Here is a 57,671-nt window from a genome sequence, read left to right as displayed (position 1 = left end):
TATATGATTGGTTTTATGCTATTTAAATTTGGCTAGAACGCCAGTGTTTGAGTGTTTAATGGAGTGTTTAATGATATTGGCTTAGCTTAACGGTCTTGTTAGACTGTAGCCAACCGATAGTTGCCATGCCCTATTTTGTGATCAGGCCTTACCGATATTATGCTAAATGAAACCTTTACCGCATGGTTTAATGCGTTAGTTACTGATGCTACCTTGAAAAGAGAGCGCCGTCTTGTGGTGTTATCAGGGGATGAGCTTTGGGCTAAATCATTACTGGATAACCTACCTTTTTTTCAGCGACCTCTTTCTTTGCAAAAATCTTGTTTAATTTATGGCGATAGCACAATTTTTAAGGCGAATGTTCAGGCCAAACGTTATCAAGCTAAACTTGGTAGTGAGAGTGAGCTTATTATTTTTGCGGATAGTCACTTTACCATTGACGCGTTAGCGGCATTATCAGGCACTTTAAAAGCAGGTGGTGTTTTATTTATTATTACACCAATGCTACAAGAGCAGCTTAAATTAAGCCATTTTTTGCAGCGTTTTTTCTCTTTGGTTAATAACAGTCATTTTATTATTAGTCAGGATGATGTTCGTTTTCAGGATATATTAACTATGCCAGCTACAGCGAATGACTATCGAAAAGAAGAAACTCAATCTCTAAATGATATGAGCTCCCCCTATGCGACTGCTGAGCAAAAGCTAGCGGTTATCGCCATTAAAAAAGTGCTTACGGGACACCGAAAACGTCCGCTAGTGTTAACCGCAGATCGCGGCCGTGGTAAATCATCCGCCTTGGCTATCGCTTGTGCAGAACTGTTGCTGAATAATAACGTAGCGAATAATAAAGCTCAGCCACTAAGTATTATTATTAGTGCGCCAAGTTTAGCATCGGTTTCAGTATTTTTTGAGCAACTAAATAAAAGCTTGCCCAATGCAAAAGCCTTTAAACAAAAAATAATACATGAACAGGGAAGCATTGAGTTTATCGCGATAGATCAATTACTCGCAAAACAGCCCACCGCAAGTTTAGTGTTAGTTGATGAAGCCGCAGCATTTCCAGTGTACTTACTGGAGCAACTAGTTAGGCGTTATCACCGTATGGTTTTTGCTAGTACCGTTCATGGTTATGAAGGTGCGGGGCGAGGTTTTACCTTAAAGTTTCAAAAAATTCTTACGGAGCTTTGTCCTAATTGGCGTACATTGCATATTAACGAACCCATTCGCTGGCAGCAAAACGACCCATTAGAGCAGCTTATTTTTAACGGCTGTTTACTCAATAGTGAATTACCGCTGCTTGATAATACTAAGTCTACTATTTTAAAAGCATCGTTAATGGTAGAGAGGGTGAGTGTTGCCGAGCTATTAGCGAATGAGCGGCTATTAGCCGATGCTTTTTCAATATTAGTGACTGCTCATTATCAAACTAAACCCAGTGATCTTAAGTTATTACTGGATAATAAAAATGTGCAACTACAGTGCTTATTTAGAAAAGGCAATCAAGAAAAGCAATTGCTGGGCGTCGCTTTGTTAATACAAGAAGGCTGGTGGGATAGTGCAGAGGATATTAATGCTGCAGATATTTCTGCTGTTGCAGCGTCACAAAAGCGCTTAAGTAATCACTTTATCCCGCAGTCGTTATTTGTACATTGCGGTATTGAAAATGCTTTTAGTTATCGATATTTACGAATTATGCGTATTGCAATACACCCAAGTATGCAACAACAAGGGCTAGGCTCTTTTTTTATTGAACAAATTAATCATCATGCTAGCTTACAATCGGTTGATTTTACGGGCGCTAGTTTTGGCTCTAATGTTGAGTTACTTTCTTATTGGTTTAAAGCAGGTTTTTCTACCGCGCGTTTAGGCTTTACGCAAGATAAAGCAAGCGGTGAGCATTCAGCATTACTACTAAAAGGTATATCACCCAAAGCGATTGCTCAACTAACGGCACTTAGTAATAGTTTTTATCGTAGTTTTGACTATTTACTATTAGATGAATATAAAGGTTTGCCAACTGCACTGGTAGCGCAATTACTATCACAACAAACGCTTGCTCAATTAGCTCCTCTTGAGAAAAGTGATTTAAATAATGTTAACGCTTTTGCCACAGGGCAGCGTGTTTATAGTAGTTGTGTATTTAGCTTATACCTTTGGTTTAAACATGAATTAATTAATCAGCGTGAATTATTAACTCATGTTGCCAATCAAAAGATGTTATTGGTTTTAACGAGTCGTTTAATACAAAAGCATAGTGAAGCTGATGTGTGCCTGTACTATGATTTTACAGGTAAAAAAATGCTTAATAATACAATTAAAACCTATGTTACTCAGCTACTTTCTGCCACTAAAGGTTGATAGCTAAAGCGTTAAATTGAACGTATTGAGCGTTACGTTTGTTTTATAAACTCAACCCTGGCGATTTTCTTATGGCATACCAACGCCAATAGCGCTGCATAGCGAGGTAATCACAGCGTTTATCTCCACAAAAACAAATATCATCGTGATTAAGTAGTGTACTTAAATAAAAGCTAATGGTTTGTGCTAAACCATTACTTGGGTGGCTTTTGTAAGTGGCAATCAGTACAGTTAACCAAGTTTCTATGCGTAAAAACTCTTTCGATGGCGTTGTTTTCATGTGTATTTCCTTGTGAAGTTTATCTGTTATTACCTACTAACTACTTTTTAGTCATGGTTTGTTGTTACAGATTCAAGTAATGCATGCCACAGTACTGCTTTTGCACTAGAGTTTAACGACTTACAGTCACCACAATGCAGTAAGCCTGAATTAAGTAAATTAGCCAAAACACTGCTTGAAAGCTCTACTTGAGATTTGCCCTTATTGTCGGCATTGACTACTGGTTCAAATCGCGTTGTCATCATAATTATCACCTCTGCTATTCGTTTGCATCGTGCACTCAACGTTAATGAAGCCCGTTAATGCAAATAAAATATAATCTAATAAATTATATGTTGCAAATGATAATTATTATCATTTAATTGTTTTTAGCAAAGACACTGAAAATACAGTATATTTAGTTTTCTTAAATTTTTTGTTTGAGTATTACTTTTGATAATTTGGTAAATACTCACAATGATCATTGATACAAATAGGTAATTAAATGAGCGCAGCCATTAGTGTGCAATCGCTAACTAAGCAATATAAAGCCGTATGTGCAGTTAATAATGTGAGCTTTGAGGTAACTCAAGGACATTGTTTTGGATTGCTTGGGCCGAATGGTGCAGGAAAAACCACGACTATTGAAATTATGGAAGGCATTATTGCAGCTACTTCTGGGCAAGTACTTTATCAAGGTGAGGTTGTTGATCAGCATACCGCCCAAAAAATTGGCATTCAATTTCAAAATACTGCACTACAGGACTTTCTTACGGTAAAAGAAACCTTAAATTTATTTGCCTCTTTTTACGAACATACTATCGCGCAGCCTATATTGATTGAACTGTGTGACTTGGCTGACTTTTTAGATAGAGACAATCGTTTATTATCTGGCGGGCAACGGCAACGCTTGTTGCTTGCTTTAGCATTAATTAACGATCCGCAAATTATTTTTCTAGATGAGCCTACTACAGGGTTAGACCCTCATGCACGGCGAAAATTTTGGCAACTCATTAAAAATATCAAATCACAGAATAAAACAATTGTACTAACCACACATTACATGGATGAAGCAGAGCAACTTTGTGACGATATTGTCATTATGAATCAAGGTGAAATTATTGAATCGGGTACACCTCATCAATTATTAACTAAGCACTTTCATGAAGTGTTTATTTATTTGCCTAAAGCACAAGTTAGCGATGAGTTATTGCAAAAATATCAGTGGCGTGTGGTATCTGAACGAGTTGAAATAACCACTGATAATGTTGAAAAAACATTAACGTTGCTAATGGCTGAAAGTGTTTCACTTGAAGGGTTACATGTAAAGTCAGCCAATTTAGATGATTTGTTTTTAAAGCTAACAGGTCATTCTCTGCAAGCTTAATATGTTAAGGAATATTATGAATTTTAAGCGTTTTATGGCAGTGTTTAAGGCACGAAATATTGAGTTTTTTCGTGATAAATCGTCATTAGGGTGGAACCTGTTTTTTCCGGTGTTATTACTGGTCGGCTTTTCGTTTATTTTTTCAGGTGATGGTCGCCCAGCCTATAAAGTTGGGGTATTAGTAGCCGCACCAGATACCTCATTAAGCCATGCCCAAAAGCAAGAGTCAGTAGCAAAGCTAGAGCATTCATTTATAAATACGCGCTTTATTGACTTCATTCAGTACGACGACCAAGCACAAGCAACTGCAAAATTGAGTCGTCATAATATTGATCTTTTAGTCGATTTCGCAAAGCAGCGTTATTGGGTTAATGATGAGTCATCGAATAGCTATTTAGTTGAACAAATATTTTTAGGTCATCAACAAGGTTTTACTCGTTTGCAAAGCACCGGAAAAAGTATCCGTTATGTCGATTGGGTATTACCAGGTATCTTGGGGATGAATATGATGTTTAGCTGTTTGTTTGGTGTTGGCTATGTCATTGTTCGATATAGAAAAAATTCTGTATTGAAGCGTCTTAAAGCAACGCCACTTTCGGCGCTTGAATTTGTTAGTGCTCAGCTATTGTCACGCTTATTTATTGTGATGTTTATGTCGAGCGTTGTTTATGCGGGTTGCAATGTGTTTTTTGACTTTTTTATGTTGGGCAGTTATTTCGATTTAATTATTATTGGGGCATTAGGGGCTTTTTGTTTAATTAGTTTAGGGCTACTAGTCGCAAGTCGCAGTAAAAGTGAAGAGCTCATTGGTGGCTTGTTGAATTTAACCTCATGGCCGATGATGATGTTATCTGGGGTGTGGTTCAGCTTAGAAGGAGCGCCAGAAGGGTTAAAAACCTTAGCCGATTTTTTACCGTTGACCCACTTAGTTGCTGGCGCAAGAGCTATTATTACAGAAGGTGCGTCACTTGCTGATATTAGTTACCATGTAAATATATTAGTAATAATGAGTGTAACCTTTTTATTATTAGGTGCTTATCTTTTTAGTTGGAATACTGAACGTTAATTTTTTATAGTTATTAGTTCACGTTTAGCTGAGCTAATAAACGAAATAATCAATTAAACAAAATAACAAACAGCCAAAAGGAGAATGAGTGATGACACAAGCGAACTTATGGCAAACGCAAATAGACTCATCTTCTTTTGCTGAGTTATGCGCTGCCTTGTATCAACGAGAGATTAATGTATTGGCGCAAGGGGATTTTCCCCATTGTCAGGCATTGCAAGCTCGTCTAAAAAGCCTACCTCATTATGTTTCACGTACTGCTCATGCCATGGTGCAAGTTAACAACCAGCAACATTCTCCCTTGCTACTCGATGTTCAAAACGCAAATTGGTCTGCTAAGCAAAACAGCACCTTACCCTTGTCGGGACAAGCGATTGACGATGTTAATCGCTGGTATTTAACCAGTAATATTCGTGTTGGCTTGGTTGTCCCGATAATAAATCGAACAAGCAAGCAAGCAACTATTGTGCTTGATTGCGTTGACCGTATTGATTTAGCTAAAGGGCGAGTTCGTACTAATGTCGCTGGCTGGTTTGAATTAACTCATTCAACCTTAGAAGATGAAACTTCAAAGAAGCTAAAAAGTTTCAGTAACGACCAGCAATTACTGAAACCAAATAAAAAAGTGATGATGGCAGCTTGTGCTGGTCACACATGGCAAGGAAGTCATAAATCAGCACCTTTACTACCAAGTTTACGTGAGCTGTTGTTGTCTTGTAATATTAATTGGAAAAACTTTAAAAAGACGGCTGTTGTCACAAACGGGCTAACTATTTGATTCTTTATCTATCGCGCTAGTTAGGTATAATAACCGCTTGTTTTATCGTGTTACCTCTTTATTTTCTTGTTAGGCTTTTATGCGCATTTTTACAGTAGTGTTACTGATATTATTTATTTTACTGCAACATCGACTTTGGTTCGGTAAAAATAGTGTGCCTGATTATCTTGCTTTACAAGAAAGTGTTGCCAGTCAAAAAGTCCTAAATGAGCAACTACGCCAGCGCAATAAGGTGCTTTATGCAGACACCGATGACTTAAAGTTAGGACTTGAAGCCATAGAAGAACGTGCTCGCAACGAGTTAGGTATGATTAAAGAGCAAGAAACATTTTTCCGTATAATTCCTAATAAACCCTCATCGCGCACAACTAATCAGCATAAACGTAAAACCACCCAGGATACGCCGTAATGAGTGATGCGTTCATAAATAGTACGATGAAATTTATCGCCATTGTTCCCGCTGCTGGCGTTGGTAAACGTATGCAGGCTGATTGCCCTAAACAATACTTATCTATTGCGAATAAAACTATTTTAGAACACACAGTCAATAAGCTGTTAAGTCACCCCAAAATAGAGCAAGTTATTTTGTCTCTTGATAAAAATGATCAGTATTTTAATCGCAGCCCGTTAGTTAACCACCCAAAGGTTATCCGCGTAAATGGCGGTAAAGAGCGTGTCGACTCGGTGCTTAATGGCTTACGTAGTGTTGATAACAAAACTTATCCATGGGTGTTAGTGCATGACGCAGCTCGTCCTTGTGTTAGCCATCAAGATATTGACCAGCTAATAACGCAGTGTCTTGCCAACGATACCGGAGGCATATTAGCAAGCCCGGTGAGAGATACGATGAAAAGAGGCTGTGTAAACTCAGCTAATCAGCAACTTATAATTAATACGGTTGAGCGTGAACAATTATGGCATGCGCTTACACCTCAGTTATATAAAACTCAACAACTAATGAGCGCTATCGAACAAGGTTTAGCCAATGGCTGGAGTATTACTGATGAATCGTCAGCGATTGAGCAGGCCAATCTTGACAGTTTATTGGTTGCTGGTAGTAGTGAAAATATAAAAATAACTCACCCCGATGATTTGCTTTTAGCGGAGTTTTACCTTGCTAAGCAATCAGGCACTTTGTTAAATAAGGAGCAACAATGCGAATAGGTCATGGTTTTGACGTTCATAAGTTTGGCGGTGAAGGCCCTCTCACATTAGGCGGCGTAAAAATTCCATTTGAGCAGGGGTTTATTGCTCATTCTGATGGCGATGTAGCAATACATGCATTGTGTGACGCAATATTAGGCGCGCTATGTTTAGCTGATATAGGTAATCACTTTCCTGATACCGATGGGCAATATGAAAATATCTCTAGCCGTATTTTGCTATGTCATGTGGTAGAGCTGATGACAGAAAAAGGTTACCAGTTAGGTAATGCTGATATCACTATTGTGGCACAAGCACCAAAAATAGCGCCGCACTTACTTAATATGCGAACCTGTTTAAGTGAAGACTTAAACTGCTCTATTGAGCAAGTAAATGTTAAAGCAACTACCACTGAAAAGCTTGGCTACGCTGGTCGAAAAGAAGGTATAGCGGTTCATTGCGTTGTATTATTAACCGTTGCTGAGCATGAGATTAAACCAATAGATGAAGTACAGCACATTTAAATTACGTGTTAATTCGCCCGTTATTTTCCACATTACTTTGTAATGTCTAATTATTAAAAAATGGAATAAAGAATGTTACCAGAACATGCCTATTTGCATGGAAAGCCTAAATCGAGTGGTTTGCTACGCAGTGAAATGAGTGATTTTAAAGTGTTTGAAAAACTCCCTTTTGCACCCATCGGCGAAGGAGAGCACTTATTCATTAAAATACGAAAAACAGGTGCAAATACCGTTTTTGTTGCGCGTGAGCTTGCTAAATACTTTGCCGTTAAAGAAGGGCTTGTTTCTTATGCAGGCTTAAAAGATCGTTTTGCTATAACAGAGCAATGGTTTGGTGTGCATGTTCCTGGTAAACAACTATATGATTTATCCGATTTAGCAATTGAAGGTGTCGAAGTACTTGAGTACCAACGCCATAATAAAAAATTACGTACGGGCGCACTTACCGGTAATAACTTTGAATTACTATTAAGAAACGTTACGAATGTTGATGCACTAGTTGATCGTTGGCAAAGTATTATCAGCCAAGGTGTACCTAATTATTTTGGTGAGCAGCGCTTTGGTATTGATGGCGGAAATATTGCCCGTGCTTTATCGCTTTTTTCGGGCAGCAAAGTTAAAGACAAGAAAAAGCGTGGTATGTATTTATCAGCCGCTCGCTCTTATATTTTTAATAGCATGATTAATAAACGTATTGAACAGTCGCTTTTTAATGAAATAGTCACTGGCGATGTGTTAATGCTTGCCGGCACACAATCGGTATTTCATGTCGATACCGTTGATGAAGCTGTTAAGCAGCGTTTACAAGATAAAGATGTTGATATAACCGCGCCTATGTGGGGAGCTGGTGAGTTAATGACAACCAACGAAGCATTAGCGTTAGAGCAAAGTGTTGCTGAGCAGCATATTGAATTTGCACAAGGCTTACCGCGTTTTGGTTTAAAGCAAGAACGTCGACGTATTCGTTTAACCATTAGTGATACCGACATTTCAGTACTATCAACACCAGATAACCAAACTCATGTAAAAGTGAGTTTCTTTTTACCCGCAGGCTGTTATGCCACTACGGTATTAAGAGAGTTACTGGTTTATCAAGATATGACTACGCGCATTGATACACGCCAAACAAGCACCGAAAGTTAGTAGGACTATTGATGAAAATATTACTCAGTAATGACGATGGTGTTCATGCTTTAGGGATTAAAGTGCTATTTGAGGTGCTAAGTGAACGCTTTAGTGTTGATGTGGTTGCACCTGATAGAAACTGTAGTGGTGCGAGCAACTCGTTAACACTATTAAATCCTTTACGCGCTGAAAAGCTTGATAATGGCTTTGTGTCAGTTAATGGTACGCCTACAGATGCCGTGCACCTTGGTGCGAGCCAATTTTTTAGTCATGCGGATTTAGTGGTTGCAGGTATTAATAAAGGCGCTAATTTAGGCGATGATACCTTGTACTCAGGTACTGTTGCTGCGGCAACCGAAGGGCGTCATATGGGTATGCCTGCTTTAGCCATTTCACTGGTTGGTAAGGATGAAAACCATTATAAAACTGCCGCCGTGGTTGCCGTTAAAATTATTGAACGTTTAAAAAGTCACCCGCTACCAGCAGATCAAATTTTAAATATTAACGTACCTGATGTGCCCCTGAATGAACTTAAAGGAATCAAAGTAACTCGGTTGGGGAATAGGCATAAAGCGGAGTGCATGCAAAAAATGCAAGACCCTTGGCAGCGTGATATTTATTGGTATGGTTTACTCGGTGAAGAGTTAGATGGTGGCGAAGGTACTGATTTTCATGCGATAGCACAGGGTTACGCCTCGGTTACACCATTAACTGTAGATATGACGGCCCATCAAAGTATTAAAACAATAAAAGACTGGCTCAGCGAGCTAAGTTTATCAGATTAACAATGAGATCTAATCATATGATGTCTAGCAGGGTAGGCGGAAAATCAAAGCGTAGCGGTGAATTATTAGCGCAAAAACTACATGCAGAAGGTATTCAAAACGTCGAGGTTTTACAAGCCATAGCTAATACTCCTCGACATATTTTTGTACCTGAAATACTCGCCCATAAAGCTTATGACAATACGGCTTTACCGATAGGGCAAGGGCAAACTATTTCACAGCCTTATATTGTCGCAAAAATGTCAGAGTTGCTACTAGCTAATGGTCGACCTGCAAACATTTTGGAAATAGGCACCGGCTCTGGTTATCAAACCTCTATTTTATCGCAGCTAACCGATAAAGTATTTTCGGTTGAACGGATTCAAGCATTGCAATGGCAAGCTAAGCGTTGCTTACGAGCGATGGACTTACATAATGTTTCAATGAAGCATGGTGATGGTTGGCAGGGCTGGGCAAGTAAAGGGCCTTTCGCTGCCATTATTGTAACCGCAGCACCTAATGCAGTACCTCAAGCTTTGTTAGATCAACTTGAAGACGGTGGCCGGTTAGTTATTCCTGTGGGAGAACAAAACCAAGTATTGAAAATTATTACCCGTGATGGTGATGAGTTTATCGAAGAAAAAATAGAAGCAGTACGCTTTGTACCTTTAGTTCCTGGAGAGTTGTTGTAGTGAAAGTGTTTTCGAATTTGTACCAATGGACATTGCGTTGGGCTGAGCATAAATTTGCACCGCGTATTTTAGCTTTTATTACTTTTATAGAGTCTATTTTCTTCCCTATACCACCTGATGTTTTGCTTGCCCCTATGGTATTAGCTAAGCCTCATAATGCATGGCGTTTAGCGACAATAACCACTATTGCTTCTATTTTAGGTGGCTCGGTTGGTTATTTGCTAGGTTACTTAATGTTTGAACCTTGGATACAACCATTAATAACCGAATTTGGTTACCAAGCACGTTTTGATACGGCCATTAGTTGGTTTATGCAGTGGGGTGTTTGGGTCGTGTTTATTGCAGGCTTTTCACCTATTCCGTATAAACTTTTTACTGTGTCAGCAGGCTTTTTACATATGGCATTCTTGCCTTTTCTTATGGCATCGGCAATCGGTAGAGGATTACGGTTTTTCTTGGTTGCTGGTTTAATTAAATGGGGGGGCAGCGCCATGGAGCAAAAAATTCGTCAATGGGTTGATGTCTTAGGCTGGGGTGTCGTTATCGCCATTATTATTGCATATTTTGCTTTAAGGTAGTCGCTCGAGAACTTATGGAGTAAATAATCATGATGATAAGTGAGCTTTATGTAAAGCAATTTACGACGGTAGGTGTTTTATAATGCCAAGGTTTTCGCTCACCTTTCACTATCGTTATGTTGTTACTATTGTGCTTTGTAGTGTACTTTTATCAGCTTGCTCTACTCGAAATGATCCTGCACCCGTTATTGGTATGTATGGTGGTGTTCCTCTTAAAGAACGCGTTAAAAACAGTATAACAACAAGTGAATATATTGTTAAAAAAGGTGAGACTTTATATTCCATTGCATGGCGCGCCAACTCTGACGTACGACAAATCGCTCAACTTAATAAAATCTCGTCACCCTATAGAATTTTTCCAGGACAAAAATTATTTTTGACCGAAAAAACGTTTAAAAAAGCAACAGAAGATAGTAAAAACAAGCCCTCCACGAAAAAGTCGAGTAAGGGCTCTAGTACTGCAAATAAAAAAAGTAATAAAAAGGTGCTTGCAACAACTAAAAAGCAGGCGTATGGTAAAAATGTAACTGATGGAAAAGTATACCAAAAGAGCATTCCTGAGAAGACAGAATTTTCACAAAAAATTCATCGATGGCAATGGCCTGTAAAGGGTAAAATTATTGATTACTTTTCCAATCAAGCACAAGGTAATAAAGGGATAGACATTGCTGGTCGTCGTGGTACAAATATCAAAGCGGCAGCTGATGGAAAGGTTGTTTATGCTGGTGATGCGTTAAGAGGGTATGGCAAACTTATTATTATTAAACATAATGATGATTACTTAAGTGCCTATGCTCATAATGACAAGTTACTTGTAAAAGAACAGCAAGTGGTTAAAGGCGGTAAAGTTATAGCGAAAATGGGCGATACAGACTCTGTTAAAGTTATGCTTCATTTTGAAATACGCTTTCGTGGCAAGTCGATAAACCCCTTAAAGTACTTACCAAAAAAGTAATAATAAAAATAACAACATAATAATAACGTAAATAAAAACAGTTGGAGTTAACGTGAGTAATTAATTTTAATAAAAGTCTTTGCTATGTGGGAGAAGGGTATGAGCAAACTAACAAAAATAAAAGCTGAAAATACAATAGAAGCAAAAGAAGAAGCACCATCAAACTTAGATGCTACTCAGATTTATTTAAGCGAAATAGGTTTTTCGCCATTGCTTAGTGCAGAAGAAGAAGTGTATTTTTCTCGTTTGGCACTTAAAGGTGATGAGCCATCTCGTAAACGTATGATAGAAAGTAACCTGCGTTTAGTTGTAAAAATATCAAGACGTTATAATAACCGAGGCTTACCACTATTAGACTTAATTGAAGAAGGCAATTTAGGGCTTATTCGAGCCGTTGAAAAATTTGACCCTGAGCGAGGATTTCGCTTTTCAACTTACGCTACGTGGTGGATTCGTCAAACCATCGAACGAGCGATTATGAATCAAACTCGCACCATTCGCTTACCTATTCACGTGGTAAAAGAGCTTAATATTTACTTACGTGCTGCTAGAGAACTCGTTCAAAAACTCGATCATGAACCAACCGCTGAAGATATTGCGCTTCACTTAGATAAACCTGTTGAAGATGTTACTAAAATGCTTCGCCTTAATGAGCGCATGGCTTCAGTTGACACACCTTTTGGTGGTGACTCTGACAAAGCATTACTAGATATTATTCCTGATGAGAAGAGTGCAGGACCTGAAGGAGACTTACAGTCTCAAGATATGAGTAATAATATTGTTACTTGGCTTAATGAGCTTAATACTAAACAGCGAGAAGTATTAGCAAGACGCTTTGGTTTGCTAGGTTATGAGGCGGCAACTCTTGAAGATGTTGGCTCTGAAATAGGTCTTACCCGTGAGCGTGTTCGTCAAATTCAAGTAGAAGCATTAAAACGCTTGCGTGATATTTTATCTCAACAGAACTTATCTATTGAGGCTATATTTCAAGCATAGTTAGAACATAGTTTGAATGTTACTAAGGCTACTCAATAAACGATTTATATTGAGTAGATAAAGAAAAACCCGACAACTGTCGGGTTTTTTATGCTTAGAACTTTTTATTGTTAATATTGCAAACAATGCTAGTATCTATTGTATTGATACTGGCGAACTGGTTACTCAACAATATCCATTTCTTCAATTAGGTTAGTCGCGCCATCAACGTGCTCCATTACCCAAAGCATATAACGTACATCAACGTGAATTGAGCGGTTTAGCTTTTTATCGTAATCCCAGTCACCAATAATGCTTTCATAAACACCGTCAAAGACTAAGCCAACAAACTCGGCTTTATCATTTAAGGTTGGTGAGCCTGAGTTACCACCGGTAATATCTAAAGTACCTAAGTAGTTTACTGGCACTGAGCCGATTGCTTTTTTAGCGTACTCGCCATATTGCTTGTTATTAATTAGCTCAAGTTGTTTTTTAGGCGCATCAAATGGTGCAATACCAGTGTCTTTAGCAACAATGCCCTCTAGAGTTGTATAAGGTGTTGCCGTTAAACCATCTTGTGGCGAGTAGCCTTTTACATTCCCGTAAGTGATACGTAGTGTGCTATTTGCGTCAGCATAAACAGGTAAGTTGTTATCATTAAAGTAAGCAATAAGTGCTTCCATGTACTTAGGGCGGTAAGCTTGAATGTTGCCGGCTAGTTCTTTAGAAGTGTCTTCAATTGCTTTACGCTCTTTAAAGCTAGCAACCGCTAATTTAATGAATGGGTCTTTACTCTTTTCAAAGTCACTTAACGGCTTATTCATTAACGCTAAACGTTGCTCTTGAGAATTAAGCTGTGTTTTTTTATACATTTTTTCTAATGTTTTACGTAACTTTTTCTCATTAAAGTTTTTAGCTGTTGTCTTACTTAAGCCAAAAAACTTATCAAAAGACTTAATACGCTCTTCTTTAGGTAACGCAACATAGTGCGTTAACATAGCGATTAGAATTTCTTTATCAATAGTTTCGTCATAACGGCGGTCAACAGATTTCATGCCTTGTTCAAAGCGCGCTAAATCACGTTCTTGATAACCACGTTCACGTTCAATATTTGGCTTTTCGTTTTCAACGGCTAAGCGATGTAAACTAGTCGCGGTAGATAGCATTTTGTTATAACGCATATAACCTAAAATTAAATCGCGGGCTTGTTGTTGATCATCAATTTTAATGAGTTTATTTAACCCCGATAATGCTTCGCCGTATTTAGCTTGACGCTTTTTGTCACTCTGTAACCATTGAGTTAGTTTTTTCTCGAGGGTTTGCTTACGCTCTAAAAAAGTACCTTTGTTATAACTATGGATCATTGAACCGTAGTTTTTAGCGTAATTTGCTAAGCCAGCTAAAGTACTTTCATATTTAATACGTGCTTCACTACCTTCTTCTGAATGAGTGTGTATTAAATCGATAATTTCTTCACGATAAGCTTTCGCATTAGGGTAAGTCCACGTAAATGTGTTTTCTACTTCATAGGCGGTGCGGTAACGGTTAGTTCTACCAGGGTAGCCAAGTACCATAATGTAGTCGCCATCATCAACACTGCTCTTATTAACTTTTAGGTGATGCTTTGGCTTGTAAGGTACATTATCTTTACTAAAGTCGGCAGGTTGACCATCTTTACCCACATAGGCACGGTAAAACCCGTAATCACCAGTGTGGCGTGGCCACATCCAGTTATCTACATCACCGCCGTATTTGCCAATGCTACTTGCAGGCGCATGTACTAAACGTACGTCTCTAATGGTTAGCTGTTTAAATAAGTAGTACTCTAAGCCGCCGTGGAAATTCACTACACTACAGCGATATCTGTCGTCATTTTCACATTCAGCAACGAGTGTTTTTGAGTTAGTATCAATCGCCTTATATCGTTCACTGCCATTCATACCTTCAGTAATACCGGCATTAACGAGTGGCGTAACTTCGGTAATTTCTTCGGTCACATAAATACGGCTACCTGGCGTTGCAGGCAATTCTTCATCAAAGCTTTTCGCTAAAAAACCATTTTTAAGTAAGTTGTTTTCTGCAGTTGAATTATATTGCACCGAACCATAAACACAGTGGTGGTTTGAAGCAACTAAGCCCTGATCTGAAACAAATGAGGCGGTACAGCCACCTAAACTAACTATGGCTCCCATTGGGAAACCTGTCAGGTCAGTTAAGTCATTGGGATTTAATTTCAACCCTGCTTTGGTTAATTGTTTTGCTATGGTTGGTAATTGATTTGGTTGCCACATGCCCTCGTCAGCTAATGCTGAACTGGCCGTTAAAGCTAATGCCGGTAGCATTAACAATTTAGTCAGTTGTCTCATAATATCCTGCTTTATTTTTAAAATTGTAATGAGTATTTTTGCTTTTTGTTATTATATAACAAAAAGCATGGTTCAGAGTTTGCGCTAGTGTTCTCATCTAGTCAAAAAAATTAACAAAATAGTTACAGTTAAGTTGTAAATAATAGTGTTATTTCAATAAAAAGGTTTAACAGTAAGCGTAAATGTAATTATCTTCGTAACATTTCCGGTACATAAATACTTTTGAATAAATATTCATAAGTTATAGTTCACTGAAATTGTACTATGGTGTAGAATTATGCCTTTAATGAAAACTATATGAAGCTAGTAAATGATAATCAGTCGTAAAGAAAATGAATCTAAATTAATTCATGTGTTCAAGCGTTTATTAAAAGAGCAATGTTATGGTTCACAAGGTCAGTTGGCGGGCGCTCTTGCCTTACAAGGCTTTGATAACATGTCACAAGCTAAAATTTCCCGGTTACTCTCTAAGCTTGGCGCTGTAAAAACGCGTAACGCAAACAATGAAATGATTTATATATTACCTGATGAATTGGCCGTTCCTAAATCTAAGCAGTCAATTGAATCGGTAGTGTTAAGTGTTAAGCATAATAATATGCAAATTATCCTTAAAACAGGTATTGGCGGTGCACCGTTAATTTCTCGTATGTTAGATAGTATGGGTGAAGCCGTTGGTATTTTGGGAACATTAGCAGGTGATGATACTATTTTTATTGCCCCTGACAATGTTGAAAATATTGATAGTATTACCCAAGCTATTCGCACATTGCTCGGTGTAAACGAGCAAAACTAAACAAGCCTTTGTTAAGCGGCTTATTAAGTCGCTTAATTATCTATTTACCTCTATAAGAGCATTACTTTAAGCCTTAGGCTTGTTTAAGTTAAGGTAACTATTTAAACTCTAAAGTATTTCCTTTAAGCCGCACTTCATGAAAACCATAAACCTCCTTACCACCAATGCCCAATTAGCAATAACCACCTCAACGCTAACACCTTCTAAAATACTCTGTATCGGTAGAAACTATGTTGAGCATATCAAAGAACTTAACAATGATGTTCCTGACGAAATGGTGGTGTTTTTCAAACCTAACTCTGCGATTAGTTCAGTGCTTAATGCGCATCATTTAATGGAACCATTACATTACGAAGCTGAGCTTTGTTTCTTGTATCAACAAGGAAAATTTAGCGCAGTTGCTTTAGGGTTAGATTTAACGAAACGTACTTTACAGTCTGCATTAAAAGCAAAAGGCTTACCTTGGGAGCGAGCTAAAGCGTTTGATGGCTCAGCTGTATTTAGTGACTTTGTTGCCATTGAAAGCCACCACATTGATCATCTGTCTCTAAGTTTAAGTATTAATAATACGTTAACACAACAGGGCAGTGTTGAGTTGATGATGTACAAGCCCGTAGAAATACTTGCTGAATTATTACAATTTGTTAGCTTGGAAGACGGTGATATTGTAATGACAGGAACCCCTAAAGGTGTTGGTGTTATTCAAAGCGGTGACAGTTTTAGTGGTTCTGTAAGTATTAATAGTAGTGCAGCAAACGTTACGGAAGCTGAGGTGTTAATTAACCAGCAGTGGTTTGCACAGTAAGCTTTCTGAGGAGTTAATTGAATTTTGCTACACTTAACTAATATGCCTATTTATAGGAAAAACGATGGAATATGAATTTATACACGATGCTATCACGGGAGAGGCTCGAGCGAGGTTTTCTTTAGAGCATGAAGTAATGGGTCCTTGGCTTGAGGTTGAGGTTAACAATAATCCGGAGAAGCTTACTGAATTTTTAACCGCAATTAACCTAATTAAAAATGGTGAGCGTAAGGAAATGCAAATAGTTGGCAGTGAGTACAGCGTAACATTAAGCCGTGATGAGGTTGATATTCAAACTAACGTTAGTTTAAATGGAAGCTTAGAAAATAGTGAAGGTTTGCCTGAAATGTTAACGGATGAGCATATTCATTTAGATCAAAATGAAATAGCAGGTTGTGGTATTGATGACTTTCGCGCTTTACTGCTTTCATGGGCCAAGTTTAGTAATATTCGCTACTAAGCTTTAGCTGCGTAAGTTAGGTTTATTATTTCAAATACTTTGCTTTAATTAGGTTACCCTCTTTGTATAATAGTCGATAGTTTGATTAACTCATTTGAGGCTTGCGTAAAACAGTGAGTCTTTAACAGTTCTTTATAGGTTAGCCATGAAACGTGTTGTTTTATATATTTCAGATAAATGCCCTCATTGTCGAGAAGCCCAAAAGTATTTGGATGATAACGGTATTAAGTACAGGTTAACAAATGCAAAAATGCAGCGTGGTAGAAAAGAGCTTGATGCTATAGGGGCTCGATCTGTACCCGCTCTTAAAATTGGTAATGAAGTTATGATTGGGTGGAATTTGAAAAACTTTAAGAAAATCTATGGTGCAGGTTAATAAGATATAAGCGAGTTAGGTCACTTCTTCACTTCTTCACTCACTTCATAGAGGTTGTTATTGTCTTATGAGCGAGTATAAAAATATAGAGCATAGAGTGCGTTGGTATATATTTGCCTGTACTCGAGCTCTCTAATTTTTTAGTTAGTGAAAGCCATGCACGGTGTTATGAGCTGGTCACAAAAATCATTAAGGTAAAAAAGCCAATAATAACGCTATTAAATAGTGCGATGTAAATAAAGCCTTTAAGGCCTTCCTTTAAGCTATAACCTCTGTTATCTAAATACCACCACCAAATAAGTGACATTAAAATAGGCAGTAAAAAAAATAGTTTAATCATTAAATTAACCTGTTACTTTTGATTGAGTGTTTTCGTTCCAAGGGGCAACTTTTAAAAGCATTATCATGCCTGGTATGGCGAGTGCGGTACATAAAAAATAAAATTGCGTCCAGCCAATTTGTTCAACAATAAAACCTGTAGTCGCATTAGCAAAGGTGCGCGGCAATACGGCTAATGCAGTGAATAATGCAATTTGAGTTGCGGCAAAAGCTGGGTTAGTGGTGCGGGCAATAAAGGCGGTGAAAGCTGCAGTACCTAAACCTACTCCTAAATATTCAAAGGCCATAGTAAAAGCCAACGCGTAATTATTGTGACCTATTTCTGCTAGAGCTGCAAAGCCTAGAATACTAGCAATTTGTACAAAACCAAATAACCATAGCGCGCGATTAATACTAAGCTTTATCATTACTAAGCCACCAATAACAATACCAACAGTCATTGCTACCATTGAAGATGTTTTCGCTATTACACCAATTTCGGTTTTACTAAACCCCATCTCCATAAAAAATGGTGTTTGTAAAGCCGTTGCCATATTATCGCCGAGTTTATAAAGCACTAAAAATAGTAGTGTATAACAGGCAGACTTAAGACCATTGCTTTGTATAAAGTCTTTAAAAGGGAGAATTACCGCCTCTTTGAGTGACTTAGGGGCATTATGTTCTGTTTTGACCTCTTTAATACATAAAGTGAGAAACACACCGAGTAACATGAAAGCAGCGACTATCATAAAAACAGATTGCCAACTCATATGATCAGCTAAGATCAAGCCAAGTGAACCTGGCACTAACCCTGAGAAACGATATGCTTGCACATGTATAGAGTTACCCAAACCTAGCTCGTTATCAGGTAATAATTCACGTCTATAAGCGTCAAGTACAATATCTTGGCTGGCACTAAAAAACGCTACAGCAGTCGCTAAATAAGCGACTGACCATATATTCATTACAGGGTTAATAAAGCCAAAGAGACCGATGGATAGAAGTAGCGCACATTGTGTAAATAACATCCAACTACGCCGGCGACCAATTCGCCCTAGTGAATATCGATCGATAACTGGAGACCAGATAAACTTCCAAACATAAGGGATGCCAATTAACGAAAATAAGCCAATTTCAGCTAAGCTCACCCCTTCATCTTTTAACCAGCCAGGTACTAGTTGATATAAAACAAATAGCGGTAAACCTGAGCTAAAACCTGTAAAAATACAGATTAACATACGTTTATTGAGAATAGCGTCTTTGAAAGCGTTGTTAGCCATTAATGAGAAAACTCAAGGAGAAATTAATACCGCTAAGCTTATCAGAGGCTTGCATTTCTCCCAAGCGCATTAATGGCTTTGTAGTAAAGTTATTTGTATTACGCGAATGAGTGGGTGTTGAATAACTAGCTGCGCTCTTTATTATTGAGCGTATTACCTTGATAAGGTACACAGCAAAAAAGTAACCGATGTTTGTTTAAGTAGGTTACTTACGGCAGTGGCCGCCAGCCGATACAATCAATAGGATAACTGCCAATACCATTAAAAAAGTCTAAACAGGTATTCATTTCACTTTTAAAAAATAAGTCTTGGTTAAGCGCCTGTGCACCATGTAAGCTCACCTCGTGCATTAAGTGCCAAAAAACTCGTTCTTTTGCAGAACTAGGGGTTTCATCGGTTACCGATAGTAAGGTCCACTCAGCCATGGTATCAAATATAAATTGATCTAATTCGGTATAATGTATTTCATTATCAATAACAGCGTTGACGTAGGCATGCATTTGAATAATTTTATTATTGATAAACTGCTCTATTACCATGAAATCTCCTTTAACGCTCAGTAATAAATTGCCATTATCGGCTGTAAATAACGATAGGCTACGTTATTACTAGTTTAGCATTAGACTTCGAGTTTCTAATTAACCACTCAAGTTAAACGTTTGATTGTGATGTGACCAAGCGTAGCTATGTTATAGCTATAATTAGATATGTGACGCTTGCTAACCTTATTAGGTATCGGTGATAAAGGGCTATTTGTCAAAAAATAGCCCTTTTATTTTGGTGTTAATTTGTAATCAAATTGTAAAGTAGGAGTAGCTTATTCGTCAGTAGGGAGTAAAGTGGCTTTAATCAGTAACACTGGTTCTACGGGAACATCATTCCATGCCATACCTTGGTGGTAGTCGGTACTTACCTTAGATATTTTTTCTAATACTTCCTCACCTTCAACAATAGCGCCAAATACGGCATAGCCCCAGCCTCTACCTGGATTTAAACTATCGTTATCTGCCATATTAAAGAAAAATTGACGGTTAGCTGTATGCGGGCGACTTTCTTTTGCCATAGCAATAGTGCCAAAGTCATTTTTCAAACCATTACCCGATTCATTAAAAATACTCTTGTTTAACTTTTTTTCACTAAAGTCAGTATCATAGGCGCCGCCTTGTACGACAAAACCTTCAATAACACGATGAAATATAGTGTTGTTATATTCACCTGAAACCACATAGGTAAGAAAGTTATCAACAGTAATAGGAGCTTTAACGCGATCTAGCTCTACGATAATAACCCCCATAGAGGTTTCTAATTTTACTTTCGGATAAATATTTGTTGGATCAATTGCTTTACTGCATAAACTGGTAAACACCAATACCGTGGCAATAATGATTTTAGTTAACGTTGTCATAAAAGAACCTTTGGTGGTTATGAAAGTGAGCTGAATTAATTTGCTAAAAAGTTACGAATATCGTTACTGTTCACTATTTGCGTTAATAGGGTATTTAAACTGTTATTAAAGTCACGCTCCAATACGGCAATATCGGCTTTTAAAGCGCCTTCGCTATTACCACGGCTTTTAAAGGTGTTGGTTAATGTTTGCTGCGCATTGGCAACTTTTACGGTAATGATAAGCTCACTTTGTGTGGTATAGCTCATTGTTTTTTGAGTAACACTGGTGATGGCTTTATCAATAGTAATATCAATTTTTGTACTGGCAATACTATTAAAGCCAATGCCTTGCTTTTTCCAAGTACTGCTTAGCGTACTGTTGATTAACTCTTCTAAACGCTGTTGAGACGACAAGATAGTCGCCGCTTCCCCTTCTTGAGATATTTGTACAATGTGATTACTGGTACGCATATCAACAACATTTAATGATGCTTGAGTATTGTATGTATTTGTTGGCGTTTGAATAATTTGTGGTGCTAAAATTACGTGCGTTGGCGCACTGCTACAGCCTACAATTAAAAGGGCTGTTACTGCTGAAAATAGCGTTTTTTGCATTGATGCCATCGGTTTCATGGTGAAGTTTTCCTTGTGCTAATGTTGAGTAATCACTCATTTATTCAAAAATTTTATTTTTTAATAGCTGATTGTGTCACAAACTTATCGTTGCTGGCGATCAGAGTCTCATTACCAAAAATACGTTTTAGTTTAATGTGATAAGCCAGTTGTCTGTTGCCTATAATACGTAATTCGCCGCCTTTTTTTAATACGCGATAACTGTCTTTAAACATTTGCCAAGCGATATGATCGGTTGTTGCCGTTTGCTGATGAAAAGGAGGGTTACATAATATTAAATCAACACTATTACTTTCAACATCGGTTAAACAATCATTTAAGTTGAAAGTACACTGTCTTGCATGCTCTGGCAGGTTGGTGTTCACATTCGCTTCAGCTGATGCAATAGCCATAAATGATTCATCAAAAAACTGTATTTGGGCTGTTGGTTGTTGTGCTAAAACGGTTAAACCGATAACGCCATTACCACAGCCTAAATCAATCACTTTACAGCCTTCATTAACCTTAGGTAAGTTCTCAATAAAGTAGCGTGCGCCAATATCCAGCTTTTCTCGTGCGTAAACATTAGCATGATTACTGATGGTAAATTGTTGTGAAGTGTTCTTATCATCAAGCGACCAAATTGTTGGGAATGGTGATTGGTGCTGTTGTTTATTATCAAATTGGCAAAACACTAAACGAGCTTTTTTGACCGCTAATGAGGTTTTTGTTGTACCCAAGTACTTTTCAAACACTTTTAATGTTGAGCTATGAATTTCTTTAGCACGATCGGCAGCAATAAATACGGTGTTATCGTTTACATTATTTTTAATTTGTATCAGTTGTTCAATTAACATTGATTTACTTTTAGGTATTTTGAACAAAATAATATCAATGTTTTCAGGTAGCTTATCTAAGCTAGATCGTAAGGTTACTTTACTGTCGTCTAAGTTATTTTCTGAAATATTATGACGAATACCTTGAGCGCTGATGTATGAGTCATTCACACAAGTTACGCTAGCGGGGCTAAGTGATGGCTGGCAAAAGCTTGTTGCTAGAGCACCAAAACTGTCATTAAAAATAACCACATGGCTGTTTTCATTAATAAGGTTATGTTCTGTAATATGATTAATTAAGTATTCATCGGCAGCGTCCCATGCCTGCAAGTCTCGGTTTACTTGTGCTACGGGAAAACGAGTTAAGAATAAATTTTTGTCATTGACAATAAACGGGCTGATCATGGTTTTTAGCTTACCAATTAAATGAAATTACAGCCTAATATTGTGACATATTTCATAACATATTGTTGGTCTATCCTCTTAAATCAGCTAAAATAATTTCCGATTTAGCTAAGAATAATTGACATAATATTATCAGGGATAAAAATGACTACTGCTGCAATAATTGAACAGAAACTTCTTAATGCATTTTCTCCTTTACATTTAGATGTAGTAAATGAAAGCCATAAGCACAATGTACCACCGGGCAGTGAATCGCATTTTAAAGTGATTGTGGTCTCTGATGAGTTTAATGGCGCAATGCGTATTAAACGCCATCGCGCAGTAAATTCAGTATTGGCAACAGAGTTAGCTGAAAAAATTCATGCGTTGGCTATTCACGCTTACACCAAAAAAGAGTGGGATGAGCATTACGCAGAAAACACACCTTTGTCGCCAAACTGTTTAGGTGGCGGTAAATAAAGATCATATTATCTGATCGTACCTCTTAAAAGTTTAGTCAAGGTACAATGTCGCCAATATGACATACATTTCAACACGCCGTTATCAGCAATATTGATTTAGCGTAACGTCGTGACTAACATAAATAAAAAAGGCTCTCTTATGGTTATCAAACCAAAAATTCGTGGTTTTATTTGTACTAATGCTCACCCTGTTGGCTGTCAAGCGCATGTTAATGAACAAATTGCTTACGTAAAAGCAAACGCTTCATCATCTACAGCGGGCCCTAAAAATGTTTTAGTGATTGGCGCTTCTACAGGCTATGGTTTAGCGTCACGTATTACCTCTGCATTTGGCTATAACGCTAAAACTTTAGGTATTTTCTTTGAAAAACCACCAACAGAGAAAAAAACAGCTTCAGCAGGTTGGTATAACACCGCAGGCTTTCAACAGGCGGCTGATGAAGCAGGTATTTATGCGAAAAGCATTAATGGTGATGCTTTCTCTCATGAAGTAAAAGCACAAGCTATTGAAGCAATTAAAGCTGATATGGGTAAAATTGATTTAGTGGTTTACTCTTTAGCTTCTCCACGTAGAACCGATCCTGATACAGGTGAAGTTTACGCGTCTACTTTAAAGCCAATAGGTCAAAGTGTTACCACTAAAAACTTAAATACCTCAAAGCGTATTATTGATGAAGTGTCAGTTGAAGCGGCAAATGAAGCTGAAATTCAAGGTACTATTGATGTAATGGGCGGTGCAGACTGGGAATTATGGATGAATGCGCTTAAAGAGGCGGATGTATTAGCACAAGGCGTTAAAACCGTTGCCTATACTTACATTGGTAAAGAGCTTACTTGGCCTATTTACGGTAAAGCAACTATTGGTAAAGCCAAAGAAGATTTAGACCGTGCAGCAAGTGCAATTAATGCATCTACTGCAGCTCTTAATGGTCAAGCCAATGTTACGTCATTAAATGCCGTAGTAACGCAAGCAAGCTCAGCAATTCCAATTATGCCGTTATATATTTCAGCGATGTTTAAAGTGATGAAAGCTGACGGTACTTATGAAGGTTGTATTGAGCAAATCGATAACTTGTTCAAAGAAAATATTTACAATGAAGCACCACGTTTAGATGAAGCAGGCCGTTTTAGCCAAAACTATAAAGAGCTTGAAGATAGCGTTCAACAACGTGTTACTGATATTTGGAATACAGTTGATACTGATACAATTGACGAGTTAACTGACTACGTTGGTTACCATGCTGAGTTCTTGAAGTTATTTGGTTTTGGTGTTGATGGCGTTGACTATGACGCTGATGTTAGCCCTGAAGTTACGATTAATCATTTACTATAATGGTCTAGTTGTTAGTTAAACGGATAACCATAAAAAAAGCAGCTTGATAGCTGCTTTTTTATGGAAGTTTGTGACCCGTCCTGAATAAGTACTTACTGAATAAGAAAGCTTAAGCTTCCTCTTTTACTTCAGCGTTGTGATAAACGTTTTGTACATCATCGCAATCATCAAGCATGGCAATAAACTTCTCAAAGTTGGCTAAGTCTTCTTCACCTTCAATATCAACATAGGTTTGTGGCACCCAGGTAATTTCTTCAACTTCTAATTCGTACTCAGGCATTGAGTTAGCAAACTCGGTTTTGATTTTGAAAAACTCAGTATGTGGAGCGTAAACAGTAATAATGCCATCTTCTAGTGCAACATCGGTAACATCAATATCTGCCATCATTAAAGTTTCTAAAACGGCTTCGTCATCTTCACCTTTAAAAGCAAAAATAGCTTGGTGATCAAACATATGCGATACAGTACCAGAAGAGCCAATTTTTGAGTTAGTTTTAGTAAAACATTGACGAACATCTTTAATGGTACGGTTACCGTTATCGGTTAAACAGTCAATAATAACCATACAGTTGCCAGGGCCAAAGCCTTCATAACGGGCTTCTGCGTAGTCTTCACCGCCAGCACCAGATGCCTTTTTTATCGCATTATCAATTACATGAGTAGGTACTTGATCTTTTTTAGCGCGATCAATTAAACCCCTCAATGCTAAATTTCCATCAGGGTCTAAGCCATTGTTTTTGGCGCATACATAGATGGCTTTACCATATTTAGAATAAACTTTAGTTTTGGCTCCGGCTGTTTTAGCCATTGATAATTTTCGGTTTTGGTAAGCTCTACCCATGATTAATCGTTCTCGTATTGGTAATAATAGAATTCGGTAAATTCTACCAGTGACAGGACGGTAAATAAAGTGCTTGCTATTTATGGGCAGCTTTTATATTTTGGGAAGCAGTAACAACGCTTTAATCAATAGTAAGGAAGCTCTATGGCACAATACGATGAATATAAGGTTATTTATGTCACTGAAGGGGGCTGCGGTACTTTATTACTAGGCTCAAGCGGCTTACCACTTAAACGTTTGGAGTCGACATTAAATCAAGAGGCTGCTAATGGTTGGCAATTGGTTTTTCAAGTAATAGAACAAAAACGCTTTTGGCTTTTTTGGTCTCGAGAAGCCGTTATTTTAACACTGGGTAAATCTCGTGATTAAAACGGCCTTGCTGAAATCTATTCGTTATTATCAAAAAACTGGTGGCTCAGAGCGCCACTTCGCTTTATCGTGTAACTTTTCTCCAACATGCTCAGAATATACTTATCAAGCGGTTGAACGCTTCGGCTTTTTTAAAGGCGTTAGACTTGGCATTGGCAGAATTTGTCGTTGTAACGATAAAGACTGCATTGAGGTTATTTCTGATGAGATCCCAACGCAGTAAATGTTTTATCAAATACATTCATAAAGTTAAGTAGTAATAATTATAAGGATATAAGTTATGACTAACGTATTATTAAAGTTAGAAGAAAACCGCTTAAGAGAGCAAATTTCTCGCCTAAACCTTGAACAAAAACGTCATTATTACAATTTAGAAGTTGAAAACCTTAAAGACCCTGACACTTATGCGGCACTAAACTGGTTGTTTGTTGCAGGACTACACCATTTTTATTTAGGGAAGTGGAAGCGGGGCGCAATCAATCTAGGTTTAATGTTACTCGGTTGTGTTTTTATTCTAACAGGGTCGTTTATAGCTGCGGGAATTGCATTAGTATTACTTACTTTTATTATTGAACTACCGCAACTGTTTAAGAGTCAAAGTATTATTCACGCTTATAACAATCGTTTAATGGAAGAGCTATTAGAGCAGGTTGACAATTAACAGATAAAATTAGTTGTTATGGATTAGCTTTACGTAGCTTTAACTTCAAGGATGATATGAAAAATTTAATTTTTTGCTTTGATGGTACCAGTAATAGCCCCGAAGATATTGTCGATAATAATCGCGATGAAAGCATAACTAATGTTTTGAAGTTGCATTTGTTTTTTGGTGGGCAACTGCCAACTAAGCATACACACTCTGAGCTACTATCTCACCAACAAAGCTTTTATTACAGCGGTATTGGTACCCGAGGCAGCTGGTTCAAACGATTGCTTAATAGTGCTTTTGCCCCACCCTATGGTGAAATGGAAGATATTCTGGCACAAGCAAAGTCTGATTTAATTAAGCATTACCAAGACGGCGATAATATTTATATCTTTGGTTTTAGTCGCGGTGCTGCAATAGCACGTATATTTACTTCTCAGCTTTCTTTGCCTGTTAAGTTTGTTGGCGTTTTTGATACTGTTGCAGCAACGCGAGGTTCGTTGGACTTAAACCCTAAAACTTTTCCTGCCAGTGGTATTGTTTTTGAAAATGATGTGTTGGGGCAGCATGTTGAAAAAGCGGTACATTTAGTAGCTATTGATGAGCAGCGCTTAGTTTTTCAACCAACATTATTTAATAAAGACTCACGCATTAAAGAGGTATGGTTTTCAGGCGTTCATAGTGATATTGGTGGCGGCTATCAGCAAGATGGTCTGTCAGATATATGCTTGAAGTTCATGCTTGAGGAGATAAAAGACCAACTTATTATTTTACCTATAACCGCATTTAATGATCACACCCTTATTTTTAATAATGAACGCTTTTTAATTACGTCTGAGAAATTAGAAATAAAACCCGATGCGTTAGATATACTTCATTATCAAACGTTGCAAAGCAAGAAAAGCTTCTTAAGGGCACCTCGTCTTATTCGGGTGAATGTTAATGAAGCTGCATCACCCTTCTTACCGCTTGTACATTACAGCGTTATTGAACGTATTCGCACCGATCAATTTTATCGTCCAGAAGCATTACAAAATAAGCATTATAATGTACTCAATAATAAAGGAAATTTAAGTGAGATAGGTTTTTCTTTTATGGATGACAGCACAGTAGAGAAGGGGCTTAAGCAAGGGTAAATAAATCCTTTCCTACACGGAATGTGATAAATACTTAATTACTTGATAAACAAGTTGTATGATGTCTTTTATGTTATTTCTGTTAAGGCCTTAACTTATGCAACAACAATTATCAGAACTCGAAATTATAGAACATATTAATAACCGTCAATGCTTTACCGCGACTATCATCGGCGGTGCTTTTACATTAAAAATAGCTGAATACTTACCAGCAATGTCAGCTGCGATTCATGATGGCGGTAACCTTAGAGCGTCATTAAGTGAAAATTGTTTACTTGACCAAACATCACGCTATTACGAAGAAGACCCCTATACTGGTAGCTTTATTCAAGAACAAACCATCACACTAATTGCCCATGATTCACGTTATGAATATGACTTAAACCGTAATACACAAGAGTGTGTCTATGAAACGGCTTGGGGAAAAGATATTTGGCAAACACCATTAACAAGTGAAGAGGTTAATGAAAGCAAAGCAAAACATGCACAATTTTATCGTATTGTGGCAGCGATTGTTGAAGCACTTGTTGAAGACTTTGGTCAATGTATTGTTTATGACAACCACTCGTATAACTATAAAAGACATGAACGCCAAGATTTACCTGTGTTTAATTTAGGTACAAGCTCCGTCAAAAGCGATAAGTGGCGACCGGTCATTGAACGCTGGTTACATGATTTACAAAGTATGCAAGTCGACGGTATTGACGTTACAGCCGCTGAAAATGACATTTTCTATGGTAAAGGCTATTTAGCGGGCTTTTGTCATGGTAAGTATGACAATGTGTTAGTACTGGCAACAGAAACTAAAAAAGTTTTTATGGATGAATTAACTGGCGCTCCAGATAGTGTGGTACTACCGTCATTGCAAACGCAATACAATAATACAGTCGCTAAACATACGCAGTGGTATATTAGCGAATTTAAAAACTAGTTTATTCACAATATAGTCAAGACATTAAACGACAAAAATAATAACCATCAACCAGTAGAGTAAATTCATGTTCTCTTTTGCGTCACCTAAAATACCCCATTTATTAGCTAGCAGCATTATAGCTAGCCTAGCCCTTATACCTGAGCAAGTGAATGCCCAAAACCCTTCTGTAATTCCAACCGTAACTGCTACACAAATAAATGAGCAAAAAAGTATTGTTAATTATTACGATATTCATCACCCTGTGATTGGCCGTAAAGGTATGGTGGTGAGTCAAAGCGATTTAGCAAGTAAGGTTGGTGCCGATATATTGCAGCAAGGAGGCAATGCAATAGACGCTGCCGTCGCAGTTGGCTTTGCATTAGCTGTAGTGCTACCTCGAGCAGGTAACTTAGCTGGTGGTGGTTTTATGTTGGTGCACTTAGCCAAAGACGACAAAACTATTGCAATTAACTATCGAGAAGAAGCACCAGAAGCAGCTCATAGAAACCTATTTTTAAATGAATTAGGAGAAGTTGACACCGATAAAACCTTACAAAGCTTATCTGCATCAGGTATTCCAGGAACGGTTGCTGGCTTGGCTCATGCATTAGATAAATATGGCACTATGTCTTTAGCACAAGTTATTGCTCCTGCTATTGAACTAGCTACTTCTGGCTTTGCTGTCACTGATGACATGCTTTATATTATTGAGAAAGAGCTTGATAATTTAAGACGTAATGCAGAAAGCTGTCGCGTATTTTTCAAAAAAGACTGCCAATTATATCAAGTTGGCGAGCTATTCAAGCAGCCTGATTTAGCCAATACGTTAACTTACATTGCTAAGCATGGCGCTAAGGGCTTTTATCAAGGAGATATTGCAACCAAAATAGTGACTGAGATGCAAACCGGTAATGGCTTAATTACTCTGAAAGATTTAGCTAATTACCGTGTTGAGGAAATGCAGCCCCTTACAGGAACTTTTAATGGTTATGATATTGTCACTATGCCACCACCAAGCTCTGGTGGTGTGCACTTATTACAAATGCTTAATATGCTAGAGCAGCTGCCCATACAGGCGTTAAGCCAGGGGAGTGCTTCTATGATGCACTTACAAGCAGAAGTATTTAAACGCGCTTATGCCGATAGAAGTATGCACTTAGGTGATCCAGACTTTGTTCGAGTACCAACACAAGGCCTAATTAGTAAAAGCTATGCTAAAAAGCTTGCACAAGGTATATCGCTTGAGCGCGTAACCCCGTCAGCAGAAATATCATCAGGACAGCCAAGTTTACATGAAAGCCCTGATACCACTCATTTTTCAGTGATGGACAAAGCGGGTAATGTTGTTAGCAATACATACACTCTTAATCATTATTTTGGCAGTGGTATAACGATTCCAGGAACCGGCTTTGTCATGAACAATACCATGGATGACTTTTCCGCTAAGCCAGGTACTGCTAACAGTTACGGTTTAGTTGGCGGCGAAGCAAATGCTGTAGCAGCACGCAAGCAACCTTTAAGCTCTATGACGCCGACTATTGTCTTTAAAAATAATGAGCCTTATATTGCCACAGGTACGCCAGGGGGAAGTAAAATTATTACCGCAGTTTTCCAGCAGCTAGTGAATGTTTTACTGTTTGATATGAATATTAGTGAAGCGACTAATGCCCCACGTATTCACCATCAGTGGTTACCCGAGCGTTTGCTGGTTGAGCAAGATATTGCTGCAGACTCGATAACGTTACTTAAAATATTAGGGTATAACGTGGTTGAGTCTAAATCTTTGGGCAGTTTACAAGCAATTATGCTAAGAGATGGCGTTTATTTTGGGGCCGCTGATCCGCGTAGACCAAATGCTAAAGCGGTTGCGGTTAATTAGAAACAAGTAATACAGCGTTTACATTGTAAGCTAAGCTTATTTTAGCTTAGCCTATTTTACGACACATAATAATCTTACTAGTTAAGGCATTATGTGTCGTCTATTCAGTCTTAAAACCAGCCTAGTACATCGTGCATAATAGACCAGCGAGGTTGTATAGCTTGTGGGTTTTCTCCCAGTATCCAGTGGTTATAAACCTCTTGTGCAAAGCCATTTTCTTTTTTAAGTTTCAGCCATGTGTTAATAAATTGCACATAATCTAGTTGCCCTTTAGGTAGTACAAAGCCAACAGGAGCTCTTAAGCTTACCCCTTTAGGAATAATGGCAGAGTAATTAGGGTATAGCATTGCCCATGCTGATGCCGCCTCGGTTGAAAACACTAACGCATCGACCTCAGGATATTTACCCCTAAGAAAGCCACGGACGTTATCTTTGCCTATTTCGGTTAACGTTGCATTAGGAAAGTGCTCTTTTACCATATCTTGATAATACTTGGTACTACCAACACCTAAATGTAAATTGGGCATCTCTTTCATTGCGCTGAGCTCTGAAAACTCATCACGCCTTGAGTCACTTAGTAATAGCCCCGCGGTATGGTAGGTATAAGAGTCTGAAAAAGCGACATTAAGTGCACGCATTGGCGTTATAACATGGCCGCCAATGCTCATATCAATACTGCCATTACTGAGTAACTCAGCTTCATCTTCACGGTCGGTTATATTGTACAGCGCAATGGTGATTTCAAGATCAGCTGCTAGTTCATTTAGCATCTCCACATCAAAACCCACCATACGATTTTCATTATTACGAAACACATAAGGTAGGCTCGCATCGTAATAGCCTACACGTAGTATTTTTCGCTCCATAATAACTTCCAAGCGAGGTAGTTTTTGTTCATCTTCGTATAATGGGGTTAGCTCAGAAGGTCGTTCAATTTTAACCGGTTGCTTCATTGGCACCATAGTTTCAAAAGTTTTTACACCTTCATATTTGTATGGAATTAAAGAGCTTAAGGTAATACCTGTCGCTACCATAACACCAAAAGTAACCGCTAAATGTACGCCAATTGCTTGCATTAAACGGTGCCAGCGTAGTTTTTTGATCACGGCAGAGGCAACAAGTAGCGTTACGACAAAGCCATGTAAAGCAGCTAAGCCTGTAGCGAATCTAGCGGTGACAACACTACCGAGTAAATACAGTTGAAATTGGTCTGCGGGTAAATCAAAAAAATCTAATAAGAATGGGATGGCAACGGCCATACTACCAAAGGCAGTTAAAGCGCCCATCACGACAAAAGAAATATAGTCATTAAAGGCGAGAGGTGAGCCAACATACCAAGCCGAGAATAGAATAAAACCTAAGCCTAATAAGGTACCTGTACTAGGAAAGCTGTAGGCGGTTGGCACCAATACATCAACAGTTGAGTCGGTTTCCTCGCATTGCATGTTATGTTCAGCGAGTAAGGCTTTACTGCGCTCAATTATCATCGGCAGAACAACCAAAACAGTACCTGTGGCGGTTGCGGTTATTACCGCTTCACCAGCGGTTGACATAATTTGACGGTATGAAAACGGTGTCGCCCAATGAATAAGTAAAGGTAAAAATACTAAAGCGAGCAAGGCAGCTGCGATGATATAGACCCATAAAAATACCTGTAGACGACCTAATTCTTCAACGGCTAACGTACCTGCTGCAGAGGCTGATATGGCAAAAATACCTAATGGGGCTAATTTAGCCACATAGGATGCGACTTTCATTAAGCTATCACCAATGTTGGTGGTTAGTGTTAGAAAGGTTTCCTTATTTTTGACCTGTATTAAGGCTACCCCCATAAGTAGTGAAAATAACACTACTGCTGGGACTATAGTTCCAGAAAGTGATGCAAAAATATTACTCGGAATATATAACTCTACAAAGTTAAACTGGCTCGGCTCAGCAACCATGCTTGAGCTGAAAAAACCTGCTGTTTGCCAGTTAGGGTAGGCAAGTGGTAATAATAGTAATGTTGCCATTACTGATAACCACATGATAAGAATAACTTTAACCGCTCTCATACCAATACGGCTAGCCATATTACTGTCTAAGCGTCCTAAACCACCAATAATAGAAACTAGCACATAAGGTAAAACAGTCATTTGTAGTAAACGAATATACACGTTACCAATAACTTCAAGCTGACCCGCAGGCTCGCCGACAAAAATCCCAGTAAATATACCTAAACATAAGGCAATAATAACGCGCTGAAAAGGACTCAGTTTTTTATAAATTTTTACGATTGGCATTTGCTCTCCGTGATCGTAGTAAAGCTAGCATTTAAGGTAGGTTACCAATACTGTATTTAGTAGTATTAAGGAATATTAATGCTATTTTAAGCTGTTATTAATAAAAGATAACAGCGCAGGATAAAATATCGCCATATGGTACTTAACAATAAAGAAAAAATAAAGTAACCATAGTCGCAATTATGTGTACATTTATGTTGAGTTAATAATGTCGTTACATTGCAGCTCTTTTTATCGATAATTAATGTGTCATTGAAAAAATGAGGTAAACGAGTGACGATAAATATTTTATGCTTTGGTGACTCTAATACCTGGGGAACTTCACCCAGTGGTGAGCGTTATAATAAAACTCAACGTTGGAGTGGTAGATTAGCGCAGTTGTTATCTGAAGTAGCAACAGTGATTGAAGCAGGGCAGCCTAACCGTACTTTAGTTCACAACTTTCCTTTTGCTGGTGATAAGTCAGGTATAAGCTACCTAAGGCCTTATCTTCAAGAGTATAAACCCGAGTTAGTACTGATTATGTTAGGCACCAATGACTTAAAAAATCGCTTTGCGTTAACCGTTGAGGACGTTGCGCTTGCAATGCAAAGTTTAACAGAGCAAGTACTTAATTTTTCGGTTGGTAAGGGAGCAGAACAAAATACTACAGGTAAAGTGATGATTATTGCACCACCGCCTTTGTATGAAGTTGGCTCGTATATTAATATTTACCAGAACGGTGCCAAAAAATCGCAGCAATTAGCACCACGTTACGCGCAGGTTGCTAAAAAACTAGGTTGCTATTTTTTTGATGCGGGTAGTGTTGTACAAACTTGTGCTGATGAAGGAGTTCATTGGCAAGTTAATCAGCACCAATTATTAGCACAAGCGCTATCAAGAGAAATCATTAATATTTTTGCCCCACAATCACCACTTGTCGCTAAAAGCCTTAACCATAGTTAGCTATGGATAAGGCTTTAGCTTACTCAATTACAGGGTAGCTTAAGAGTTTAAATGACAATTTAGTTTCAATATTAGTTGTAAGACTTACTTACCTAAGCGCTTATTTAATATATCAATATCAGGCTGTGAAAAGGTTAGCCCTAATTCTTGCCTCTTATATGCACGAATAAGCCGCCTAGTTGCTAATATATCTCCATTTTTAGACGCTTCGCGAAACCAGCTAAGTGCTTTTTTCGTATCTTTTTTGATAGATAAACCATAACCAAAATCGTACATAACAGCTAAAATACGTTGGCTTTCGGCGTGATTTTTCGCTGCGGCCATTTTGCGATAGGTATAGTGCTCAGTCACTTTGTTGTTGTCTTGATAATATTTTGCCAAGGTTGCCATCGCATCAACATTGTTAAGCGCAATAGCTTCTTTTAATAAGGCGACTCCACGAACCGCATCTTGTGGTGTACCAATAGCAAGGATATAAGCTCGTCCTAAACGCGCTTTTGCACCTCCTTGCCAGTGCTCATTTTTGGCAGCCGCTACAGCACTCATTGCAAATTGAAATGATAACTGTGGTTTATTTTTTTCTTCATAATGATAAGACAAAAAAGCATGGGCACCGGCATGCTGTTTTACTTTAAGGTAGTCAAACAGCGCTAAGGCTTTTTTGGTTGAGCGCTTTTGCACTTGTCCAAAATAAAGCTGGTAAGCCAGTTGATAGTTTTCTTCATCGGTTCGACTTTTAATTGCCTCATCAGATAAATCCGCAGCAACGACCACAGGTGGGCCACCCAGTGAGAACTGATGTGCCGTTAAATTGCGGGTTAATTTTTTAGCTTTACCTGCAACAGGCCAAATATGTGCTTGATAGGTATTAATGCTAATTCGCCCGTTACCAAAGCGATCAATATTTAATAACCCTAAATTTCCACTCTTATTTTGTACAAAGTAGTAAGCGGCAGGCTTGCCTTTGAGGGCGCTTAGTACTTCGTCACTAAGTGACTGCATTTCTTTAGCGCTAGGTACGCGCCAGTCATTACGTTGGCAGTACTTTATATCATTTAGGCGTTTAATCACCGCACTTAGGCTACAAGCTTCGTATTGACAATTGTCAGGTTCATTTAGCGTGACTTTGCTCTTCCAGCTAAATAATGAATCACCTGTGGCCTCTTTATTTAGCCAAGTCAGTTGAGACTTACTATCTACTATGCAATCTTTAGGTTTAGCATGTAGGCGCTGGCTTATATCTACGTTCATTTGCTGTGCTAAGTAATTAGCAATGTCAGTCAGTTTTAGTGAAATAGCCCAGTCTAATGCGGTTAAATCATTGCGATCTTTTGCTGCTATATCGGCCCCTTTACTGGTGAGTTGTTTAACCAGAGAAAAGTTAGCTAAACTCACAGCAAGGTGTAATAGAGATTGCTCTTGGTAGCCGTAACGTTTAAGGTAAATTGGCATTTCAGCGCGAGTTAAAAGCTCCTTAATAAGCGCATCATTTTCTATTTCTATTGCAGTATATAAACTGGTATAGGCAAAGTTCTGCTCTTGCATATTAACATCGCTTTCAATTAACTGCTGCGCTAGTTCAATTTGTTCTTTACTGATTAAATAAGTAAGCAAGGAACTGCCGTTAATGGTTATTTCCGAGTTCAGTTGCGATATATTGTTTAAATATTCCGCTAAGTTAACGGTGTCAATCACAGTTTTCATTACCGCTGCATCATTTATAAGAGAGCTATTAATGATTAAGGGGATAAGGCGTTTAAGGTTCTTTTGCGTAGATGTCGATGGTAATAAAAGTAATGCGAGTTCTTTTGCTTTATCATAGCTTCCTTGAATGAGAAAACCTTCTAAAAAATCAAGTTGCGAATTAATACTCAATTCTTTGATATCACGAACTCCGAGGTGTTCAATAAAAAAGCCTGCTTTAGTCGCCTCTAAAAATAAAGGTGCTGCTTTTGCTTTAAAGGTTTTAATGCGCTTTTCAGTGTCGCTTGCATCATTACCATTATAGGTGCTCTCAGCAGTGCTATATAGTAGGTCAATAATCAGCTCTTTATAAGCGCGAACATTATGAAATTGTTTTGCGTAGCCATACCTAATTTCATAACTCTGGCCGCCGAGCCTATAACTCTGGCCGCCGAGCATATCATCAAATAAATTTAATAATGCAGACTGCGCCTCTTTATCGCCAAGCTTAGCTGCGCGTTCAAGTAATGATTTTTTTTGCAAGAACCTATCATCACCGGATAGCTCTGGGTAGAATTTTCTCATATTATCGGCAACGTAAAATATTGCCGGAGAATAATCTGTGTTTGATAACACCTTGATTGTTTGATACGCCTTTTCTTTGGCAATATCGATGTATGGGCCGCTGATGTTACGTAAAAACTTTATATCGAAAAGCGCGAGCATAAATTTCACGTAAGCTGTATTTTCTACGTCGTAATAGTGATGAAATTGCGCTTTAAATATAGCGACTTCAGAGGTAAAGGGATCTCCATCCTCAGAACCTAAATCATCACCAATGTCAGATAGTAAACTCCTCATTTGGTACTCTGAGTAATGGATACTTCCCGGCTCACTGAATAACCTAAACCGTAAAACTAAGTCAGGAAAGTAATTATAATTTTGACGAGAGCGAGGTAGTGGGGAATTACTCCCTAGAGATTTTAGCTTGTTGTAATTCAGTAAGTATTGCCAAGTATCTTTTAGCTCAGCAGGAGATTGTTTATAACCACGCAAAATAGCATCACGAGATAAACCGCCTTGCTCATAAAGATACTCAATTAAGTCTATTTTTTGGTGTGAAATTGCCGCGTTAAGTAATGCTGAGTTTTCATCTGCTACCAAAACTTCACGTTTTTCAATTTCACTGATAACAGCTGGTAATGACTGCTGTGCAATAATATCTTGCCATGCAGCGGTATCTAAATCGTCACTTTTCCCACAGCCAAAAAGTAAGCAGGTAAAAATTGCTCCAATAATAAATCTTAATGACATTGGTCACCTCCGTGTAACGCAAGTACTTTTTTTATTTTCCGATTGTAAGTTTTTTGGTAAGCCGTTTTACCTTGTTTATCCTTTATGCAGGCAGGATAACCATTGCTAAGCATCCATTCAGTTATTTCGCTCGACCGGGTAGCTAAAAATAATAATGGCTGGTTTTGGTAATTAACATTCAGTTTTGCCCCGCGACTAACCGCATATTTTAGTAGCTCTATATTCGATGACTTTATAATGTGAGCAATAGGGGGCTGTTTTATATTGGCGGCATCATTAATATCAATGCCGTTATCGAGTAAAAAACCGAGTACTTGAGGAGGGAAGTTAGCTGTGGTTTCTATTAATCTATTATTCGTTTTAACGTCTGAACTCACTTTAAAGCCTTTGCTTTTAAACTGTTGGAACATAGAAATGATCCGCTTATGGTCGCTTCTTTCTTTACGTGGAAACCCGCTAAGGTAAGCTTGGTAAACTGAAACATTATCCGATACTGTCTTGGTATTAACCGCTAACTTGTCTAGCTTAGCTAAACACTCAGGGGTCATAGCGGCATTAACTGAGCTTTCAAATAGCGTTTTTCCATCGACGGTTTTAATGTCTTTTGGCAGTCCATGATTAAGGTATTGCACTAACTCTTTACATGAGAAATACACTCCTTGAGGAAGCTCAGCCAGCTCATTTATTCGAAAGCCATTTTTTTGGTAAATATTGAGTAAATCTTCTGCAGAGCCTGAAGTGTTTGAGCTAAATAAGTAATTATATAGCGCCCAATTATTAACGTAACCAGTAAAGTTAGGGTGCTCCGCTATTGCTGAGAACGCTATTGCTCGAACGTTAAGGTTAGCTTCATACGAAAAACTCTTAAGTAAGTTATGTATCGTCTCAGTCGAGTATGGGTAAGCGTGAAGTGCTTGCTTAAATGGGGAAACCTCAGCGCTCCTTACAAGGTTTTTTGCTGCCTGCCATAAATTATCTTTAGCTGTGGACTTTCTATAAGTGGAGTTATAGTTCGGCTCGAACTGGCGTATATAAGGCAAAAATAATGTTGCAGCGGTGCTATCTTCTTCAACGTGCTTTTTTACTAGGGTCAGTAATGATTCATTGGCAGAATTCTTAATAAGTAAGCTATTAATGGTTTGCGCATCGATATAATTAAGTAAATAAAAGTAAGAGCGCGACTCAAGTGAGTTGAATAGTAATGCTCGCTGTGACGCGGGAGATAATAAATGCTCTGCTTTTTCAATATTATCCCAGTTAATGCTGTTGTTCGCTAAAGTGCTATCTAATGCTGCTACCGGGCACTTAAGTGTGTTATTGGTGAGTGTTTTTTGTGCAGCAGTGAAAGTGTCGCTGTCTTGAACGGTAATTAGCAATTGACAAACTTTCGCCTGAAACCACGAGTCACCGACAAACATTGCGCTAAGGGGATTGTGACGAGTTATCAACATTTTGAAGTTGGCTTGTTGTTCTTGTTCATTACCTTGAATATGTACTGCTATTAAGTCGCGTAATTGAATATCGCTAACCCCCATAAGTAAAAATAGCTGGCTATGGTGGCTTAGCTGATAAAACATATCTTTGTGTACTAATGCTTTAAATAATGTATCGTTGTCTAAAGTAATCACGCCATCAGCAGCTAAACTTGCTAAGGAAAATAAGTTGTTGTTGATTAGCTTTTTATATACCCAGACTTGTTGATTAGCGGTTAAGTTATTCACTTGCGACCAAGCTTTACTATGCACATCACTATTTAAGGTTAATGAAAAAATACAGACGATCGCGCTGTCGTTTAACGTAGTAAAGTCGATTGCCTCTAAAAAATAGTTGGCTTTAATAGGTTCAGATCTTTTACATTCGCTTTGTAGCATTTCATTGGCAAAGCTGGTTACTTGTTCTGCCATAAAACCGTTATACCAGGATAGTGGGGCGGCGGTGATTTGTAACAAAGTCCATAGCTTTCTTTTTGCTTCAAGTAAATATACTTTATCAGTAGTGAACAGCTTTTTTACTAAAATTTGGTGATCAACACTTACTGCCCAAGAAAATAAGTGTTGTATCGCGGCATCACTTAATAGATTAATATCAATATTTTCGATTACCTTCTCAGGGTAGGGGTAGCCTAAATGAAGCGCTAAGATAAACTGGTTTAGTGGCTCAATATTGCCATCAATAACGGTTGGCAGGGAAGCATCTAAATCTTTCAATTTGGGCTGCAAGCTTAAAGCCGTATTGATATTTTCTAGCTCTTTAGGTGTTAACTGTAAAACATTAAGCGTTGCTAAATGCTTTAGTAATTGCATATTCCTTTGTTGCGTCAGTGTTTCTTTTAAATTGGCTTGATGTTTGTTTTGCTCATACCACCATTTGGCAGCATTAAGGCTTAAATCATAACCCGTATTTTTTGTGATGCGTAGTAGCTTATTGTTTTTTTGAAATAAGCGCTTAAGCAATGCCATGCCCTCAAGCGTAAATAATTCACTTGCTTGATATAGCATCCAAGATAAATAAATATGATCCATACTATATGTTTCAAAGTCACTTCTTTCGACGGGCTTTATGCCAATTTTAAGGTGCTCAATGAAACTGTCGGTGAGTTTTTCGGGATGAGATGTTAAAAGTGTTAGTACAATATCTAACTTGATCACATCGCCGAGTGTAGAAAAGTCAACTTGTGCAAGTAAGTTGAGTGCTTTGTCAGTATTGTTATGCTTAAGTAGGTAGAGGCCTAAATCTATTGCAGCTGTATGGTTGAGCCAGCCAAGTTGCACCCAGCTATCTAATAAAGCGGTATCAAAACCTCGTGTTTGCAAACGTGCGTAAAGGCTCTGATCTTTATTCCAATCAAGTTTTTTACTATAGCCCCAATTAAAGCGCTCAATTAATTGCTCTTGAGAAAGGTAATTACCGGCATATGAAGGTGCTTTAGGGTTTTTACTTGTATGCTCAAGAGAAAAAGAGCTGCTATGCACATTAACGATATAGCTAATATAGCCAATACAGCAAAGGAGCACCTTTACCCAATAATTTTTCATGTTACTTCCCTAGTAAAATATTCCATTTTTTGAGCGGGGAGCTTAGCACTTTTCGCCGTAATTGCAATAGCTCTCAATAGTGATTACGGGGACTGTATTCATTACAACTAATTAAATTTATTAGGTAAATATTAATAGGGATCGCTTGTTTGGTTGTTTATTCTCGTAAGCGCTGTTAGTTCAATATAGTTTTGTGAACGGCTTCATTCACGTAATATTAGCGTTATGATTAACGCTTGATAGTTAATAGTGACTTAGCAGTAAAGAAGTAGGTAAAATATAAAAAAACCTTAGTACTTTCATACTAAGGTTTTTTATGGCGTTAACGTTATCACGCCGAGGGCTAAGCTAAATGAATAAAGTTTTACTGCTCTACTTTACTCATATCGCCTGCTTTAATAATAGAGAAGTCTTCAAGCTTGATGTATTTATTCATTACCTTATTAACATCTGCAGCGGTTAAGTTAGCTAAACGTGCTTCATAGGCTTTGTTCCACTGCATAGTGCGGTTAAGCGCTAATTGCGATCGTAATGTGCCAGCTAGCTCTTTATCTTGCGAGCGGCTTACGCGTTCACCCTGTAATAAACCTGATTTAGCATCGTTAACTTCTTCTTCTGTGAAGCCATCTTTTAACATGCGCGCCATTTCTTCTTTAAAGCCTAGCTCTACTTTAGCTAAGTTTTGTGGAGCACATATTGCGTATGCGCCCATGGCTGTTCTGTTATCGAATGAACTTGGGCTAATAAATGAGCCAGCGCCGTAACTTAAACCGTCTTTTTGACGTAGTCTTGTTGCTAAACGGCTATTTAAGAAGCCACCACCTAAGATGTAGTTACCAAGCTCTAATGCTGCAGCATCGTCGCTATTATCACCTAATGGCAAGGTGATCGCGGCGACAAAAGTGGCATTTTCTTTATCAGGAGTATTAAAGTTTTCATCTTTAACCGGCATTTTTTTATAAGGCGTTGCTAGTCGTTGGTATTGTTTTTTAGCATTCCAGTTACCAAATATTTCGCTTAACTGTGCATTAACACTTTGCTCATCAAAATCACCAACTACAGATATTTTAGCGGCATTAGCACCATAAAAAGCGTTATGGAAAGATTTAACATCGCTAATACTTAACTTCTCTAGTGCCGTTAAACTTTCTTCAAAAGAACCAACATAATTAGGGTGACCTTTGGCTACTTGGTTTTGCTTTTTAGAGTAAGCTCTAAATGCTAACTGTTGTGGGTCTTGCATACCTTGTTCAATATCAACTTTACGTGTTGCTTTAAATTGATCGAATTCAGCTTGGTCAAAACGTGGTGTTTTAAATACAGAGCTGGCTAAAGTAAGCACATCGCTTAAGTTAGTTTTGGTTGTGGTAATGCGAGCATATGCACCATTACCCCATGCCCCAAAAGAAACTTGAGCATTAAGTTTATCAAACTCATCTTTTAGCTCTTCACGTGTGTATTTTTTGGTGCCGCGCATTAACATGGCACCAACACTTTCGCTAACATTTGCTAAACTATGCAGGCTTTTCTCGTCACCTAAATCAATATTGATATTGACTGAAACTGACTCACCTCGGGTTTTCTTTGACAATAATGCCACTTGTGCACCGTTGGCTAAGGTAAAGCGTTTAGTACGGTTGTCAATATTGTCAAATGATGGTTCAAAGTTTTCACCTTGGGCTATTTGAGCTTTACCTTCATAACCATCAACCATCGCTGCAACACTCGCCACTTGTGGTATTTCAACGCGCTCAGGTTTGTCTGTTGGAATAAAGCGCCCAGTAGTACGGTTGTTACGCGTTAAATAGGTTTGAGCAACACGTTGTACATCTTCTGCCGTTACCGCTTCAATGCGATCGCGGTGTAAGAAATATAAACGCCAATCGCCCATGGCTAACCACTCACTTAAGGTTTTTGCGATAACCTCAGATGAGTTAAATGATAAGTTAATATTTTTAAGAATATTACGTTTAGCACGTTCTACTTCTTCGGCGGTAATGGCATTTTTTTCAATACTTTCTAAAACAGATAACATTTTGTCGCCAGTTTTATCAATATCAAAACTTTTATCTATTTGCGAAGCAAAAATCATGACTCCTGGCTCTTGCCATTGAAAGTTAAAACCAAATGCGCGACTGGCGAGTTTATTTTCAACAAGCTCTTTATGTAAGCGGCCACTTGGTGCTGAGCCTAATACTTGAGAAAGTACGTCAATAGCGGCGTAGTCAGGATGAGATCCCGCTGGAATATGATACATAGCGCCAAATAACTGCATGTCACCTACGCGACGAACCGTAACGCTTTTTTCACCGTCTTGTGCTGGCTCTTGTGTGTAAAGTGGTGCAATAACGCGATCTGGTTTAGGAATTACGCCAAAATAATTATTAATACGTTTTAGCATGTCATCGTTATCAAATTTACCAGCAACGATTAGTGTTGCATTGTCGGGCTGGTAATATTTACGATAAAAAGCCTGTAAGCGCTCAATGGGGACATTTTCTAAATCTGCTTTGGCACCTATGGTTGATTTACCGTAGTTATGCCAAGTGAAAGCTGATGCCATCATGCGTTGTAAGGTTACGCGAAATGGGTTGTTTTCGCCGCGTTCAAACTCATTGCGGACAACAGTCATCTCGCTATCTAAATCTTCCTTCGCAATAAATGAGTTAACCATACGGTCAGACTCCATGCTTAGTGCCCAATTAATGTTTTCATCGGTTGCTGCAAAGGTTTCAAAGTAGTTAGTTCTGTCAGTCCAAGTAGTACCGTTTGGGCGAGCGCCATGAGAGCTTAACTCTTTGGGAATGTCTTTATGTTTTGGCGTACCTTTAAAGACTAAATGTTCAAGTAAATGTGCCATACCGGTTTCACCGTAATTTTCATGTTTAGAGCCAACATGGTAGGTGACATTTACGGTAACTGTTTCTTTACTTTGGTCAGGAAAAAGTAAAACACGTAAACCATTGTCTAAATGGTATTCACGTATACCCTCTACTTCATTAATTACAGCTGAGCTTTTGTGTTGAGTGTTAGCGGTAACTGCATTATTAGTGTTTTTGCTGTTATCTGCTGTTGCGCAGGCCGTAAGTATAGGCAAGCTAGCAAATATAATGAGCGTGGTTATTTTATTTTTATTAAAGCGAGTAAACTTGAACATCTGTTCTCCTTGTGATGCTAAAAAGGTTAGTCAACGAAGTGAAACTGAAAACAACTATAGTTGAATAATTCCATAAAGTACTTATCTATAGTGCCAATATTCATAAGTATTTACAATTTTTTTACATTCCCTGTTGGGAATAAATAATAAATGCTAGTTGGTATGGTGCTTATATGTCAGCTACAAAGCCTAAAGGGGTTAGAAAAAGGCTGTATACCGAGCGAAGGGGTAATTAGTTATAGTAAATAAAGTAATGAGAGTAAATAAAGTGAGCGTTAATTAGCTCACTAAGGTAAAGGTGCTAATTAACGCAAGAGGGGAGGTTAACTACTATTAAATTTCTTTAATATGAATGCTGCCGCCACTTGTTTTAAGTAACATTTTAGGGCCGCCGCCGTTTATAGTACCAACGATTGATTTTTTATCGACACTACCTTTTACAGCAAAATCACTCTTAACGCGACCGCCACTGGTTTTAGCGGTTAAGCTTACAGCAGTGTCTTGCGCTAAATACGCAGTAATTGAACCGCCAGAAGTGATAAACTCACTGTCTTTTGTTGGCTTAGTTGGTAGGTTTATCTTGATACTTCCACCTGAAGTTTTAGCTTCAATTTTTCCAACTACATCGTCAATTTTTAAGCTGCCGCCTGAGGTTTCTATTTCTACATCACCGTGTATTTTACTTAATGAAATAGAGCCGCCGGCGGTATCTACGTCTACTTCACCAGTGAGATCTGCTATGCTAATTGAGCCTCCACTGGTTTCAACGTCAACATTATATTGCTCTGGTAAGGTTAGCGTGTAAGTTGCTTTAATGTGTTTATTACCACTAAAAAAGCTGCTGCCTTGTTTGATGTCTCCTTCGATATTTATACCGTTTGCTGGTGTAGTAAAGTTAATATGTAGTTTATCTTGGTCTTCACCTTCAATATTCAATTGTACTAATACAGTACTTTGTGAGTGAGTGTTAACTTTAATTGCGCCTATGTCGGTATCAAGTTTTAATAAGCCGCCAGCCGTAACATCAAAGGTTTTATTAATGGTTTTTGCTTGAGCGCATGAAGCAATAACTAATAAGGCAAGTGGGGCTAATTTTAAAGTAGATAAATGCTGTAACATAAGAGTATCTCCGTGTTGTTGTTTTTATTTCATCAGTATCATGTTTTTTAGTATGATGCCATTGCATGATAAAAGGTTTAAATTTATTTGAACTTTCATTAACTTTCATTAACCTTTTTACTAATTACTTATTTTCAATTACTTATTTTCAATTACTTATTTTCAATTACTTATTTGCACGAGTTAAAGGTTATTTATAAGGACAACCATATGATTAATTTCGCCGTTATAGGGACGAGTAAAATAACTTGTGCTTTTATTGAGGCAGCTAAACAAGACCCGCGTTTTAACCTTTATGCAGTTTACTCTCGTCAGCTTGAAACAGCTCAAACCTTTGCTGAAAAACATAAAATAGCGCATTGTTATACCGACTTAAGCGAACTTGCCAATGCTAGTGAGGTTAATGCTGTTTATATTGCTTCTCCTAATAATTGTCATGAAGCACAAACCTTGATGATGATAAACGCGGGTAAGCATGTGCTATGTGAAAAGCCTATTGCGATTAATACTGCGCAATTAACACGCATGATTATGGCGGCTAAACATAACAATGTCTGTTTTATGGAAGCTATGCTGATCTCTTTTCTGCCTAACTACCTACAAATAAAAAAACACTTACATGCGATTGGTACGGTTCGTAAGTATAGCGCTTCATTTTGTCAATTATCTTCACGTTATCCAGCCTACTTAAAAGGAGAAAACCCTAATACCTTTAACTTGTTTTTTGGTAATGGTGGTTTAATGGATATTGGTATTTACCCCCTTTATCCTATTATTGACTTATTCGGCTTACCCAATAAGGTTGCCAGTCAGTGTAGCAAGTTAGCTTCAGGTGTTGATGGTTATGGTGACGTACTATTGTCTTACTCTGATCATTCAGTAAATGCTCAAGGAATAGCTCAAACAGAATTACAAGGACTTATCAGCTACTCAAAAGTAAGTCATGGAGCCAATTTAGGTGAGTTACAGGGCGATAAGGGGCGAATTAATTGGCAGCATAGCTCGTTATTTAACGAAGTTACACTGACATTAAATAATGGGGAAGTACACAATATATCAGTCGCGCAAACGAGTAATAGAATGACCTATGAATTGAGTCATTTCATTGATTTAATTGAACAAGGTAAAATAGAGTCACCGATTAACCATTGGCAACTTTCTGAACAAGTACTAAGCGTTATTGAGCAGGTAAGAGCACAACAAGGGATAATATACCCCGAAGATACTGCTCTTTAATTACGGTGAGATCTTAACCTGAGTTTAAGTTATTTAATGAAAACTGCTAGGCGTTAATGCATAAGAAGGAAGTTCAAAGTAATAGATGGTGCCGTTCTTACCTTGCTTTTCACCGGTAGTTCCACCTAAAGCATCAATAATTTTCTTGTTTAAAACAATATCTAAAGGGTCTTTAGCATTACTGTTTACAGTAAGACTATGCTCGCTTAGTAAATGTTTACTATCATCACTAAGCATGCAAGGTTTGCTATCTTCTACCTCGAAGACGATATTAAACTTGTCGGGATAAAGGCGTATGTAAATATTATCCCCTTGAGTGCTATTATCAATAGCGTGCTTTGTTAAATGAGTAATGACTTGCTCTACTTGGTTTGGTACACATAGTTTTTTTATTTTTTCGTCAAGTGATTGGTTAATAATAATATTTTTTATTTTCGCTTTGCTTGACTCTATGTAGAGTTGTCCTGCAATCATAGCATTTAATGAACACGCCTTTAGGTTTGGACTATGTAAGCATTGTGATAATTCAATGTAACTTTGCAGATCAGCAAAGGTGTGTTCAATTTTATCTTTAGCTTTTTGACAAAGTAAGCTCGCATCAGCGCTTTTCTTAGTGTCAGGTACGCTATCAACTAACACTTCATTAATGGTAGAAAGTATATAAAGCGGGTTGAATATATCTTTTGTTAAGCTGTTAATTATATTTTTATAATCAATGAGAGATTGACGCTCTTTTGTGCTTTGGTAGGCGTTAAAAATTAATTTTCTTAATGTGACTGAAAATAACTCTAAATCAAGGGGTTTAATAAAGGTAGCGTCTGCTGCATCGTATAAAAACTTAATGACCGCATTTCTACTCGCGGTAATACCAATAAAAATAAAGTGTCGTTCTGGAAATGTGTTTCTAATTTCGTCCATTAACTGGCAACCGTTTTTATTTGGCATTTCATAATCTAGAATAATGAGTGTAATAGAGCTTATTTGGTGTAAAAGGTTAATGACATTATTAGGATTGAGTTCTATGGTATTTTTTATAAACTCTTTTGATAAGATGTTTTCAACGATGTAACTATCTACACGTGAGTCATCAACAATTAATGCGTGTTGCGATTGATATATATGGTATTGATGTATAAAACCGTACACCAAAGTTAAAACCTCGGGCGAATTCACATTGACAATGAGATCGATATTGCAAGATTTTGCCGTTCTTTCCATTTCAAAGCTACATTCATCGGTTAATAATATGACGGGAATATGTAATGGTGCAGATAACTGACACAGCTGCGCTTCTGTTATTGTGTTGTCGTAAACAATTAAAAAATTAGTATCGTCTGATTGGCTTTTTAAATAATTAGCAATGCTAGCGGTTGTAACGTTTTTACATGCACCTAATTGCTCTTCTTTGATTAAGGCTGCTAAAGGGAGGTTAAAGTGTTCCGGCAGGTTAACTAATGCTACTTTGAGTATATCCACAACGAGTCCTTTCAATGTATTTAGGCTAAAACTATTTTACGTAATAGCATTTGGCCACTTTACCTGTACGGGTTTATGTATGCTCCGTTGATAATAGTACAAAAACATTAAATTCGCAGAGTGATTTAATAACCGCATAACTGTTGACTTGAATGTTAAGGAGGAGTTGCTAACTAGGATATTAGTTAAGGCATTATAAATCTTTATAATGGCGCTCGATAATGCACTAAATAGTAGGTTGATTATCGAGCTGCTTGTTAGATAACATATAGAAAAGAAACCTGCCTCTTATCAAAGGTTACCATCAAAAGGGGTATCATCAACAAATTTCAAATTAAATTTGCCACTACGCTCAATGGTAAATATTGCTTCAGCCCATACTTTTCCTGACTTTTCTTGAGCAAGTGTGAATAGCTGTTCAAATGTTGGTTTAATGGCATCAACGTTTTCAATGAGTTTGTCTTCAACATTTGTCTCATGCTCAGGATTAAATGCGCAAGTATAATAAGCCGTGCAAACATAACTTTTAGTTAGCGCTTCATGTTTATTCTGATGGGGACTTAAACACGAGAGAGAAATATAGGCCGTTAGCCACTCTTCCTTAATAGATTGATAAAGAAACTGACCTATTGATTTAGTAAGTTCTTGTTCTGATAAGTTTTTAATAGACGATTTTTCTGCTGACATTATTACTATCCTTAGCTATAAATTATGTGTTGGTTAATTGTAAAGAGTATAAATTAAAGTTAAAAGTAATAATCGTGAACTTTTCTTCAGTTTATTTAACCTTTTATTTTTACTTGATAAATTATTGTACTTTCACCCTATTTTTATTGCTTTATATTCTAAAAGTATGTTACTTTGCACCGCCTTTTTTTCTAAGGCTAATTCATCATACAAAGGACTTATGAATATGAAAAAAATCATCGCTGTAGCAGCACTTTCTCTTTTACCTTTCACTCAAGCAATGGCTGACCAAGATATTGGTTGTGGCTTAGGCTCTATGGTATTTGCAGGTAAAGAAGGTAAAGTGTTCAAAGTATTAGGTGCAACAACTAACGGTACTTCAGGTAACCAAACTTTTGGTATTACTTTTGGTACATTAGGTTGTGATGGCACAGGCCCTATCACTTCAACCGAAACTGTATCACTTTTTATTGATGGTAATGTTGATCAATTAGCACGTGATATTTCAAAAGGTGAAGGCGAAACTTTGGCTACACTTGCAGAAGTATGGGGCTTTGCAGAGCAAGATAAAGCCGAATTTGCTTCTTTAGCACAAGCTAACTTTTCCGCTATTTACACCTCTGAAAATGTAACTTCACAAACAGTATTAGAAAACCTAAACCGTTTGGTAGCAAGTAATGCTGTATTATCAAGTTATAAACTTGCTTAATTAGCTGCGCAGTTAATTTATTCAAATTATGTTAAAGCCCCTTCTGGGGCTTTTTATATTTATAGCTGTCGTATTCTTTTACTTTAACAAGGGTATGACCATTGTATAAAACACATATTTCACCTACACCACTTTTAGTTCCCTATAAAATTAAGCACTTTGAATGGTAACGGGTATATAAGACACCATGAAAATATTAAGCACAGTTATATTTATTATTTTAACGTTATTATCTTTACCATCTTTTTCCAGCGATATATCACTCAAGACCTTAGCTAAAAATTCATATTGGTTACAGCTTGGTCATTATCGCTCAGCTGTGTTGACTGAGTGGAAAAGTGAAGTAGACAGTGAGCGTTTTTTTCTTACTAAATCTGGAAAAACAGACCCCTATGCCGAGTTGCTGGCTACCGTTGATAGTTTTAATGCAATAGGGTTAACGGTAAACGAAGCCAACAAACTACGCTGCGCCTTTCCTGCTCGCTATACTTGGCTAAAAAAGAAAATACCTAATAATTGGCCTGAGCTCAACTGCATTGAACTTAATCAATGGAAAGAAGTGATGAACCCCGCAGGTATTACGTTGGTTTTTCCTACGGCCTTTATGAATAGCCCCTCATCAATGTTTGGGCATACGTTATTACGCGTTGATGCAAAAGATCAAAACAGGCATAGAGAGCTAGTAGCTTTTGCGATCAACTTTTCCGCCCAACCTGATGTTGAAGATAATGCAGCGGCGTATGCGTTTAAAGGACTTGTAGGGCAATACCCTGGTAACTTCACTGTTATGCCTTATTACCGAAAGGTACGGGAATATAATGATATAGAGTCTCGAGATATTTGGGAATATAAGCTCAATTTTACCGAAAGAGAAGTTGAGCGTATATTACTTCACTTGTGGGAGCTACAAAGAGCTACTTTTGACTATTATTTTATTGATGAAAATTGCTCATACCAGTTATTAAGCTTATTGCAACTTGCTAATGAAAAGCTTGATTTAACTTCTTCATTTTCTTTTCAAGCGATTCCGTCAGATACTGTTGCCGCATTGAAAAATAATAAGCTACTTCAAGAGCCTAATTACCGACCAGCATTTGGTACGCGTTTATATCATTATGCACAACAGCTATCAGCACAAGAGTTAGCATCTGTTCAACAGTTAATTGAAGAGGGTGAATTTGACAACGCTACCTACACCATAGACCGACAAGCCGCTATTTTAGAAATGGCCTATGAATGGTTAAACTTTAATTTTTATGATCAAGGGCTTAATCGAGATCTTATAGCACCACGTTTAAAAAAATTGCTATATGAACGCAGTAAGCTAAAAACACCACCTCCTTTTTCTGAGCCACAAAAACCACTTGCTTCTCCTGAGCAGGGGCATAGTTCATCTCGAGTGGGTATTACCTTAGTGAATAGCAATAACTACGATAATCAAATAGAGCTTTCCTATAGGTTGGCCTATCATGATTTACTTGATTATTCGCTTGGTTATATTCCAGGTGCTCAAATTAGCTTTTTTGATTTCCAGAGCAGCTTCAGCAAAAATGATAAACTGCGTATCGAACACTTATACCTAATTGATGCAATGTCACTTGCACCTGACAATGAAATTTTTAATAGTTGGTCATGGAATATGAGGCTAGGGTACGATAGACAGCCTGATATAAATAAGCAAAAAAGTAGATACTTTACTCAAGGAGGGTATGGCAAGTCATTTGGTGATCCTAATAAGTTTCATAGCTTTATATTAGGATCTGTTGAGTTCAATGCGGGTGATATAGCAGATAACGTTGAAGTAGGCTTAGGTACCGAGTTAGGTGCGGTTTGGCAACTTAACAGTAATAATAAATTAGCATTTACTGGCAATGTTATGTGGTTACTTAACAGTGAAGTAGCGCGGCATTCACGCGTCGATTTATCATGGAATTGGGCTTTGCAAACTAACTGGGCACTACGTAGTAATATTAATTACAAAAAGTGGTACCGCGAGGAGACGCAAGCAAAACTGACTTTGTATTATTATTTTTGAGGTGTTATTTGTTAAGTCTTCATGCACCCAATATTAAATTCGTATTGAGTGGCAAACACTATGTAGTTGCCACTTATTAAAGTTGCTTAGAGATGACTTTTTAAGGCTAAGTTTTGTTTGATTTGCCACAAAAATAACAACAGAGTTGACATAACAATTAAAAATAGCAGAGTTAACCCAATAGTGACTTCCCCTGAGTATTGGTTGATAAGAGTCGTTAGTTTACTCGGTTCTAGGTTTTGATAAACGCTGTTTGAAAGCTTGTTATATTCTTTGCTTGTTAGCCAATTGTTAGCGTTATAGTCGTAGTAAAAATGACTGCTATCTGCCCAACGGTAAAAGCTATGACTGTAGCCATCTTTTAATTGTTCAAGTTCTTCGGGGAATTTAATCTCAATAGTCGCGATATAATTAATAGGCACTGGTGTTTCGTATGTTACTTCTTGAATATCTATATTGATTAGCTCTATATCACCTTCAAAAGGAATGTTATTAAAGGAAATCGCGTAAGTATTGGTATCAACCTTATTGAAAGACTTTAATTCAGCATTACCTTGTTGAAGCTGCTCCCAATATGTTAATAGCTCTTGCTTGTTAGGAGAGGTGGCGTAAGTTTTGTTTATAAATACACTGAAGCATAAAACGATGAGTTGAATGAGCAATATATATTTCATTTTTATCCTTAAAATTGAAGTGACACGTCCGTGTAACTATATGAAAAGGCAATAATACCAATTTTTTTGCTGACAATACAATTTAATCAACGTTCATATATGGCAGGGCTAATGACTAACTGCTAAGGGGAGAGGCGATGATTTTTCGGGGTAAAAACACCATTCGTCGACAAGCCAGAACCTAAGCTAGGTATCAATTGTTGAGCAAAAATTAAAATTGGCTTTTATATTTATTGTGATTTACAGGGAGGTAAAGCGGTTAACATTTACCTTACCAATAAAAGTTTACATTAACACTTCTCTTCTAAAGGTAGTTATGTTTTGTAACTCTTTGAGGTTAATATAATAAGTTATTATTGTAACTTTAAACTATATAAGAGAGAATAACGCGGAAATTTGAGTATTCAATAAGGAGATTGAGTGATATTAAATATTAAACGGAAGTTGTTCAAGTTGTCACCAGTAAGTGCCGTCATTATGCTACTGGTCATCTATTTTATTTTTGCCGCCATGACAGTTATGTTGTACGCAGGGATGTTTACCTTAGTAAGTTATATTGCCTTTGTTAGTTATAAAAAAACTAAACATAAAAAGCTTGAGCATACTAAGCAAAAAAATTAACTTTAAATTTAAGGATAAAAAATGGGATTATTTAATAAAATTAAGACACAGGCTAATTCAATTGGCTCTAATATATCGGATTCCACCTCTAAGCTTAGTGGTGATATTCTCTCAAGCCATAAAGATAACGCAAAAATATCAGCTATAAAATCTAATATAGCCTCTATCGATGGGCAATTAGAAATAGGTTATTTAGACATAGGTCGAAAGTTTGTCGATAACTTAGTACAAAATAATGGCGAAAATGTTGAACTTGTATTAAAAGAGACGTTAAGCAGAATAGAGCCTTTACTAGAAAAGAAGGTAGAACTTGAAGAAGAAAGCATTAAAATTGAAAAAGGCTTAAAAGATCAAATAATTTTACAAGAAAAAGCCGCTTTCCAAAAAGAATTTGACGAAGAAAAAGAAAAATTAGAAAAAGCATTAAAAATGGACGTGATTACTAGCGATGAACTCAACACTAGACTAGCAAAAGCGAAGCTTAAATTAGATAACTTTGATGCTATTAGAAAAGTGAAAAGGCAAAAAGAAATGGGCCTAATTTCTAAGGAAGAGTGTAAGGCACAATTAGAGTCACTAGGGGCTTAGTTATTTTGCCATAAAGTGTATTTCGTGATACGCCCTTATTTTACAAGCTCTTGCAACGTTATTGAGCTTTTCAGCTAAGTTTAATAAACCAGTGTTATGTTTAATAATTGGGTTATTGGTATGTAACATGAAAGTTACCTTTTTTGATTAACAATTAGACCTCTTTATCAAAATAGGTAACTCTCACTTTTCAAGTCGATGTGTTAGATTAAGTTATAACTAATGCATTTTAATAAAGCTTAGTCAAAACAAGCCATCACCAACTGCAGAAATTGTTTAATGTTGGCTTTTACATGCCTGTAATTCATCATTTATTAATAATTCCCCCCCTTTTTTAGATGTTTGTTACAGTTGAGTTTTATGCGCTCTGCCCTGTGTGAGGTCAGCCCAGTAATAAGCTCAGCTACTAGGATAAGTAAATCAGAAAACGGTTCCAATACCAAGGAGCTAACTTAATACTTGAAGATGATATCAAAAATCAATAGCGATAGCCTTGTTCGGTAAACTGAGCAGAGCTTTAAAAGGAAGTTATAATGAAAACCTATATGCAAAAAGGACTCGCATATTTAACAACATTAGTGTGCCTAATTGGTTGTAATCCAATGTATGGTAACGTAGAGCAACAGATATCCTTACCTGCTTCATATGCCGCAAATTATCTCACTGAAGAGCAGCTGAAATATAGGCTTTCAAGAGGTTTCAGTAACAAACTATCAGATCCAAAAATCGATAAACTCTATTTTAGACTTGAAGAGCGTGGCTTTTCACAAGCTAAGTTGCAGCAATGGGGCGATCGAAATTGGCTATCTTTACCACACTCTGTTGATACATTAATCTACGCAATAAAACAAAATAAAACAGATGAAGCGCTCACCATAGCTAGTAGCGTAAAGCTGTCTGAACTTAGCGAGTACCATAAACTTCAAATCTTTTTGTTAGCACTTATAAAAAGTAATGACGAAGTGAAGTCACATATCGTCAGTCAACTTAACATTGGCCAACAAGCATTTCAATTAAGTAGATTTGATAGCCGTGATCACTATCAAGTTTTGACTAAACTGCTAGACGCCTTTTATCAAAGTGACGCGAGCACAGCAAGTAATATAGAGCAGGTTAAGCGTGCATTTCAACGTTACCAAGAATACATTCATCCAAGCTATATTTCACATTTTATTAGTACTGAAAATGCGCGAGAAGCTACATTAGGACAGCAAATTCAATGGGGGACTTTTGCACCACCTTCACTGGCCGATTTTGATAAAAATAACGCTGAAGCAATGAACCAAGCAGTGCTAGAGATGGTAATGTACATTCCTTATGCGTCAGAAGAAATAGCAAAACTAAAGCTTTCTTTGCTTTCTTCTAGTGCCAAACAGCGTTTATTTCATTGGGCTCTTTCTGTTGACCATCAGTCATTAATTAAGCAACTTATAACGCAACATGATTTGCGTATCAGCAATGCTAACATTAATTTGCTTTCATTTTTTAACAATACAGCGGCTCCTTTGTCTTGGTATCAAGGGTTTGCTTCTCAAGCTATTACGTTAGCCGCGAATCAATTACTCAAAAAACAATGCGAAGCTCTCGTTTTAAGTAATAATCAACAGCTACTTTTATACGCTGACTTTAATCACGTCGATAAATCAGCATTATCTTGTGTTATAAGCTATTCGTCTAGTCGCAGTATATTGCAAAAAGCATTGCATGCAGCATCTAACCTTACAAGTAATGAGCTAGAACAATTTTATATTGAGTTTATTAAGCAACATTTTACTGTATTGAGGAGCTTAATAGCGGATCAGCAGCTCACAATAAATAAAGAAGTCATGCTTGGGGTGTTAAAATCAGAAGAAATGAGTATGTATTTATTTGAACACTATCAAGTTTGGCTGAAATTAGGCTTAGATGAAAAAGAGCTAGCTCATATTATTCAAGCAGAGTTAAATACTCAACAAGGAGAGCGCTACTTTTTACAAAAGGGAGAGCACTTAATGCCTTCTCTGATCCAAAATACTTGGTTCAAAGACCTTTTATGTAGCATGATACTATCAATTAACTATGTTACATCAGCTGATCATATCGTACTTTTTTTTAATCAAAACGACATTACTTGTAGCGTAGAGTCACTAAAAAAAGTATTAGAAAATAAAGAGCTATTTCGGAAGCTCTATCACTTAGAACCTTTGTTAGCCGATGATGGCAAATTACACTTACTATTTGCGTTATTCGATGCAAAGCGTACCGGTCTTTTATCTGATTTCTTAGAAGAGTATGGTAGCCAATTTTTATTTATGGAGAATGAGCAAGGTGAGCTGCTCTATGATAAGTTGATGCAAGCTATTCAAAATAATACTTCCTTGATGTACGGATTTAAGCCATTCCTTAAAAAGCACTTTATTTATGAGTCTACAATAAACCCGAACAAGCGTTTGCTTGCAGCATCACGACAACGTACACCTAATGCAAGCCTAAATGTAGCGATACTTAAGCAAGTATTGAACAGCTATCCGTATAACCGAGCAGAGTTATTCAACGTATTTCAACAAGCACTTAAAACCTCTGATATAAATTATCGCCATGCGCTATTTGAAGCGTATTCATTACATTCGCAATTTACTGATTACCCAAATACCTGGCCGCTTTTTAAAAAACTATTTACGCCTAAATATTACGATAAAAGTATTGAACTTATAGAATATTATGCTCAGCTTGGTTATAGCTTAGATAAGTTAAAAAATCTGCCCAATAATACGCTTTTTACCTGCAAGGAATTAGCGCAATACCTTAAGTTTGGCTTACCAGTGAATATAAAAACTGCTTCCAATAAATCATTAACTGAGCTGGTTCACCCAAAAGCACCATCTTGCGTTAATAAACTATTTAATCAATTCAGTAAAGTTAATGTAGCGGGCAATTTACAGCAAGTAGCTAATACGCAACAAGCCCCAACATTTATCACATCTACGGGGGAGCAATAATGTCTATAAGATTTTTTACTGTTGTCATTATTTTTATTGTTTTTTCAAACATGAGTCACTCTAGTTCAAATTCTCAAGATGAATGGCTTGAAATACTACAAAATCAATCACTGGCAACAACAATTAGCAGTATAAAGCAACAAAATTTATCTATAGAAAGTGAGCAATCGCCACTGCTTCAAGCCGCTATTATCTATCAAAAGATCGAGCTGTTAGAGTTTCTCTATCAACAAGGGGGCTTATCTCGAAAAGAGCTGTTAAGTGGCCACCAGGCTTCAACAGTTCAATTTAAACAAGTGTGGGAGTACCTGCTGTATTACGATGAATTGATGTCTAATCAGCAATCAAAAATACCATTAAAAAAATACCGGCGTGAAATGTACTTTCCCTATTTGGCATTAAATTTTCGTTTATCTAGTGAGCCTAGCAGTCCTTATTTTTCACAAAATAGTGAATGGCCTAATGTGTTAAATGCAATTATTGACTACAAAGAGTTTAATTTTAATTATCCCGATGTTAAAGCTATTGATGGATGCACCTTTATTATAGATAAACTAAAGCAACATTATGATTTAGCTTCATCTGACTTTGCGAATTTTATGTATACATATACCGTTCATACCTGTAATGAAGACTTTAGTGATTTAAAGCGGCACAATAACCGCGATATAGTAAATGATGCTCAGGTAAGATTTACTCGTTTAGTTAAAAAGCGCTACCCACCGGCGTTATACGAAGACATTAATTCAAAAATTGATTTTATAAGCCGTGAAATAAAAGACAAGCAAGTGCTTGCTGAAATAGATTACCTTATTGCACTTGGCTATGACGACTTAAAAGACGTAAAAATGGAGCATTATAAATCGCAACTCGACTTTAATGATCCGCAGATGCTGGTTGACCTTATAAAGTATGATCAAAGCCTCATGGCCTACGACAAGGTTGTTAGCAGGCTAATATATAAAGAAACATCACTTGAAGATAAATTAACCGCAGCCACTCTGTATTTAGATGCTATCAAGCAATATGGTTATCGATTTCAAAATGGCACTTTACAACATGGAATGGAACTTAGCAGCATTAAAGCACAAGCGATGTTTTTTCAAGGACTGATGCTACAACATGATTATCGTTACGCAAAAAAAATCGCGCTCAATATTATGTCGCAGCCTAACTGGCAACAACACATTGACAGCCAGCGCTTTGTATCTAGCATTTTAAATAGTATTTTAAAAGATAACTCCATGATCATGGCTTTATTGATTAAGGGATTAGACTTAACACAAATGAAAGGTGAGCTTGCTAAGATAAATTCAGACCTTATTATTGACGGTTCTTCATTATTAGCTTTTTCTATAAAATCAAAACGCTATGACTTAGCTAACTACCTGCTTAAAGACAAACAACAGATTGAGGAAGCTAATCATGCTTTTTCGAGCTTGTATTTCGCCATTGAAAACAACAATAAGCAACTCATAAACAAACTGTTACCAATAACAAATACCACTACTTACCAAAAACGTTATGGTTACCCACAATTATCGTTATTGCACCTAGCGGTTATAAATAACGATCTTCCTCTTATAAAACAGCTAATAGAAAAAGGAGTTCCTAGAGAGCTTGTTGATAGAAGCGGTTTTACCGCGTTAGATTGGGCGGTAAAATTTAATATGCAAGTGGTTGCGGATTATTTAGCAGTTAAAAATTCCAATTAGAGTCAACACAGTGAATTAGCTACGAAAGAATCGCTTGGTGTTAACACACTCAGTTGTAGTAGCTCAGACCTGATCTGACAGTTCCCCGATTTTTAGGGGACTTGTCAGCTTAGATATGAGCTAAATTCTTTTCAGCCCAAATCGATTTTCCATCAACTAAAGATTCAAGCGGAGTTCGTCCACAGCTTTTACTCTGTATTTGATTTTTATGTAGCAATGTTATTGTTATTTCTAAGTTTATGGATGTCCTAATTATTTCTTTTCTACCCATCAAACCCCAATCTAATCCAAGTATCTAAAACTGACCAAAAATCAATATCTAAAGTGGGCTCTTCTTCTGACCACCAAGTCATTGATTTTAGTTCGCCTAACCGCTCATCAAATGAAATGTGCCCACCCATACCATTGGAAAAAATAGCAATATTGTTTTTTAAATTTATAGAGGAAGAGTCAAATGCACTATTTTCTAATATCTCCCAGTCATATTCATTTAAATGAAACGTTTCCTCAATAGGCATTATCCCCATAGTGCCAGACGCTAGATAAAACCAACCATTTTGTAAATTGTAAAACTTCTTTAATTGCTCTGGCATTTTGTTGAAATCATTATGTTTTAAAATATTCTTAGGGTTTGAGCCTTGATAATAAAGTATTTCACCATCATTAGTTGATTTAAGGCCATAGATCAAATGATAATTTTCATCGAAAAAGGCTAAGTCAAGAGATATTAAGTTGTCGCAAATATATTCATAAACTAAGCTGAGTTCGTCTTTAAATTGGCTCCATTCTTTCTTTATTGTATCTAACTTTTTATTTTCATTTGAAAGTATATTGATCCAGCTTTGAGGTAGTCGTTTTTTTTCAATTTCATTGAGGTCTGAAAGTAACAAAACACTTGGTTCTTCTACATAATCATCTAGAAAATTGATTAGAACGTTTTCCATTATTTATTGCTCCCAATATTAATCATTTCATTTCATTTCATTGATTTGACTTTTAATTTTCAATTCAACATCTTTTTCTGGTTTTATCATTTCTTCTCTAAACTCAGGAGAAATTTTTATGCCTTTTTTCTTATACTCTGTCCATTCATAAAAATATTTTGAGCCTTTGGAAGTGTTTGCTACCTTGCTTAAACCAATGAAATTATCCGGATTATTTAAAATTAACTTTTATTGGTCAATAGTTAGTTTTTCAAATCCATTAATTTTGCTTATTTTATTCATAGAAACAATGTGAGCTGCTTCTAACGTTGGTCGGGCTGGGAGTAGTGAGCCTTTGGTATTTTCAATAATCACCTGTTTGATGATGGAGGTTGTTGTTGAGCGCCTAAAAGCAAGTTATCAAATGGTAGAAGTATGCTGTGTGTTTTTTGCAAGGTATAGTAGAAAATAAAGCGACTAATTACTTTTCGACGTAGATAAGTTAATCACTCGGTTTATAGCTTGTTTATATTGTTAAAGAGCAAAGCGGGAGAGCTTATTTTATTAATCTTGCGGTAACTCGTTAGATAGCGCAACAATATCAGCCATTACTTGTTTTTCGCCTAAATCCGCTAAAAATGATAAATGCTCAAGTTTTTTTACAACTTTCAAATT

Annotated in this window: 52 protein-coding genes and 1 pseudogene; 33 read left to right on the top strand and 20 right to left on the bottom strand. The window is 37.3% G+C overall.

Annotated features, from left to right (window positions below; translation table 11 throughout):
* Positions 1-159: 159 nt before the first annotated feature.
* Positions 160-2,358, top strand: a complete 2,199-nt coding sequence (locus tag ABD005_RS17235; protein ID WP_343818969.1) for a tRNA(Met) cytidine acetyltransferase TmcA domain-containing protein — start codon at positions 160-162, stop codon at positions 2,356-2,358.
* A gap of 43 nt (positions 2,359-2,401) precedes the next feature.
* On the opposite strand, the gene ABD005_RS17230 is transcribed toward ABD005_RS17235, so the two are convergent.
* A complete protein-coding gene (locus tag ABD005_RS17230; RefSeq protein ID WP_215980909.1) occupies positions 2,402-2,638 on the bottom strand; it encodes a hypothetical protein in 237 nt (78 codons plus the stop codon).
* Positions 2,639-2,685: 47 nt separating this feature from the next.
* Positions 2,686-2,883 (bottom strand): hypothetical protein, encoded by a 198-nt coding sequence (locus tag ABD005_RS17225; protein WP_343818967.1) that lies wholly within the window; start codon positions 2,881-2,883, stop codon positions 2,686-2,688.
* A gap of 239 nt (positions 2,884-3,122) precedes the next feature.
* Here ABD005_RS17225 and ABD005_RS17220 point away from each other — a divergent pair, with 239 nt between their 5' ends.
* The 12 genes from ABD005_RS17220 to rpoS all read left to right on the top strand — a co-directional run bounded on the left by ABD005_RS17220 (position 3,123) and on the right by rpoS (position 12,625).
* Complete coding sequence (locus tag ABD005_RS17220; RefSeq protein ID WP_343818966.1) at positions 3,123-4,004, top strand: ABC transporter ATP-binding protein; 882 nt, start codon at positions 3,123-3,125, stop codon at positions 4,002-4,004.
* Positions 4,005-4,020: 16 nt separating this feature from the next.
* Entirely contained in the window at positions 4,021-5,070 is a 1,050-nt protein-coding gene (locus tag ABD005_RS17215; RefSeq protein WP_343818964.1) for an ABC transporter permease, read from the top strand.
* Positions 5,071-5,161: 91 nt separating this feature from the next.
* Positions 5,162-5,848, top strand: coding sequence for a hypothetical protein (locus tag ABD005_RS17210; RefSeq protein ID WP_343818978.1), 687 nt, complete (start codon positions 5,162-5,164; stop codon positions 5,846-5,848).
* Between the two features lie 79 nt (positions 5,849-5,927).
* Entirely contained in the window at positions 5,928-6,257 is a 330-nt protein-coding gene (gene ftsB, locus ABD005_RS17205; protein WP_215980913.1) for a cell division protein FtsB, read from the top strand.
* Entirely contained in the window at positions 6,257-7,012 is a 756-nt protein-coding gene (ispD, locus tag ABD005_RS17200) for a 2-C-methyl-D-erythritol 4-phosphate cytidylyltransferase (RefSeq protein WP_252738953.1), read from the top strand. The genes ftsB and ispD overlap by 1 nt, the downstream gene beginning before the upstream one ends.
* Positions 7,003-7,515, top strand: a complete 513-nt coding sequence (gene ispF, locus ABD005_RS17195) for a 2-C-methyl-D-erythritol 2,4-cyclodiphosphate synthase (protein ID WP_215980914.1) — start codon at positions 7,003-7,005, stop codon at positions 7,513-7,515. The genes ispD and ispF overlap by 10 nt, the downstream gene beginning before the upstream one ends.
* Before the next feature lie 72 nt (positions 7,516-7,587).
* Complete coding sequence (gene truD, locus ABD005_RS17190) at positions 7,588-8,658, top strand: tRNA pseudouridine(13) synthase TruD (RefSeq protein WP_343818962.1); 1,071 nt, start codon at positions 7,588-7,590, stop codon at positions 8,656-8,658.
* Between the two features lie 11 nt (positions 8,659-8,669).
* A complete protein-coding gene (gene surE, locus ABD005_RS17185; RefSeq protein ID WP_215980916.1) occupies positions 8,670-9,425 on the top strand; it encodes a 5'/3'-nucleotidase SurE in 756 nt (251 codons plus the stop codon).
* Between the two features lie 20 nt (positions 9,426-9,445).
* The gene (locus ABD005_RS17180) at positions 9,446-10,096 is read left to right on the top strand and encodes a protein-L-isoaspartate(D-aspartate) O-methyltransferase (RefSeq protein WP_343818977.1); all 651 of its coding nucleotides are present in this window, start codon (positions 9,446-9,448) and stop codon (positions 10,094-10,096) included.
* Positions 10,096-10,674 (top strand): YqaA family protein, encoded by a 579-nt coding sequence (locus ABD005_RS17175; protein WP_215980917.1) that lies wholly within the window; start codon positions 10,096-10,098, stop codon positions 10,672-10,674. Before ABD005_RS17180 ends, ABD005_RS17175 begins: the two co-directional genes overlap by 1 nt.
* A gap of 82 nt (positions 10,675-10,756) precedes the next feature.
* On the top strand, positions 10,757-11,629 hold the full coding sequence (locus tag ABD005_RS17170; protein WP_343818960.1) for a peptidoglycan DD-metalloendopeptidase family protein: 873 nt from the start codon (positions 10,757-10,759) through the stop codon (positions 11,627-11,629).
* 99 nt (positions 11,630-11,728) lie between these two features.
* Positions 11,729-12,625, top strand: coding sequence for an RNA polymerase sigma factor RpoS (gene rpoS / locus ABD005_RS17165; RefSeq protein ID WP_252738954.1), 897 nt, complete (start codon positions 11,729-11,731; stop codon positions 12,623-12,625).
* Positions 12,626-12,786: 161 nt separating this feature from the next.
* Here rpoS and ABD005_RS17160 read toward each other — a convergent pair whose 3' ends face one another.
* Positions 12,787-14,970, bottom strand: a complete 2,184-nt coding sequence (locus tag ABD005_RS17160) for a S46 family peptidase (protein WP_354668387.1) — start codon at positions 14,968-14,970, stop codon at positions 12,787-12,789.
* 310 nt (positions 14,971-15,280) lie between these two features.
* Between ABD005_RS17160 and argR the strand changes: the two genes are divergently transcribed.
* The 4 genes from argR to ABD005_RS17140 all read left to right on the top strand — a co-directional run bounded on the left by argR (position 15,281) and on the right by ABD005_RS17140 (position 17,404).
* Positions 15,281-15,763, top strand: coding sequence for a transcriptional regulator ArgR (gene argR, locus ABD005_RS17155; protein ID WP_215980920.1), 483 nt, complete (start codon positions 15,281-15,283; stop codon positions 15,761-15,763).
* Between the two features lie 136 nt (positions 15,764-15,899).
* Complete coding sequence (locus ABD005_RS17150) at positions 15,900-16,568, top strand: fumarylacetoacetate hydrolase family protein (protein ID WP_343818957.1); 669 nt, start codon at positions 15,900-15,902, stop codon at positions 16,566-16,568.
* Positions 16,569-16,632: 64 nt separating this feature from the next.
* Positions 16,633-17,028 (top strand): YacL family protein, encoded by a 396-nt coding sequence (locus ABD005_RS17145; RefSeq protein ID WP_343818955.1) that lies wholly within the window; start codon positions 16,633-16,635, stop codon positions 17,026-17,028.
* Positions 17,029-17,173: 145 nt separating this feature from the next.
* Positions 17,174-17,404, top strand: a complete 231-nt coding sequence (locus ABD005_RS17140; protein WP_215980924.1) for a glutaredoxin family protein — start codon at positions 17,174-17,176, stop codon at positions 17,402-17,404.
* Positions 17,405-17,570: 166 nt separating this feature from the next.
* Here the strand turns inward: ABD005_RS17140 and ABD005_RS17135 are convergent, their stop codons facing one another.
* The 6 genes from ABD005_RS17135 to ABD005_RS17110 form a co-directional block, all read right to left on the bottom strand.
* On the bottom strand, positions 17,571-17,744 hold the full coding sequence (locus ABD005_RS17135; RefSeq protein WP_215980925.1) for a hypothetical protein: 174 nt from the start codon (positions 17,742-17,744) through the stop codon (positions 17,571-17,573).
* A 4-nt stretch (positions 17,745-17,748) separates the two neighbouring features.
* Positions 17,749-19,002 carry an AmpG family muropeptide MFS transporter gene (locus tag ABD005_RS17130; protein ID WP_343818952.1) on the bottom strand — a complete coding sequence of 418 codons (1,254 nt, stop codon included), beginning with the start codon at positions 19,000-19,002 and terminating at the stop codon, positions 17,749-17,751.
* 209 nt (positions 19,003-19,211) lie between these two features.
* Positions 19,212-19,541 (bottom strand): hypothetical protein, encoded by a 330-nt coding sequence (locus tag ABD005_RS17125; protein ID WP_215980927.1) that lies wholly within the window; start codon positions 19,539-19,541, stop codon positions 19,212-19,214.
* A gap of 278 nt (positions 19,542-19,819) precedes the next feature.
* Entirely contained in the window at positions 19,820-20,407 is a 588-nt protein-coding gene (locus ABD005_RS17120; RefSeq protein ID WP_343818950.1) for a peptidylprolyl isomerase, read from the bottom strand.
* Positions 20,408-20,442: 35 nt separating this feature from the next.
* Complete coding sequence (locus ABD005_RS17115; protein WP_252738955.1) at positions 20,443-21,021, bottom strand: YajG family lipoprotein; 579 nt, start codon at positions 21,019-21,021, stop codon at positions 20,443-20,445.
* Between the two features lie 53 nt (positions 21,022-21,074).
* A complete protein-coding gene (locus tag ABD005_RS17110) occupies positions 21,075-22,241 on the bottom strand; it encodes a methyltransferase (RefSeq protein ID WP_215980929.1) in 1,167 nt (388 codons plus the stop codon).
* Positions 22,242-22,385: 144 nt separating this feature from the next.
* On the opposite strand from ABD005_RS17110, the gene ABD005_RS17105 reads away from it, so the two are divergent.
* On the top strand, positions 22,386-22,700 hold the full coding sequence (locus ABD005_RS17105; RefSeq protein ID WP_215980930.1) for a BolA family protein: 315 nt from the start codon (positions 22,386-22,388) through the stop codon (positions 22,698-22,700).
* A gap of 141 nt (positions 22,701-22,841) precedes the next feature.
* Positions 22,842-24,035, top strand: coding sequence for an enoyl-ACP reductase FabV (fabV, locus tag ABD005_RS17100; RefSeq protein ID WP_215980931.1), 1,194 nt, complete (start codon positions 22,842-22,844; stop codon positions 24,033-24,035).
* A 109-nt stretch (positions 24,036-24,144) separates the two neighbouring features.
* Here the strand turns inward: fabV and ABD005_RS17095 are convergent, their stop codons facing one another.
* Positions 24,145-24,876, bottom strand: a complete 732-nt coding sequence (locus tag ABD005_RS17095) for a YebC/PmpR family DNA-binding transcriptional regulator (protein WP_343818947.1) — start codon at positions 24,874-24,876, stop codon at positions 24,145-24,147.
* A 144-nt stretch (positions 24,877-25,020) separates the two neighbouring features.
* Here ABD005_RS17095 and ABD005_RS17090 point away from each other — a divergent pair, with 144 nt between their 5' ends.
* The 6 genes from ABD005_RS17090 (at position 25,021) to ggt (ending at position 29,819) form a co-directional block, all read left to right on the top strand.
* Positions 25,021-25,245: a DUF4177 domain-containing protein gene (locus ABD005_RS17090; protein WP_215980933.1), complete on the top strand. Its 225-nt coding sequence runs from the start codon at positions 25,021-25,023 to the stop codon at positions 25,243-25,245.
* Positions 25,238-25,468, top strand: a complete 231-nt coding sequence (gene yidD, locus ABD005_RS17085) for a membrane protein insertion efficiency factor YidD (RefSeq protein ID WP_343818944.1) — start codon at positions 25,238-25,240, stop codon at positions 25,466-25,468. The genes ABD005_RS17090 and yidD overlap by 8 nt, the downstream gene beginning before the upstream one ends.
* A 57-nt stretch (positions 25,469-25,525) precedes the next feature.
* Positions 25,526-25,906, top strand: a complete 381-nt coding sequence (locus ABD005_RS17080; RefSeq protein ID WP_215980935.1) for a TM2 domain-containing protein — start codon at positions 25,526-25,528, stop codon at positions 25,904-25,906.
* Between the two features lie 56 nt (positions 25,907-25,962).
* A complete protein-coding gene (locus tag ABD005_RS17075; protein ID WP_343818943.1) occupies positions 25,963-27,027 on the top strand; it encodes a phospholipase effector Tle1 domain-containing protein in 1,065 nt (354 codons plus the stop codon).
* Positions 27,028-27,124: 97 nt separating this feature from the next.
* Complete coding sequence (locus ABD005_RS17070) at positions 27,125-27,958, top strand: N-formylglutamate amidohydrolase (protein ID WP_343818942.1); 834 nt, start codon at positions 27,125-27,127, stop codon at positions 27,956-27,958.
* Positions 27,959-28,025: 67 nt separating this feature from the next.
* Entirely contained in the window at positions 28,026-29,819 is a 1,794-nt protein-coding gene (ggt, locus tag ABD005_RS17065) for a gamma-glutamyltransferase (RefSeq protein WP_343818941.1), read from the top strand.
* Between the two features lie 110 nt (positions 29,820-29,929).
* On the opposite strand, the gene ABD005_RS17060 is transcribed toward ggt, so the two are convergent.
* Complete coding sequence (locus ABD005_RS17060) at positions 29,930-32,101, bottom strand: cation:dicarboxylate symporter family transporter (protein WP_343818940.1); 2,172 nt, start codon at positions 32,099-32,101, stop codon at positions 29,930-29,932.
* 273 nt (positions 32,102-32,374) lie between these two features.
* Between ABD005_RS17060 and ABD005_RS17055 the strand changes: the two genes are divergently transcribed.
* Positions 32,375-33,046, top strand: a complete 672-nt coding sequence (locus ABD005_RS17055; RefSeq protein ID WP_343818939.1) for an SGNH/GDSL hydrolase family protein — start codon at positions 32,375-32,377, stop codon at positions 33,044-33,046.
* Between the two features lie 84 nt (positions 33,047-33,130).
* Here ABD005_RS17055 and ABD005_RS17050 read toward each other — a convergent pair whose 3' ends face one another.
* The 4 genes from ABD005_RS17050 to ABD005_RS17035 all read right to left on the bottom strand — a co-directional run bounded on the left by ABD005_RS17050 (position 33,131) and on the right by ABD005_RS17035 (position 43,354).
* Positions 33,131-36,043, bottom strand: coding sequence for an ankyrin repeat domain-containing protein (locus ABD005_RS17050; protein ID WP_343818938.1), 2,913 nt, complete (start codon positions 36,041-36,043; stop codon positions 33,131-33,133).
* Positions 36,034-39,078 carry an ankyrin repeat domain-containing protein gene (locus ABD005_RS17045; protein ID WP_343818936.1) on the bottom strand — a complete coding sequence of 1,015 codons (3,045 nt, stop codon included), beginning with the start codon at positions 39,076-39,078 and terminating at the stop codon, positions 36,034-36,036. The genes ABD005_RS17050 and ABD005_RS17045 overlap by 10 nt, the downstream gene beginning before the upstream one ends.
* Positions 39,079-39,442: 364 nt before the next feature.
* Complete coding sequence (locus ABD005_RS17040) at positions 39,443-42,235, bottom strand: M16 family metallopeptidase (RefSeq protein WP_215980943.1); 2,793 nt, start codon at positions 42,233-42,235, stop codon at positions 39,443-39,445.
* A gap of 333 nt (positions 42,236-42,568) precedes the next feature.
* The gene (locus tag ABD005_RS17035) at positions 42,569-43,354 is read right to left on the bottom strand and encodes a DUF4097 family beta strand repeat-containing protein (protein ID WP_215980944.1); all 786 of its coding nucleotides are present in this window, start codon (positions 43,352-43,354) and stop codon (positions 42,569-42,571) included.
* A 210-nt stretch (positions 43,355-43,564) separates the two neighbouring features.
* Here ABD005_RS17035 and ABD005_RS17030 point away from each other — a divergent pair, with 210 nt between their 5' ends.
* Positions 43,565-44,590, top strand: coding sequence for a Gfo/Idh/MocA family protein (locus ABD005_RS17030; RefSeq protein ID WP_215980945.1), 1,026 nt, complete (start codon positions 43,565-43,567; stop codon positions 44,588-44,590).
* A gap of 33 nt (positions 44,591-44,623) precedes the next feature.
* On the opposite strand, the gene ABD005_RS17025 is transcribed toward ABD005_RS17030, so the two are convergent.
* Both ABD005_RS17025 and ABD005_RS17020 read right to left on the bottom strand, forming a co-directional pair.
* Positions 44,624-46,066, bottom strand: coding sequence for an ATP-binding response regulator (locus ABD005_RS17025; protein ID WP_215980946.1), 1,443 nt, complete (start codon positions 46,064-46,066; stop codon positions 44,624-44,626).
* Between the two features lie 291 nt (positions 46,067-46,357).
* Positions 46,358-46,753 (bottom strand): immunity protein YezG family protein, encoded by a 396-nt coding sequence (locus tag ABD005_RS17020; protein ID WP_215980947.1) that lies wholly within the window; start codon positions 46,751-46,753, stop codon positions 46,358-46,360.
* A gap of 226 nt (positions 46,754-46,979) precedes the next feature.
* Between ABD005_RS17020 and ABD005_RS17015 the strand changes: the two genes are divergently transcribed.
* Both ABD005_RS17015 and ABD005_RS17010 read left to right on the top strand, forming a co-directional pair.
* Positions 46,980-47,462, top strand: coding sequence for a DUF3015 family protein (locus ABD005_RS17015; protein ID WP_215980948.1), 483 nt, complete (start codon positions 46,980-46,982; stop codon positions 47,460-47,462).
* A gap of 187 nt (positions 47,463-47,649) precedes the next feature.
* Positions 47,650-49,497 (top strand): Lnb N-terminal periplasmic domain-containing protein, encoded by a 1,848-nt coding sequence (locus ABD005_RS17010; RefSeq protein WP_343818935.1) that lies wholly within the window; start codon positions 47,650-47,652, stop codon positions 49,495-49,497.
* Positions 49,498-49,583: 86 nt separating this feature from the next.
* Here the strand turns inward: ABD005_RS17010 and ABD005_RS17005 are convergent, their stop codons facing one another.
* Positions 49,584-50,171: a hypothetical protein gene (locus ABD005_RS17005; RefSeq protein WP_343818934.1), complete on the bottom strand. Its 588-nt coding sequence runs from the start codon at positions 50,169-50,171 to the stop codon at positions 49,584-49,586.
* Between the two features lie 420 nt (positions 50,172-50,591).
* Here ABD005_RS17005 and ABD005_RS17000 point away from each other — a divergent pair, with 420 nt between their 5' ends.
* Together ABD005_RS17000 and ABD005_RS16995 are read left to right on the top strand one after the other, a co-directional pair.
* A complete protein-coding gene (locus ABD005_RS17000) occupies positions 50,592-50,792 on the top strand; it encodes a hypothetical protein (RefSeq protein WP_343818933.1) in 201 nt (66 codons plus the stop codon).
* A gap of 21 nt (positions 50,793-50,813) precedes the next feature.
* Complete coding sequence (locus ABD005_RS16995) at positions 50,814-51,380, top strand: hypothetical protein (protein WP_343818931.1); 567 nt, start codon at positions 50,814-50,816, stop codon at positions 51,378-51,380.
* Positions 51,381-51,390: 10 nt separating this feature from the next.
* Here ABD005_RS16995 and ABD005_RS16990 read toward each other — a convergent pair.
* Positions 51,391-51,509 (bottom strand): annotated as a pseudogene (locus ABD005_RS16990) (helix-turn-helix domain-containing protein); the annotation flags it as partial.
* Positions 51,510-51,913: 404 nt separating this feature from the next.
* Here ABD005_RS16990 and ABD005_RS16985 point away from each other — a divergent pair.
* On the top strand, positions 51,914-54,358 hold the full coding sequence (locus ABD005_RS16985; RefSeq protein WP_343818930.1) for a hypothetical protein: 2,445 nt from the start codon (positions 51,914-51,916) through the stop codon (positions 54,356-54,358).
* Positions 54,358-56,073, top strand: a complete 1,716-nt coding sequence (locus tag ABD005_RS16980) for an ankyrin repeat domain-containing protein (protein WP_343818929.1) — start codon at positions 54,358-54,360, stop codon at positions 56,071-56,073. Before ABD005_RS16985 ends, ABD005_RS16980 begins: the two co-directional genes overlap by 1 nt.
* A gap of 263 nt (positions 56,074-56,336) precedes the next feature.
* Here the strand turns inward: ABD005_RS16980 and ABD005_RS16975 are convergent, their stop codons facing one another.
* The gene (locus ABD005_RS16975) at positions 56,337-57,017 is read right to left on the bottom strand and encodes a hypothetical protein (RefSeq protein ID WP_343818928.1); all 681 of its coding nucleotides are present in this window, start codon (positions 57,015-57,017) and stop codon (positions 56,337-56,339) included.
* Positions 57,018-57,671: the final 654 nt, after the last annotated feature.

Origin of the sequence: Colwellia asteriadis (assembly GCF_039523295.1) — a bacterium.
In the GTDB taxonomy this organism is placed as follows: Bacteria; Pseudomonadota; Gammaproteobacteria; order Enterobacterales; family Alteromonadaceae; genus Colwellia; species Colwellia asteriadis.
Note: the sequence above shows the minus strand (reverse complement) of the source record. Positions and strands in the feature narration are given on the sequence as shown.

Bases quoted from the DNA above. Each gene is read 5' to 3' on its own strand.
- ispF (WP_215980914.1), top strand. From the start codon at position 7,003: ATGCGAATAGGTCATGGTTTTGACGTTCATAAGTTTGGCGGTGAAGGC.
- ABD005_RS17225 (WP_343818967.1), bottom strand. From the start codon at position 2,883: ATGATGACAACGCGATTTGAACCAGTAGTCAATGCCGACAATAAGGGC.
- ABD005_RS17015 (WP_215980948.1), top strand. From the start codon at position 46,980: ATGAAAAAAATCATCGCTGTAGCAGCACTTTCTCTTTTACCTTTCACT.
- ABD005_RS17115 (WP_252738955.1), bottom strand. From the start codon at position 21,021: ATGAAACCGATGGCATCAATGCAAAAAACGCTATTTTCAGCAGTAACA.
- ABD005_RS17170 (WP_343818960.1), top strand. From the start codon at position 10,757: ATGCCAAGGTTTTCGCTCACCTTTCACTATCGTTATGTTGTTACTATT.
- fabV (WP_215980931.1), top strand. From the start codon at position 22,842: ATGGTTATCAAACCAAAAATTCGTGGTTTTATTTGTACTAATGCTCAC.
- ABD005_RS17140 (WP_215980924.1), top strand. From the start codon at position 17,174: ATGAAACGTGTTGTTTTATATATTTCAGATAAATGCCCTCATTGTCGA.
- ABD005_RS16995 (WP_343818931.1), top strand. From the start codon at position 50,814: ATGGGATTATTTAATAAAATTAAGACACAGGCTAATTCAATTGGCTCT.
- ABD005_RS17005 (WP_343818934.1), bottom strand. From the start codon at position 50,171: ATGAAATATATATTGCTCATTCAACTCATCGTTTTATGCTTCAGTGTA.
- ABD005_RS17050 (WP_343818938.1), bottom strand. From the start codon at position 36,043: ATGTCATTAAGATTTATTATTGGAGCAATTTTTACCTGCTTACTTTTT.
- ABD005_RS17080 (WP_215980935.1), top strand. From the start codon at position 25,526: ATGACTAACGTATTATTAAAGTTAGAAGAAAACCGCTTAAGAGAGCAA.
- ABD005_RS17060 (WP_343818940.1), bottom strand. From the start codon at position 32,101: ATGCCAATCGTAAAAATTTATAAAAAACTGAGTCCTTTTCAGCGCGTT.
- ABD005_RS17120 (WP_343818950.1), bottom strand. From the start codon at position 20,407: ATGACAACGTTAACTAAAATCATTATTGCCACGGTATTGGTGTTTACC.
- ABD005_RS17070 (WP_343818942.1), top strand. From the start codon at position 27,125: ATGCAACAACAATTATCAGAACTCGAAATTATAGAACATATTAATAAC.
- ABD005_RS16985 (WP_343818930.1), top strand. From the start codon at position 51,914: ATGAAAACCTATATGCAAAAAGGACTCGCATATTTAACAACATTAGTG.
- ggt (WP_343818941.1), top strand. From the start codon at position 28,026: ATGTTCTCTTTTGCGTCACCTAAAATACCCCATTTATTAGCTAGCAGC.
- ABD005_RS17150 (WP_343818957.1), top strand. From the start codon at position 15,900: ATGAAAACCATAAACCTCCTTACCACCAATGCCCAATTAGCAATAACC.
- truD (WP_343818962.1), top strand. From the start codon at position 7,588: ATGTTACCAGAACATGCCTATTTGCATGGAAAGCCTAAATCGAGTGGT.
- ABD005_RS17075 (WP_343818943.1), top strand. From the start codon at position 25,963: ATGAAAAATTTAATTTTTTGCTTTGATGGTACCAGTAATAGCCCCGAA.
- ABD005_RS17220 (WP_343818966.1), top strand. From the start codon at position 3,123: ATGAGCGCAGCCATTAGTGTGCAATCGCTAACTAAGCAATATAAAGCC.
- ABD005_RS17035 (WP_215980944.1), bottom strand. From the start codon at position 43,354: ATGTTACAGCATTTATCTACTTTAAAATTAGCCCCACTTGCCTTATTA.
- ABD005_RS16980 (WP_343818929.1), top strand. From the start codon at position 54,358: ATGTCTATAAGATTTTTTACTGTTGTCATTATTTTTATTGTTTTTTCA.
- ABD005_RS17180 (WP_343818977.1), top strand. From the start codon at position 9,446: ATGTCTAGCAGGGTAGGCGGAAAATCAAAGCGTAGCGGTGAATTATTA.
- surE (WP_215980916.1), top strand. From the start codon at position 8,670: ATGAAAATATTACTCAGTAATGACGATGGTGTTCATGCTTTAGGGATT.
- ispD (WP_252738953.1), top strand. From the start codon at position 6,257: ATGAGTGATGCGTTCATAAATAGTACGATGAAATTTATCGCCATTGTT.
- rpoS (WP_252738954.1), top strand. From the start codon at position 11,729: ATGAGCAAACTAACAAAAATAAAAGCTGAAAATACAATAGAAGCAAAA.
- ABD005_RS17105 (WP_215980930.1), top strand. From the start codon at position 22,386: ATGACTACTGCTGCAATAATTGAACAGAAACTTCTTAATGCATTTTCT.
- ABD005_RS16975 (WP_343818928.1), bottom strand. From the start codon at position 57,017: ATGGAAAACGTTCTAATCAATTTTCTAGATGATTATGTAGAAGAACCA.
- ABD005_RS17090 (WP_215980933.1), top strand. From the start codon at position 25,021: ATGGCACAATACGATGAATATAAGGTTATTTATGTCACTGAAGGGGGC.
- ABD005_RS17130 (WP_343818952.1), bottom strand. From the start codon at position 19,002: ATGGCTAACAACGCTTTCAAAGACGCTATTCTCAATAAACGTATGTTA.
- ABD005_RS17110 (WP_215980929.1), bottom strand. From the start codon at position 22,241: ATGATCAGCCCGTTTATTGTCAATGACAAAAATTTATTCTTAACTCGT.
- ABD005_RS17030 (WP_215980945.1), top strand. From the start codon at position 43,565: ATGATTAATTTCGCCGTTATAGGGACGAGTAAAATAACTTGTGCTTTT.
- ABD005_RS17145 (WP_343818955.1), top strand. From the start codon at position 16,633: ATGGAATATGAATTTATACACGATGCTATCACGGGAGAGGCTCGAGCG.
- ABD005_RS17040 (WP_215980943.1), bottom strand. From the start codon at position 42,235: ATGTTCAAGTTTACTCGCTTTAATAAAAATAAAATAACCACGCTCATT.
- ftsB (WP_215980913.1), top strand. From the start codon at position 5,928: ATGCGCATTTTTACAGTAGTGTTACTGATATTATTTATTTTACTGCAA.
- ABD005_RS17210 (WP_343818978.1), top strand. From the start codon at position 5,162: ATGACACAAGCGAACTTATGGCAAACGCAAATAGACTCATCTTCTTTT.
- ABD005_RS17095 (WP_343818947.1), bottom strand. From the start codon at position 24,876: ATGGGTAGAGCTTACCAAAACCGAAAATTATCAATGGCTAAAACAGCC.
- argR (WP_215980920.1), top strand. From the start codon at position 15,281: ATGATAATCAGTCGTAAAGAAAATGAATCTAAATTAATTCATGTGTTC.
- ABD005_RS17215 (WP_343818964.1), top strand. From the start codon at position 4,021: ATGAATTTTAAGCGTTTTATGGCAGTGTTTAAGGCACGAAATATTGAG.
- ABD005_RS17235 (WP_343818969.1), top strand. From the start codon at position 160: ATGCTAAATGAAACCTTTACCGCATGGTTTAATGCGTTAGTTACTGAT.
- ABD005_RS17125 (WP_215980927.1), bottom strand. From the start codon at position 19,541: ATGGTAATAGAGCAGTTTATCAATAATAAAATTATTCAAATGCATGCC.
- ABD005_RS17010 (WP_343818935.1), top strand. From the start codon at position 47,650: ATGAAAATATTAAGCACAGTTATATTTATTATTTTAACGTTATTATCT.
- ABD005_RS17230 (WP_215980909.1), bottom strand. From the start codon at position 2,638: ATGAAAACAACGCCATCGAAAGAGTTTTTACGCATAGAAACTTGGTTA.
- ABD005_RS17160 (WP_354668387.1), bottom strand. From the start codon at position 14,970: ATGAGACAACTGACTAAATTGTTAATGCTACCGGCATTAGCTTTAACG.
- ABD005_RS17045 (WP_343818936.1), bottom strand. From the start codon at position 39,078: ATGAAAAATTATTGGGTAAAGGTGCTCCTTTGCTGTATTGGCTATATT.
- ABD005_RS17135 (WP_215980925.1), bottom strand. From the start codon at position 17,744: ATGATTAAACTATTTTTTTTACTGCCTATTTTAATGTCACTTATTTGG.
- ABD005_RS17020 (WP_215980947.1), bottom strand. From the start codon at position 46,753: ATGTCAGCAGAAAAATCGTCTATTAAAAACTTATCAGAACAAGAACTT.